This window comes from Streptomyces sp. BK208 (assembly GCF_004364245.1).
Classification (GTDB): domain Bacteria; phylum Actinomycetota; class Actinomycetes; order Streptomycetales; family Streptomycetaceae; genus Streptomyces.
Map to the genome: position 1 here is coordinate 57,021 of NZ_SOAV01000005.1, position 56,673 is coordinate 113,693.

At 70.1% G+C, this 56,673-nt stretch carries 56 protein-coding genes and 1 pseudogene (2 of these 57 running past the window's edge); 38 read left to right on the forward strand and 19 right to left on the reverse strand.

From position 1 onward, the window contains the following. The 3 genes in view from EV562_RS13815 to EV562_RS13825 are tightly spaced (at most 45 nt apart) and all read right to left on the reverse strand, a layout consistent with a single transcriptional unit that may run on beyond the window. Nucleotides 1-398, reverse strand: the 5' portion of a protein-coding gene (locus EV562_RS13815; RefSeq protein WP_133887103.1) for a Mut7-C RNAse domain-containing protein. Its footprint begins 334 nt before the window's first position; only the first 398 of its 732 coding nucleotides appear in the window; its start codon is at nt 396-398; the stop codon falls past the left edge of the window. A 4-nt stretch (nt 399-402) separates the two neighbouring features. Continuing rightward, the gene (locus tag EV562_RS13820) at nt 403-1,092 is read right to left on the reverse strand and encodes a TetR family transcriptional regulator (protein ID WP_133887104.1); all 690 of its coding nucleotides are present in this window, start codon (nt 1,090-1,092) and stop codon (nt 403-405) included. A gap of 45 nt (nt 1,093-1,137) precedes the next feature. Then, nucleotides 1,138-1,842, reverse strand: coding sequence for a hemolysin III family protein (locus tag EV562_RS13825; RefSeq protein ID WP_133887105.1), 705 nt, complete (start codon nt 1,840-1,842; stop codon nt 1,138-1,140). A 287-nt stretch (nt 1,843-2,129) separates the two neighbouring features. Here EV562_RS13825 and EV562_RS13830 point away from each other — a divergent pair, with 287 nt between their 5' ends. Continuing rightward, nucleotides 2,130-3,959: a phosphoenolpyruvate carboxykinase (GTP) gene (locus EV562_RS13830; protein ID WP_133887106.1), complete on the forward strand. Its 1,830-nt coding sequence runs from the start codon at nt 2,130-2,132 to the stop codon at nt 3,957-3,959. Nucleotides 3,960-4,549: 590 nt separating this feature from the next. Here the strand turns inward: EV562_RS13830 and EV562_RS13835 are convergent. Continuing rightward, nucleotides 4,550-4,972: a hypothetical protein gene (locus EV562_RS13835; RefSeq protein WP_133887107.1), complete on the reverse strand. Its 423-nt coding sequence runs from the start codon at nt 4,970-4,972 to the stop codon at nt 4,550-4,552. A gap of 102 nt (nt 4,973-5,074) precedes the next feature. Further along, entirely contained in the window at nt 5,075-6,286 is a 1,212-nt protein-coding gene (locus EV562_RS13840) for a pyridoxal phosphate-dependent aminotransferase (protein WP_133887108.1), read from the reverse strand. A gap of 235 nt (nt 6,287-6,521) precedes the next feature. Here EV562_RS13840 and EV562_RS13845 point away from each other — a divergent pair, with 235 nt between their 5' ends. After that, on the forward strand, nt 6,522-7,367 hold the full coding sequence (locus EV562_RS13845; RefSeq protein ID WP_133887109.1) for a serine protease: 846 nt from the start codon (nt 6,522-6,524) through the stop codon (nt 7,365-7,367). Between the two features lie 63 nt (nt 7,368-7,430). Here EV562_RS13845 and EV562_RS13850 read toward each other — a convergent pair whose 3' ends face one another. Next, nucleotides 7,431-9,041 carry a D-aminoacylase gene (locus EV562_RS13850; protein ID WP_133887110.1) on the reverse strand — a complete coding sequence of 537 codons (1,611 nt, stop codon included), beginning with the start codon at nt 9,039-9,041 and terminating at the stop codon, nt 7,431-7,433. Between the two features lie 24 nt (nt 9,042-9,065). Then, nucleotides 9,066-10,361 (reverse strand): amino acid deaminase, encoded by a 1,296-nt coding sequence (locus tag EV562_RS13855; protein WP_133887111.1) that lies wholly within the window; start codon nt 10,359-10,361, stop codon nt 9,066-9,068. A 138-nt stretch (nt 10,362-10,499) separates the two neighbouring features. On the opposite strand from EV562_RS13855, the gene EV562_RS13860 reads away from it, so the two are divergent. The 6 genes from EV562_RS13860 (at nt 10,500) to EV562_RS13885 (ending at nt 16,506) form a co-directional block, all read left to right on the forward strand. Continuing rightward, nucleotides 10,500-11,549, forward strand: a complete 1,050-nt coding sequence (locus EV562_RS13860) for a sugar kinase (protein ID WP_166661771.1) — start codon at nt 10,500-10,502, stop codon at nt 11,547-11,549. Further along, nucleotides 11,546-12,310 carry an IclR family transcriptional regulator gene (locus tag EV562_RS13865; RefSeq protein ID WP_133887112.1) on the forward strand — a complete coding sequence of 255 codons (765 nt, stop codon included), beginning with the start codon at nt 11,546-11,548 and terminating at the stop codon, nt 12,308-12,310. Before EV562_RS13860 ends, EV562_RS13865 begins: the two co-directional genes overlap by 4 nt. Next, on the forward strand, nt 12,307-12,717 hold the full coding sequence (locus tag EV562_RS13870) for a RidA family protein (RefSeq protein WP_133887113.1): 411 nt from the start codon (nt 12,307-12,309) through the stop codon (nt 12,715-12,717). Before EV562_RS13865 ends, EV562_RS13870 begins: the two co-directional genes overlap by 4 nt. A 127-nt stretch (nt 12,718-12,844) precedes the next feature. Further along, nucleotides 12,845-14,329, forward strand: a complete 1,485-nt coding sequence (locus tag EV562_RS13875; protein ID WP_133887114.1) for a gluconate:H+ symporter — start codon at nt 12,845-12,847, stop codon at nt 14,327-14,329. A 118-nt stretch (nt 14,330-14,447) separates the two neighbouring features. Then, complete coding sequence (locus EV562_RS13880) at nt 14,448-15,116, forward strand: hypothetical protein (RefSeq protein WP_133887115.1); 669 nt, start codon at nt 14,448-14,450, stop codon at nt 15,114-15,116. 67 nt (nt 15,117-15,183) lie between these two features. Beyond that, nucleotides 15,184-16,506: an Nramp family divalent metal transporter gene (locus EV562_RS13885; RefSeq protein WP_166661772.1), complete on the forward strand. Its 1,323-nt coding sequence runs from the start codon at nt 15,184-15,186 to the stop codon at nt 16,504-16,506. A gap of 12 nt (nt 16,507-16,518) precedes the next feature. On the opposite strand, the gene EV562_RS13890 is transcribed toward EV562_RS13885, so the two are convergent. Beyond that, nucleotides 16,519-18,525 carry a hypothetical protein gene (locus EV562_RS13890; RefSeq protein ID WP_133887117.1) on the reverse strand — a complete coding sequence of 669 codons (2,007 nt, stop codon included), beginning with the start codon at nt 18,523-18,525 and terminating at the stop codon, nt 16,519-16,521. A 442-nt stretch (nt 18,526-18,967) separates the two neighbouring features. Then, on the reverse strand, nt 18,968-19,594 hold the full coding sequence (locus EV562_RS13895) for a hypothetical protein (RefSeq protein WP_243860059.1): 627 nt from the start codon (nt 19,592-19,594) through the stop codon (nt 18,968-18,970). Between the two features lie 68 nt (nt 19,595-19,662). Here EV562_RS13895 and EV562_RS13900 point away from each other — a divergent pair, with 68 nt between their 5' ends. Further along, a complete protein-coding gene (locus tag EV562_RS13900; RefSeq protein ID WP_133887118.1) occupies nt 19,663-19,947 on the forward strand; it encodes a hypothetical protein in 285 nt (94 codons plus the stop codon). A 206-nt stretch (nt 19,948-20,153) separates the two neighbouring features. After that, entirely contained in the window at nt 20,154-20,564 is a 411-nt protein-coding gene (locus EV562_RS13905) for a hypothetical protein (RefSeq protein WP_133887119.1), read from the forward strand. A 74-nt stretch (nt 20,565-20,638) separates the two neighbouring features. On the opposite strand, the gene EV562_RS13910 is transcribed toward EV562_RS13905, so the two are convergent. After that, nucleotides 20,639-22,351 carry a glycosyl hydrolase family 18 protein gene (locus EV562_RS13910; RefSeq protein ID WP_133887120.1) on the reverse strand — a complete coding sequence of 571 codons (1,713 nt, stop codon included), beginning with the start codon at nt 22,349-22,351 and terminating at the stop codon, nt 20,639-20,641. A gap of 304 nt (nt 22,352-22,655) precedes the next feature. Between EV562_RS13910 and EV562_RS13920 the strand changes: the two genes are divergently transcribed. The 13 genes from EV562_RS13920 (at nt 22,656) to EV562_RS13980 (ending at nt 32,609) form a co-directional block, all read left to right on the forward strand. Then, entirely contained in the window at nt 22,656-23,591 is a 936-nt protein-coding gene (locus EV562_RS13920; RefSeq protein WP_133887121.1) for a hypothetical protein, read from the forward strand. Nucleotides 23,592-23,737: 146 nt separating this feature from the next. Continuing rightward, entirely contained in the window at nt 23,738-24,445 is a 708-nt protein-coding gene (gene cpaB / locus EV562_RS13925) for a Flp pilus assembly protein CpaB (protein ID WP_133887122.1), read from the forward strand. 7 nt (nt 24,446-24,452) lie between these two features. Continuing rightward, the gene (locus tag EV562_RS13930) at nt 24,453-25,709 is read left to right on the forward strand and encodes an AAA family ATPase (RefSeq protein ID WP_133887123.1); all 1,257 of its coding nucleotides are present in this window, start codon (nt 24,453-24,455) and stop codon (nt 25,707-25,709) included. After that, nucleotides 25,706-26,107: a TadE/TadG family type IV pilus assembly protein gene (locus tag EV562_RS13935; protein WP_133887124.1), complete on the forward strand. Its 402-nt coding sequence runs from the start codon at nt 25,706-25,708 to the stop codon at nt 26,105-26,107. Before EV562_RS13930 ends, EV562_RS13935 begins: the two co-directional genes overlap by 4 nt. A 1-nt stretch (nt 26,108) precedes the next feature. After that, the gene (locus EV562_RS13940; RefSeq protein WP_133887125.1) at nt 26,109-26,474 is read left to right on the forward strand and encodes a TadE/TadG family type IV pilus assembly protein; all 366 of its coding nucleotides are present in this window, start codon (nt 26,109-26,111) and stop codon (nt 26,472-26,474) included. A 19-nt stretch (nt 26,475-26,493) separates the two neighbouring features. Continuing rightward, on the forward strand, nt 26,494-27,831 hold the full coding sequence (locus tag EV562_RS13945) for a CpaF family protein (RefSeq protein ID WP_133887126.1): 1,338 nt from the start codon (nt 26,494-26,496) through the stop codon (nt 27,829-27,831). A 9-nt stretch (nt 27,832-27,840) separates the two neighbouring features. Beyond that, on the forward strand, nt 27,841-28,791 hold the full coding sequence (locus tag EV562_RS13950) for a type II secretion system F family protein (RefSeq protein ID WP_133887127.1): 951 nt from the start codon (nt 27,841-27,843) through the stop codon (nt 28,789-28,791). Between the two features lie 18 nt (nt 28,792-28,809). Next, nucleotides 28,810-29,712: a DUF5936 domain-containing protein gene (locus tag EV562_RS13955; RefSeq protein ID WP_133887128.1), complete on the forward strand. Its 903-nt coding sequence runs from the start codon at nt 28,810-28,812 to the stop codon at nt 29,710-29,712. Between the two features lie 331 nt (nt 29,713-30,043). After that, nucleotides 30,044-30,244 carry a Flp family type IVb pilin gene (locus EV562_RS13960; protein WP_133887129.1) on the forward strand — a complete coding sequence of 67 codons (201 nt, stop codon included), beginning with the start codon at nt 30,044-30,046 and terminating at the stop codon, nt 30,242-30,244. Further along, nucleotides 30,241-30,855 carry a pilus assembly protein TadG-related protein gene (locus EV562_RS13965; RefSeq protein WP_133887452.1) on the forward strand — a complete coding sequence of 205 codons (615 nt, stop codon included), beginning with the start codon at nt 30,241-30,243 and terminating at the stop codon, nt 30,853-30,855. The genes EV562_RS13960 and EV562_RS13965 overlap by 4 nt, the downstream gene beginning before the upstream one ends. Nucleotides 30,856-30,871: 16 nt before the next feature. After that, on the forward strand, nt 30,872-31,444 hold the full coding sequence (locus tag EV562_RS13970) for a hypothetical protein (protein ID WP_133887130.1): 573 nt from the start codon (nt 30,872-30,874) through the stop codon (nt 31,442-31,444). A 7-nt stretch (nt 31,445-31,451) separates the two neighbouring features. After that, nucleotides 31,452-32,072: an OmpA family protein gene (locus EV562_RS13975; protein ID WP_133887131.1), complete on the forward strand. Its 621-nt coding sequence runs from the start codon at nt 31,452-31,454 to the stop codon at nt 32,070-32,072. 6 nt (nt 32,073-32,078) lie between these two features. Then, nucleotides 32,079-32,609 carry a hypothetical protein gene (locus EV562_RS13980; RefSeq protein ID WP_133887132.1) on the forward strand — a complete coding sequence of 177 codons (531 nt, stop codon included), beginning with the start codon at nt 32,079-32,081 and terminating at the stop codon, nt 32,607-32,609. A 33-nt stretch (nt 32,610-32,642) separates the two neighbouring features. Here EV562_RS13980 and EV562_RS13985 read toward each other — a convergent pair whose 3' ends face one another. Next, the gene (locus EV562_RS13985) at nt 32,643-33,056 is read right to left on the reverse strand and encodes a DUF192 domain-containing protein (RefSeq protein WP_133887133.1); all 414 of its coding nucleotides are present in this window, start codon (nt 33,054-33,056) and stop codon (nt 32,643-32,645) included. A 221-nt stretch (nt 33,057-33,277) separates the two neighbouring features. On the opposite strand from EV562_RS13985, the gene EV562_RS13990 reads away from it, so the two are divergent. Next, a complete protein-coding gene (locus tag EV562_RS13990; RefSeq protein WP_133887134.1) occupies nt 33,278-33,937 on the forward strand; it encodes a hypothetical protein in 660 nt (219 codons plus the stop codon). Between the two features lie 98 nt (nt 33,938-34,035). Then, entirely contained in the window at nt 34,036-34,698 is a 663-nt protein-coding gene (locus EV562_RS14000; RefSeq protein ID WP_208298348.1) for a hypothetical protein, read from the forward strand. Nucleotides 34,699-34,828: 130 nt separating this feature from the next. Here the strand turns inward: EV562_RS14000 and EV562_RS35575 are convergent. Next, nucleotides 34,829-35,021: pseudogene (locus EV562_RS35575) on the reverse strand (DUF192 domain-containing protein); the annotation flags it as partial. Between the two features lie 100 nt (nt 35,022-35,121). Between EV562_RS35575 and EV562_RS14010 the strand changes: the two are divergent. The 11 genes from EV562_RS14010 (at nt 35,122) to EV562_RS14075 (ending at nt 47,996) form a co-directional block, all read left to right on the forward strand. Next, on the forward strand, nt 35,122-35,784 hold the full coding sequence (locus EV562_RS14010; protein WP_166661773.1) for a hypothetical protein: 663 nt from the start codon (nt 35,122-35,124) through the stop codon (nt 35,782-35,784). A 242-nt stretch (nt 35,785-36,026) separates the two neighbouring features. Then, on the forward strand, nt 36,027-36,686 hold the full coding sequence (locus EV562_RS14020; RefSeq protein WP_208298349.1) for a hypothetical protein: 660 nt from the start codon (nt 36,027-36,029) through the stop codon (nt 36,684-36,686). 32 nt (nt 36,687-36,718) lie between these two features. Then, nucleotides 36,719-37,717, forward strand: a complete 999-nt coding sequence (locus EV562_RS14025; protein WP_133887455.1) for a hypothetical protein — start codon at nt 36,719-36,721, stop codon at nt 37,715-37,717. 89 nt (nt 37,718-37,806) lie between these two features. Then, a complete protein-coding gene (locus tag EV562_RS14030; protein ID WP_243860061.1) occupies nt 37,807-38,139 on the forward strand; it encodes a hypothetical protein in 333 nt (110 codons plus the stop codon). Beyond that, on the forward strand, nt 38,136-39,488 hold the full coding sequence (locus EV562_RS14035; RefSeq protein ID WP_133887135.1) for a hypothetical protein: 1,353 nt from the start codon (nt 38,136-38,138) through the stop codon (nt 39,486-39,488). Before EV562_RS14030 ends, EV562_RS14035 begins: the two co-directional genes overlap by 4 nt. Nucleotides 39,489-40,278: 790 nt before the next feature. Continuing rightward, nucleotides 40,279-40,854 carry a hypothetical protein gene (locus EV562_RS14040; RefSeq protein WP_133887136.1) on the forward strand — a complete coding sequence of 192 codons (576 nt, stop codon included), beginning with the start codon at nt 40,279-40,281 and terminating at the stop codon, nt 40,852-40,854. 40 nt (nt 40,855-40,894) lie between these two features. Then, a complete protein-coding gene (locus EV562_RS14045; RefSeq protein WP_133887137.1) occupies nt 40,895-41,773 on the forward strand; it encodes an LLM class flavin-dependent oxidoreductase in 879 nt (292 codons plus the stop codon). A 122-nt stretch (nt 41,774-41,895) separates the two neighbouring features. Then, nucleotides 41,896-42,645: a class I SAM-dependent methyltransferase gene (locus tag EV562_RS14055; protein ID WP_133887138.1), complete on the forward strand. Its 750-nt coding sequence runs from the start codon at nt 41,896-41,898 to the stop codon at nt 42,643-42,645. A gap of 1,312 nt (nt 42,646-43,957) precedes the next feature. Beyond that, nucleotides 43,958-45,283, forward strand: a complete 1,326-nt coding sequence (locus EV562_RS14065) for a PhoH family protein (RefSeq protein ID WP_133887140.1) — start codon at nt 43,958-43,960, stop codon at nt 45,281-45,283. A 426-nt stretch (nt 45,284-45,709) separates the two neighbouring features. After that, entirely contained in the window at nt 45,710-46,408 is a 699-nt protein-coding gene (locus EV562_RS14070; protein ID WP_208298350.1) for a transglycosylase SLT domain-containing protein, read from the forward strand. Nucleotides 46,409-46,580: 172 nt separating this feature from the next. Then, complete coding sequence (locus EV562_RS14075) at nt 46,581-47,996, forward strand: AI-2E family transporter (protein WP_133887142.1); 1,416 nt, start codon at nt 46,581-46,583, stop codon at nt 47,994-47,996. 122 nt (nt 47,997-48,118) lie between these two features. Here EV562_RS14075 and EV562_RS14080 read toward each other — a convergent pair whose 3' ends face one another. After that, on the reverse strand, nt 48,119-48,655 hold the full coding sequence (locus EV562_RS14080) for an alkyl hydroperoxide reductase (protein WP_133887143.1): 537 nt from the start codon (nt 48,653-48,655) through the stop codon (nt 48,119-48,121). A 6-nt stretch (nt 48,656-48,661) separates the two neighbouring features. Beyond that, nucleotides 48,662-49,216 (reverse strand): peroxiredoxin, encoded by a 555-nt coding sequence (locus tag EV562_RS14085; protein ID WP_003973945.1) that lies wholly within the window; start codon nt 49,214-49,216, stop codon nt 48,662-48,664. Nucleotides 49,217-49,354: 138 nt separating this feature from the next. Between EV562_RS14085 and EV562_RS14090 the strand changes: the two genes are divergently transcribed. After that, the gene (locus EV562_RS14090) at nt 49,355-50,293 is read left to right on the forward strand and encodes a LysR substrate-binding domain-containing protein (protein ID WP_133887144.1); all 939 of its coding nucleotides are present in this window, start codon (nt 49,355-49,357) and stop codon (nt 50,291-50,293) included. A gap of 44 nt (nt 50,294-50,337) precedes the next feature. On the opposite strand, the gene EV562_RS14095 is transcribed toward EV562_RS14090, so the two are convergent. The 5 genes from EV562_RS14095 to EV562_RS14115 form a co-directional block, all read right to left on the reverse strand. Beyond that, the gene (locus tag EV562_RS14095) at nt 50,338-52,680 is read right to left on the reverse strand and encodes an FtsX-like permease family protein (RefSeq protein WP_166661774.1); all 2,343 of its coding nucleotides are present in this window, start codon (nt 52,678-52,680) and stop codon (nt 50,338-50,340) included. After that, nucleotides 52,677-53,366 (reverse strand): ABC transporter ATP-binding protein, encoded by a 690-nt coding sequence (locus EV562_RS14100; RefSeq protein ID WP_133887145.1) that lies wholly within the window; start codon nt 53,364-53,366, stop codon nt 52,677-52,679. The genes EV562_RS14095 and EV562_RS14100 overlap by 4 nt, the downstream gene beginning before the upstream one ends. After that, the gene (locus tag EV562_RS14105) at nt 53,363-53,887 is read right to left on the reverse strand and encodes a PadR family transcriptional regulator (protein WP_133887146.1); all 525 of its coding nucleotides are present in this window, start codon (nt 53,885-53,887) and stop codon (nt 53,363-53,365) included. Before EV562_RS14105 ends, EV562_RS14100 begins: the two co-directional genes overlap by 4 nt. A 159-nt stretch (nt 53,888-54,046) precedes the next feature. Continuing rightward, entirely contained in the window at nt 54,047-54,340 is a 294-nt protein-coding gene (locus EV562_RS14110; RefSeq protein WP_133887147.1) for a hypothetical protein, read from the reverse strand. After that, nucleotides 54,337-55,275, reverse strand: a complete 939-nt coding sequence (locus EV562_RS14115; RefSeq protein ID WP_133887148.1) for an SPFH domain-containing protein — start codon at nt 55,273-55,275, stop codon at nt 54,337-54,339. The genes EV562_RS14110 and EV562_RS14115 overlap by 4 nt, the downstream gene beginning before the upstream one ends. 291 nt (nt 55,276-55,566) lie before the next feature. Here EV562_RS14115 and EV562_RS14120 point away from each other — a divergent pair, with 291 nt between their 5' ends. Next, nucleotides 55,567-56,673: the 5' end (the start) of a transglycosylase domain-containing protein gene (locus EV562_RS14120; protein ID WP_166661775.1), read on the forward strand. It continues 1,221 nt past the right edge of the window; 1,107 of the gene's 2,328 nt are visible here — the first part of the coding sequence; it begins with the start codon at nt 55,567-55,569; its stop codon lies off the right edge, out of view.

Here is a 56,673-nt window from a genome sequence, read left to right on the forward strand (position 1 = left end):
ACCCGCTTCTCGGCCGCCGACAGCGCGGCGAGCGCCGGGTCGCCGAGGTCCGTCGACTCGTAGGCCGTGTCCACGCCGAGCAGCCGCAGCCGTCGGGCGAGGGTGCCGAGGTGCACGTCGAGGAGGAACCGCAGGGGAGCGCCGGGGACCCGCTGAGGGTGCTCGACGGGCCTCACGCGCACCGACTCGCCGCCCGACGGGACGTGTCCGGGCCCGGCCTCGCGGCCGTCGACGAGCAGGGCGCCGACCTCGGTCAGCGGGACGCCGAGGGACTCCACGAGGTGACCGAGGGTGGAGACGCCGTCGGTGGCCGTCAGGGCGGTGCCGGTGGAGCGGGCGCGGGGGACGAACAGACGCAGCTCGGGGGCGAACTCGACGCGGATCTCGGGACCGTTCACCCGGTCAGGATGCCACGGGGTCCGGGCCGGGACCCCGGGCTTCTCCGCGGCCCTCCCGGGGGCCTTGCCGGAGGGCGGGCAGCCCGTTCTCCAGGGCGTCCAGGGCGCGGTCGACCAGCTCGGCCAGGCTCTCCTCGTGGTCGTGTTCGGCCCAGTACCGCGAGACCTCCATCAGGCCGCCGACCAGGGACATCGACACGGTCCTGACCTCCAGCGAGTCCGGGGCGAGGCCGGTGCGGTCGGCGATGGCGCGGGCGAGCACCCGCCCGGTGGCCGACATGTTCTCCAGCATCCGGCAGCGCACCGCGGGCACCTCGGCCAGCAGCCGCGTCCGCAGCCGGGTCAGCTCGGCCTCCTCGCCGGCGCCGACGCCGAGCACCGCGCGCAGGACGTGCCGCAGGGACTCCGGCCACGGCTCTCCGGCGGGCCGGGCGGCGAGCCCCGCCGCCATGACCGGGTCGTACGCGTCCGTGAGGACGATGTCCTCCTTGGTCGGCAAGTAGCGCAGCACGGTCGACGGGGACACCTCGGCGCGCCCGGCGATCTGCTCGACCGTCGTCGCCTCGTACCCCTGCTGCCGGATCAGCCCGTAGGCCGCGGCGCGGATCGCCGCACGGGTCTTGGCCTTCTTCCGCTCCCGCAGACCCGGCCGCGCGCCGCCGGTGGGGGAGAGGGGGGAGCGTACGCCGGTCATACGGCCATTGTCGGCCATGCGCCGCCCCCTCGGAGCCCGTGCCGCCTAGTACGCGACCAGCGAGATCCCCACGTAGTGCGCGATGAAGGCGGCCAGCGTGAAGGAGTGGAAGACCTCGTGGAAGCCGAACCAGCGCGGGGACGGGTTGGGACGCTTCAGGCCGTAGATGACGCCGCCCGCGCTGTAGAGGAGCCCGCCCACGATGACCAGGACGAGGACGGCGATGCCGCCGGCCCGCATGAACTCGGGCAGGTAGAAGACGGCCGCCCAGCCCATCGCGAGGTAGCAGGGCGTGTAGAGCCAGCGCGGTGCGCCGACCCAGAAGACCCGGAAGACGATGCCTGCCGCAGCGGCCGCCCAGATGCCCCACAGCAGCCACTCGCCCTGGGCGCCGGGCAGCAGCAGCATCGTGAGCGGAGTGTAGGTGCCCGCGATGATCAGGAAGATGTTGGCGTGATCGAGGCGGCGCAGCACGCCGTCCATGCGCGGGCTCCAGTTGCCCCGGTGGTAGAGCGCGCTGACGCCGAACAGCAGGCAGGCCGTGAGGACGTAGATCCCGCAGGCGATGCGGGCCTCGGACGATTCGGCGAGCGCGGTGAGCACCAGACCGGCGACGAGGACGGCCGGGAACATACCGAGGTGGAGCCAGCCGCGCAGCTTCGGCTTGACCGGGTGCGGAAGGGAGAGCGCTACAGGGCCCTGGCCGGCGGCGGCCGAGTCCCTGGGCGCGTCGGGGACGGACGCAGTCATGGACGCATCGTACCTACGGTTCCGTAAGTTACGCATCAGTACGGCCAGGTGCCCCATGGCAAGTGGCCATCATCTCACGGGGGGTGAGGTGACGCATTCCCGGTTCCGGGACGTGGCGAGCCTCACGCCGCTCAAGTGTGACGCCCTCTGGACAGATGGGCGCTCGCGTCGGATGATCAAATGAGTGCGGTCGACACCGGATGAGCGCCCAAGAGGACGACGTCACGCATCCGGGTCGCAGCCCCCACGGGGCCTGTCAGCAAAAAACCCCTCACTTAGGAGCAATCGTGGCGCGCGACATCGCTGCTCCCCCCGTCCCCACCGACCACCAGGAACTGATCTCGTGGGTGAACGAGATCGCCGAACTGACCCAGCCGGACGCAGTGGTCTGGTGCGACGGATCCGAGGCCGAGTACGAGCGCCTGTGCGGGGAGCTCGTCGAGAAGGGCACCTTCCGCAAGCTCGACCCGATCAAGCGCCCCAACTCCTACTACGCGGCCTCCGACCCCTCCGACGTCGCGCGTGTCGAGGACCGGACCTTCATCTGCTCCGCCAAGGAGGAGGACGCGGGCCCCACCAACCACTGGAAGGACCCCGCCGAGATGCGGGAGATCTTCACCGGTGACCAGGGAGAGGGCGGCCTGTTCCGCGGTTCCATGCGCGGCCGGACCATGTACGTCGTGCCCTTCTGCATGGGCCCCCTCGGCTCCCCGCTGTCCGCGCTGGGCGTCGAGATCACCGACTCCGCCTACGTCGCGGTCTCCATGCGCACCATGACCCGCATGGGACAGCCCGTCCTGGACGAGCTGGGCGAGGACGGCTTCTTCGTCAAGGCCGTGCACACGCTCGGCGCGCCGCTCGCCGAGGGCGAGGCGGACGTCCCGTGGCCCTGCAACAGCACCAAGTACATCTCGCACTTCCCCGAGGACCGCGAGATCTGGTCCTACGGCTCCGGCTACGGCGGCAACGCCCTGCTCGGCAAGAAGTGCTACGCGCTGCGCATCGCCTCCGTCATGGCCCGCGACGAGGGCTGGCTCGCCGAGCACATGCTGGTGCTGAAGCTGACCCCGCCCACCGGCGCGCCCAAGTACGTCGCCGCCGCCTTCCCGTCGGCCTGCGGCAAGACCAACCTCGCCATGCTGGAGCCGACGATCTCCGGCTGGACCGTGGAGACCATCGGCGACGACATCGCCTGGATGCGCTTCGGCGAGGACGGCCGCCTGTACGCGATCAACCCCGAGGCCGGCTTCTTCGGTGTCGCGCCCGGCACCGGTGAGCACACCAACGCCAACGCGATGAAGACGCTGTGGGGCAACTCGGTCTTCACCAACGTCGCCCTCACCGACGACGGCGACGTGTGGTGGGAGGGCATGACGGAGGAGACCCCGGCCCACCTGACCGACTGGAAGGGCAACGACTGGACGCCCGAGTCGGGCACGCCGGCCGCGCACCCCAACGCGCGCTTCACCACGCCCGCCTCCCAGTGCCCGATCATCGCGCCGGAGTGGGAGGACCCGAAGGGCGTGCCGATCTCGGCGATCCTCTTCGGCGGGCGCCGCGCCACCGCCGTACCGCTGGTCACCGAGTCCTTCGACTGGAACCACGGTGTCTTCCTCGGTGCCAACGTGGCCTCCGAGAAGACCGCCGCCGCCGAGGGCAAGGTCGGCGAGCTGCGCCGCGACCCCTTCGCCATGCTGCCGTTCTGCGGCTACAACATGGGCGACTACATGGGGCACTGGGTCGACGTGGCCAAGGACAAGGACCAGTCCAAGCTGCCGAAGATCTACTACGTCAACTGGTTCCGCAAGGACGACGAGGGCCGGTTCGTCTGGCCCGGTTTCGGCGAGAACGGCCGCGTCCTGAAGTGGATCGTGGAGCGCCTGGAAGGCAAGGCGGACGGCGTCGAGACCCCGATCGGCGTGCTGCCGACCAAGGAGTCCCTCGACACCGACGGCCTCGACCTCGCCGACGCGGACCTGGAGTTCCTGCTCAGCGTCGACAAGGAGGTGTGGCGCGAGGAGGCGGCGCTCGTCCCCGAGCACCTGAACACCTTCGGCGACCACACGCCCACCGAGCTGTGGGACCAGTACCGGGCCCTGGTGCAGCGCCTGGGCTGAGCACCGTCCCCACCCCAGCTCCGTGGCCGGTCCGACTAGCCCTGACCCGCGAAGTCGTCACGAAGGCCGGTCACGAGGGGGCCCCGCCCCGCTCCAGTAGCTCGATGTCCCGGAGCGGGGGAGGTCCCGTACGGGCCGGGTCCCCGCACAAAGGCGTGCGCCGGACCCGGCCCTTCGACATCTCCACACCGACAGCGAGACGCGCCCCGAAGGGGCGCGGGGAACTGCGCGACCAGCCACACCGCACGGAAAGCCGCCGGCCGTCAGCGGCCCTACGGCGCCGTGGCGACCGACGCCGGCGGGGACGCGCCTCGAAGGGGCGCGGGGAACTGCGCGACCAGCCCCAACGGACGGAAAGCCGCCGACCGGCAGCAGCCCTACGGTGCCGTGGCGACGGACGCCGGCGGTGACGCGCCTCGAAGGGGCGCGGGGAACTGCGCGACCAGCCCCAACGGACGGAAAGCCGCCGACCGTCAGCAGCCCTACGGCGCCGTGGCGCCCCCGGCCAAGCCCCACGCAGTGAGTGGCACCCGGTCCGCGCGTCGCTGCGGGTGCGCGCGGACCGGGGCCGTCAGGGGGAGCCCGGAGGCTCAGCGGGACGCGAGTTCGCGCGGCTCCAGGGCCGCGGCGTGGGCGTCCATGCGCTCGGCGGTCAGGATCGCGGCCGCCGTGTCGGCGCGCGAGGCGGCGACCACCAGGGCGCGGGCCGCCAGGGTGTGCGCCCGCCGGTGCAGGGCCGCCGGTTGCGGCTCCGGGTGGCCGGCGGTCACGTGCAGCCGGACCGGCGCCTGACCTCCCCGCAGCCGGGTCACCTGCTCGCAGAGCCGGTCGGCGGCGGCGTCCAGGCCGGTGTCGGGCGCCAGTGCGCGCAGCTCGTCCGTGACGGCGAGCAGTGCGGCGAGATGGCCGGCGAGCTGGATGTCCAGTTCCTCGTCCCGGGACCGGTGGGGGAAGTCCGTGGTGCCGCCGGCCATCGTGCTGTGGACCGACTTGCTGCGGATCGGCTCGTACATGGGATGGCCTCCTGAGTGCTTCAGGAAACCATCCTACATTGGATTCAATCTAAAGTTGACGCCGTTCGTGGCAAAGTCCGGGAACAGGGTCCGGACGGCGGCTCAGTGCTGGCCGTACCCGTCCAGGAAGGTGCCGATCCGGCCCACCGCCTCGCGCAGGTCCGCGGCCGTCGGCAGGGTCACCACCCGGAAGTGGTCGGGCTCGGGCCAGTTGAAGCCGGTGCCCTGGACGACCATGATCTTCTCCTGGCGCAGCAGGTCCAGGACCATCCGGCGGTCGTCCTTGATCTTGAAGACCTTGGGGTCCAGCCGCGGGAACAGGTACAGCGCCCCCTTCGGCTTCACGCAGGTCACGCCCGGGATGCTGGTCAGCGCCTCGTGTGCGGCGTCCCGCTGCTCGCGCAGCCGCCCGCCGGGCAGCACCAGCTCGTTGATGGTCTGCCGCCCGCTGAGCGCCGCGACCACGCCGTGCTGGCCCGGCATGTTGGCGCACAGGCGCATGTTCGCCAGGACCGTCAGGCCCTCGATGTAGGACTCGGCGTGCGCGCGCGGCCCGGAGATCGACATCCAGCCGACCCGGTAACCGGCCACCCGGTACGCCTTCGACATGCCGTTGAAGGTGAGCGTGAGCAGGTCGGGGGCGATCGCGGCGGTCGGGGTGTGCGTGGCGTCGTCGTACAGGATCTTGTCGTAGATCTCGTCGGAGCAGACCAGCAGGTTGTGCCGGCGCGCGATGTCCGTCAGCCCGCGCAGCATCGCGTCGTCGTAGACCGCGCCCGTCGGGTTGTTCGGATTGATGATCACCAGCGCCTTGGTGCGGTCGGTGATCTTCCGCTCCACGTCCGCCAGGTCCGGCATCCAGTCGGACTGCTCGTCGCAGCGGTAGTGCACCGCGGTGCCGCCGGAGAGCGAGACGGCGGCCGTCCACAGCGGGTAGTCGGGCGCCGGGACGAGGACCTCGTCGCCGTCGTCCAGCAGGCCCTGCATCGCCATCACGATCAGCTCGGAGACGCCGTTGCCGATGAAGACGTGCTCGACGTCCGTCTCGATGCCGAGGGTCTGGTTGTGCATGACCACGGCCCGGCGCGCCGCCAGCAGACCCTTCGCGTCGCCGTAGCCGTGGGCCGTGGAGACGTTGCGGAGGATGTCCTCCAGGATCTCCGGCGGGCACTCGAAGCCGAAGGCGGCCGGGTTGCCGGTGTTCAGCTTCAGGATGCGGTGGCCGGCCGCTTCCAGCCGCATCGCCTCCTCGAGCACCGGGCCCCGGATCTCGTAACAGACGTTGGCGAGCTTGGTCGACTGGATCACCTGCATGCCCGCGAGCTTACGACCCGGTTACGGCCCATGGGCCGTGTTTCCCGCCACGTGAGACGTGCGCGCCGGGGTGGCCGCCCACGTCCTCCGCCGTGTCCGGCGGGCCGGATCGCGCCAACGGGCGGCCGGATAGCGCCCCTTGTTCACGCCCCTCGCTGTCATGAGAATGCCCATGACAATCCGGGTGCCGTCCGGAAGACCTCCGGCCGGTGCCCTCCATAGAGGGGACCCCCACATGAAGAAGCCTCTCCTTGCCGCGCTCGCGACCCTGGCCCTCACCGGCGTGGGCACGGCACCGGCGGTCGCGTCATCCGCGGCTCCCGCGCCGGCCGCGGCTCCGACCGCCCGAGCCGTGTCCTTCGCCGGCACCGTCTCGCTCAGCAACTGCTCCGGATCCGTCGTCCGCCTGCCCGCGTCCGAGGACGACGACCCGGCGCTGGTCATGTCCAACGGCCACTGTCTGGAGACCGGCTTCCCGGCGGCCGGCGAGGTCGTCGTGGACCAGCCCTCCAGCCGCTCCTTCGGGCTGCTCAACGCCTCCGGCAGCCGCGTCGGCACCCTGCGCGCCGGCAAGATCGCCTACGCGACGATGACCGACACGGACGTCTCGCTCTACCAGCTCACCAGCACGTACGCCCAGATCCGCAGCTCCTACGGGATCAGCCCGCTCACGCTCTCCGACACCCGTCCCACGGCCGGCACCGCGATCACCGTCGTCTCCGGCTACTGGAAGCGGACCTACGCCTGCAACGTCGACGGTTTCGCCTACCGGCTCAAGGAAGGGGAGTGGACCTGGAAGGACTCGGTCCGCTACACCTCCGCCTGCCAGACCATCGGGGGAACCTCGGGATCGCCCGTCGTCGACAACGCCACCGGCAAGGTCGTCGCCGTCAACAACACGGGCAACGAGGACGGTGGGCGCTGCACCGACAACAACCCCTGCGAGGTCGCCGAGAACGGCACGGTCACGGTCCGCAAGGGCATCAACTACGCCCAGCAGACCTACCGCATCCCCGCCTGCTTCGGCCTCGACAACAAGCTCGACCTCTCCCGCAGCGGCTGCGTCCTGCCCAAGCCGTAGGGAGCGCCGTCCGGATCCCGCCGCGGTCGCGGAGCCGGCCCGATCCGGACGGCACCCCGTGGTTCAGCGCGGCGTCCGCCGTACCGAGCGGCCCGCCAGGACGTCCGTGCGGCGCCCGTCCTCCATCACGAACCGCCCGTCCACCAGCACGTACGGGATGCCCGTCGGCAGCACGCGCGGGTTGTCGTAAGTGCTGCCCGCCGCGACCGTCGCCGGGTCGAAGAGGACCAGGTCGGCCCGGTGACCCTCGCGGACCAGCCCCCGGTCCGGCAGCCGCAGCCGGGCCGCCGGGCGGGAGGTGAGGTGCGCGACGCACTCCTCCAGCGAGAGCACGCCCAGCTCGCGCACGTAGTGCCCGAGGTAGTGCGGGAAGGTGCCGTAGGCGCGCGGGTGCGGCTTGGCGCCCTGGAGGATGCCGTCCGAGCCGCCGGTGTGGACCCGGTGCCGCATGATCGCGCGGACGTTCTCCTCGTGCCCGACGTGCTGGAGGATGGTCGGCGCCAGCCGGTCCGCCAGCAGCAGGTTGCGGGCCACCGTCCAGGGCGTCTCGCCGCGCAGGGCGGCCGACTCCATGACGGTGCGGCCGACGTACTCCCCGAGTGCCGGGTCGCCGGTGCCGGAGATCTCGATCGTGTCCCACTCCATGGGCACGCCGTGGCAGCCGTCGGAGCCGATCTCCTCGACGTGGTGCCGGATGCGCTCGGCGGTGTCGTCGTCCGCCAGCCGCCTCATGATCTGCTCCGGCCCGCCCTCGCTCGCCCAGCTCGGCAGCATCGCCACGAGGGTGGTGCAGCCCGGGGTGTACGGGTAGGTGTCGAGCGTGATGTCGGCGCCGGCGGCCAGCGCCTTGTCGAGCAGCGTCAGCAGTTCGGGGGCCCTGCCCTTGTTGACGCCGAAGTTCATGGTGGCGTGCGCGAGGTGGAGCGGGCAGCCCGCCTCCCGGGTCAGCTCCACCATCTCCTCGTACGCCTGGAGCGCCCCGGCCCCGTACGAGCGGTGGTGCGGGCAGTAGTAGCCGCCGTACTCGGCCACCACCCGGCACAGCTCGGTCAGCTCGGCGTCCTTGGCGTACATGCCCGGCGTGTACGTCAGCCCCGACGACATGCCGACCGCGCCCTGCTCCAGGCCCTCGGCGACCAGGCGCCGCATGTGCGCCAGCTCCGCCCCGGTCGCCTCCCGGTCCTCCCAGCCGACCGCGAGGGCGCGCACCGTGCCCTGCGGTATCAGGTAGGCGGCGTTGATCGCGATGCCCTCGTCGAGCCGGTCCAGGTACTCGCCGACCGACCGCCAGTCGAAGTCGACGTCGTCACCGGGGCCGTTCCACCCGGCGATCGCGCGGCGCACCTCGCCGAGGGTGCGGTCGTCGACCGGCGCGTACGACAGCCCGTCCTGGCCGATGACCTCCAGGGTGACGCCCTGCGCGGCCTTGGCGCTGTGGTCGGGGTCCCGCAGCAGCGCCAGGTCGCTGTGGGCGTGCATGTCGATGAAGCCGGGGGCCAGGACCAGGCCCTCGGCGTCCAGCCCCCGGCGCGCCGCGGGGCGCTGGCAGCCGGCGCCCGCCGCCTCCTTCACGATCGACACGATCCGGCCGCCGTCGACCACGACGTCCGCGCGGTACGAGTCGGCGCCGGAGCCGTCGACGACGTCCGCGTCCCTGATGACCAGCTCTTCCATGCCCGGCTCCCTTTCTCAGACGTCTCAGAAGAACGTGCGGATGTAGTCGACGACCGTCCCGTCCGCCTCGGCGACCGGGATGAGCTGCCACTTGTCGAAGGACGTGCAGGGGTGTGACAGGCCGGTCCCGAGCCAGTCGCCCACCTCCAGGTCCGCCTGTGCCGTCGTGCGCAGCCAGGCGTGCTGGTCGGACAGGCCGGTCACCTCGATGCCGGTGGCCGGGCGCTCGACCCCGTCGCGGCGCACGACCTGGGCGAAGGGCAAGTGGAGGTCGTAGGCCGCGTCCCGCTTGCCCGCGTTGGTGAACGCCTGCGCGGGGGAGGGGCGGGAGACGACCTGGCTCCACAGGCGGAAGGCGGGCTCCAGCGCGCCCTCCTCGGGCACCCGGTTGAAGGGGGTCAGCTCGCGGTAGTGGCCGTCGTCGTGGGAGACGTAGGCGCCGGAGCGCAGCAGCTTGAGCACGGGCACGGAGAGGTCGGGGACCTCGGCGAACACGTCGGCGACCGCGTCGAACCAGGCGCTGCCGCCCGCGCTCACCACGATCTCCTCCAGCCCCTCGAACCGCCCGGCCTTGTCGAAGTCGACGGCGAGCGCCACCAGCCGCCGCAGCCAGGCGTGCACCTTCTCCGGATCGGCGTCCGGCACCTCGCCCTCGTACCCGGCGACACCGGCCAGCCGCAGCGTCCGCGCCCCCGCCACCGCGTCGGCGACCGCCGCGCACTCCGCCTCGGTGCGCACCCCGGTCCGGGCGCCCTCGCCCGCGGCCAGCTCCACCACGACGTCCACCGGGCGGGAGGCGCCCGCCTCCGTCAGCGCCGCGTCCATCAGGGCCACCCCGCGCACGGAGTCGGCGTAGCAGACGAAGCGGAAGTCCGGGTCGGCGTCCAGCTCCGAGGAGACCCAGCGCAGGGCGGCGGCGTCGACCAGCTCGTTGGCCAGGAAGATCCGCTGGACGCCGAAGGCCCGCGCCACCCGCACCTGGTGCGGCACGGCCAGGGTGATGCCCCAGGCGCCGTGCTCGATCTGGCGCTGGAAGAGCTGCGGGGCCATGGAGGTCTTGCCGTGCGGCGCGAAGGTGAGGCCGTGCCGCGCGGAGTACGTCTCCATGAGCTTCAGGTTGTGCTCCAGGCGCTCCGCGGACAGGGCCAGCACGGGCGTGGTGAAGCCGTCGGTGAAGAGGTTGCGGCGCTGTCCGGCCAGCTCGGCGACGGTCAGCCCGTACGCGTCCGGCGGGAGGCCCTTGAAGCGGTGGTCGACGTGCTCCTCGGCCAGGCGGGCGAGTGCCTCGGTGCCGTGGGCGGGGCCGGTGTCGAGGGCCATGGAGCCTCCCTGCTCTGCTGCGTTGCGGTTGCGTTGCAACACTTGCAACGACCGTTGCGTATATCGCTTACTGCTGTCTAACATCTCGACGAACGCGGGGTCAACGGAGCCGCCGCCCGCGAGAAGCGACCAGGAGCCATGACCATCGTGACCCTCGACGGACCCCGCAGCACCACTCCCGACGTCGTGGACGTCGTCACGCTCGGCGAGTCCATGGTCACCTTCCTCCCCTCCGTGCCCGGCCGCCTCGCCGACGTCCCCTCCTTCGACCGTGCCATCGGCGGCGCCGAGTCCAACGTGGCCTGCGTGCTCGCCGCCGCCGGACACACCGCCCGCTGGATCAGCCGGGTCGGCGCGGACGGCTTCGGCGACCACCTCGTCGAGGCCATCGGCGCCTACGGCGTCGACGTGTCCGCCGTGCGCCGCGACCCCGACCGCCCCACCGGCGTCTACTTCCGCACCGCCGGGGACCGCGCCACCGACGCCCACGAGGTCGCCTACTACCGCGCGGGCTCCGCCGCCTCCGCGATGTCCGTGCGCACCATGGACCTCGACGCGATCCGCTCCGGCCGCGTGCTCCACCTCTCCGGCATCACGCCCGCGCTCTCCGCCGACTGCCTGAACCTCATGCGCGAGCTGACCGCCCGCCGCCCCGGCCGCCCCCTCGTCTCCTTCGACGTCAACCACCGGCCCGGCCTGTGGCGCGGCGACGCGGACGGCGCGCGGGTGCTGCTGGAGCTGGCCCGGGGCGCCGACATCGTCTTCGTCGGCGAGGACGAGGCCTGGGGGCTCGGCGGACCCGAGGCCGTGCGCGCCGCGCTGCCCGAGCCCGACCTGCTCGTCGTCAAGCAGGGCGCCACCGGCGCCACCGCCTTCCACGGCCCCCACGTCACCTCGGTCCCCGCCCTCACCGTCGACGTCGTCGCCGCCGTCGGCGCGGGCGACGCCTTCGCCGCCGGGTTCCTCTCCGCCACCCTGCGCGGACTGCCCGTACGCGAACGCCTGCGCCACGGCCACCTGATGGCCGCCGCCGCCCTCACCGTCCCCGGCGACCTCGCCACGCCCCCGGCACGCGAACGCGCCGACCGCCTGGCCGCCCTCGACGACGACGCGTGGGGGACACTGCGACTCGGCCCCGGCTGGACACAGGCCGCAGAAGGGGCCGAGGAGGAGGTACGCACCCCATGAGCCAGACCGTCGACCGCGCGCTGAGCATCCTGCCGCTGCTCGCCGAAGGCCCCGCCGACCTGGGCCGGGTCGCCGACCGCCTCGGCGTCCACAAGTCCACCGCCCTGCGCCTGCTGCGCACCCTCCACGAACACGGCTTCGTCTACCGCCAGCAGGACCAGCGCTACCGCCTCGGCGCCCGCCTCATAGCCCTCGCCCAGGAGGCGATGGAGAACCTGGACGTCCGCGAGATCGCCCACCCCCACCTCGTCCGCCTCAACGAGCAGTGCGGGCACACCGTCCACCTCGCCGTCCACGAGGACAACGAGGTCCTCTACATCGACAAGGTGGAGAGCCGCTACCCGGTCCGCATGTACTCCCGGATCGGCAAGCCCGTCGCCATCACGGTGGCGGCCGTGGCGAAACTCCTGCTCGCCGACCTCCCCGAGAACGACCGTCGAGCCGCCGTCGAGAAGCTCGACTACCCCATGTACACGGCCCGTTCCACACCCCACGCCGACGGCTTCCTCAAGGAGCTGGCCAAGGTGCGCGAACAGGGCTGGGCCACCGACCTCGGTGGCCACGAGGAGTCCATCAACTGCGTCGCCGCGCCCATCCGGGGCGCCGACGGCCGGGTGGTCGCCGCGATGTCGGTCTCCGCGCCGAACGTCGTGGTCACCGCCGACGAACTCCTCACCCTGCTCCCGCTGGTGCGCCGTACGGCGGACGCGATCAGCGGCGAGTACTCCGGCAGGACCCCAGTCAAGGAAGTCACCGCATGACCGAGAAGACCGCTCTCACCCCCGCGACCCACACCGTCCCCCCGGCGAAGTTCAGCCACGGCGTCAGGAAGGGCAACATCCTCCAGGTCGCCGGCCAGGTCGGCTTCCTCCCCCACGAGGAGGGCAAGGCCCCCACCCCGGCCGGCCCCACCCTGCGCGAGCAGACCCTCCAGACCCTCGCCAACGTCAAGGCGATCCTGGAGGAGGGCGGCGCCTCCTGGGACGACGTGATGATGCTCCGCGTCTACCTCACCGACGTGGACCACTTCGCCGAGATGAACGAGATCTACAACGCGTATTTCGAGGAGCAGGGCCTCACCCAGCCGCCCGCCGCCCGCACGACCGTCTACGTCGGTCTGCCCGCCGGCCTCCTCATCGAGATCGACGCGCTGGCCGTCCTGGGCTGACCCACCCGGGACCCCTCCTCCGTTCCGCCTGTCTGTCGCAGGGCACGGCGCCCCTCACCCCCCGGGGGCGCCGTGCCGCGCCCCGCCCTGCCCGAAAGCAGTATGTGTTTACGCAGAGGACCCCCGTATGTCCCTCACGTCCCTCCAGCTCGCCGCCTCCGCTCCGCAGACCCCACCGCACACCGGCGGCCTGCTCACCCTGATCGACGGCACCACCGGCCTGCTGATCGTCGCCGCGATCGGCATCGCGCTCCTGCTCTTCCTCATCATCAAGGTCCGGCTGCAGCCCTTCGTCGCGCTGCTCGCCGTCTCCATAGCCGTCGGCCTGCTCGCCGGTCTCTCGGTCACCGAACTCTTCGGCACCGTCCAGAAGTCCGACGCCGTCTCCACCATCGAGTCCGGCATGGGCGGCATCCTCGGACACGTCGCCATCATCATCGGCCTGGGCACCATGCTCGGCGCGATCCTCGAGGTCAGCGGCGGCGCACAGGTGCTCGCCTCACGCCTGCTCGGCCTCTTCGGGGAGAAGCGCGCCCCGCTCGCCATGGGCCTCACCGGCCTGATCTTCGGCATCCCGGTCTTCTTCGACGTGGGCATCTTCGTCCTCGCGCCCATCGTCTACGCCGCCGCCAAGCGCTCCGGCAAGTCGATCCTGCTCTACTGCCTGCCGCTGCTGGCCGGCCTCTCCATGACCCACGCCTTCCTGCCGCCGCACCCCGGCCCGGTGGCCGCCGCCGGACTGCTGCACGTGAAGCTCGGCTGGATCATCCTCATGGGCATCGTCTGCGGCGTCCCCGCGGTCCTCGCCGCGTGGGTGTTCTCCGCCTGGATCGGCCGCCGCATCTTCGTGCCCGTGCCGCAGGACATGGTCGAGGCCGCCGACGAGGCCAAGCAGGCCGTCATCGAGGAGCAGCGCAAGGCCGGCGTCGCGCCGACCGAGAGCCCCGTCGCGCTCGGCACGGTCCTCGGCATCATCGGCACCCCGCTGGTCCTGATCCTCGCCGCGACGTTCTCCTCCATCGCCCTTGACCCGTCCACCCTGCGCTCGGTCATCGAGTTCTTCGGCAACCCGTTCGTCGCCCTGACCATCGCCCTGCTCCTCGCCTACTACCTGCTCGGCATCCGGCGCGGCTGGTCCCGCAAGTCCCTGGAGACCGTCTCGACGGCCTCGCTGAAGCCGGTCGGCAACATCCTGCTCGTGGTCGGCGCCGGTGGTGTCTTCGGCGCCGTGCTCAAGGCCAGCGGCGTCGCCCAGGCCCTCTCCGACACCTTCAACGACGTCGGCCTGCCGGTGATCGTCCTGGCCTACCTGATCTCCCTGGTGCTGCGGGTCGCGCAGGGCTCGGCGACGGTGGCCATCGTGACGACGGCGGGCATCGTGGCGCCGCTGCTGGCCGAGGGCGACCACTCGCAGGCGTTCGTCGCGCTGGTCATCATGGCCATCTCGGCGGGCTCCATCTTCGCCTCGCACGTCAACGACGGCGGTTTCTGGATGGTCTCCAAGTACTTCGGCATCAGCGAGCGGGACACGCTCAAGACGTGGACGGTCCTGGAGAGCGTCCTGTCGGTCGCCGGGTTCGTGGTGGCCGCGGTGGTGAGCCTGTTCGTGTAGGCGGACCGCCCGGGCGGCGGCTCCTGCGGGTGCTCGCCCGGGCGGCTCGTGTAGGCGTCTGATAACGAAGTTGGGGCTGGCTGTGCCCGGCACAGGATCGTCGACCATACTGCCCGCTGTGGAGCAGCGCAGAGGATCGACGAGCCAGCCCCTGGAAGGCGCCGGATTCGACCCGGCATTCATCCCCGGGCTCACCGCACCCGTGTCCGGTGGGCCGGAGGACGTGAGACGCGCCGAGGCGGACGAGGACGCCGACGCGGAGACCGAGGAGGCCGCGAAGGCCACGGTCGCGGGCGAACCGCCCGCCGTGGACGCGGTGGACGCCGTGGACGCCGTGGACGCCGAGGGTGCCGAAGAGGCGGAGGACGAGGCCCCCGTGGACGGCCCGGTCTTCGAGGCCGCCGACCGCCGCGCCCGCATCGTCGCCGACCACAAGGGCGTACGTCTCTCCCTCGACGACCAGAGCTGCGAGTTCCGCTGGGACGAGGTCGGGGCCGTCGAGACGGAGACGGGCCGCTTCGGCAAGCGGTTCACGGTGACGGTGCACACGCCGGACAGCCGCTGGTACCCGATCGAGATCGAGGCCGCGTCCCGGAGCCGTTTCGCGGAGTGGGAGTCGGCGCTGGACGAGGTCCTGGACGCGTACTTCGACGACGGCGAGGCGGAGGCCGGCACCGAAGCGGAGGCCGCCGGCACCGAAGCGGAAGCCGGCACCGAAGCGGAGGCCGAAGAGACGGCGGACACGGCGGTAAAGGAAGCCGAGGAGACCAAGCCCCGCGCCGAGTAAGCGCATCGGGTGAAGATCCGTGCACGCCCTCTTGCCCCACCGGCGGCCATGGGTTTTCTTGACCCCCATGGCGGACACCACGGGCAACACCCAAGACGCAGGCGTATCGGGCGGTGCCGACCCGGCTCCCCGTAAGTCCAGTTGGCGCTACATCGGCCCCGGCATCGTCGTGGCGGCGACCGGTGTGGGCGCCGGCGACCTCGTGGCCACCCTCATCGCGGGCAGCAACTTCGGCTACACCCTGCTGTGGGCGGCGGTCATCGGCTGCCTGGTGAAGATCTCCCTCGCCGAGGCGTGCGGCCGCTGGCACCTGGCCACCGGCCGCACACTCTTCGACGGCTGGGCCAGCATCGGCCCCTGGACCACCTGGTTCTTCGCGGTCTACGCCGTGATCTGGGGCTTCGTCTACGGGGCCGCGGCGATGTCGTCCAGCGCCCTGCCGCTGCAGGCCCTCTTCCCGGACGTGATGGGCCTCGAATGGTGGGGCATCGCCTGCGGCCTGGTGGGCCTGGTCTTCGTCTGGTTCAACAAGTACGACGTCTTCGAGAAGGTCATGACCGTCCTGGTGGGCGTCATGTTCGTGGTGACGGTGTACCTGGCGATCCGCGTCACGCCCCACCTGGGCGACGCCTTCGCCGGACTCCTCCCGGTCCTCCCGGACGAGAAGGACTCGGTCCTCAACACCCTGGGCCTGATCGGCGGCGTGGGCGGCACCATCACGCTGGCCGCGTACGGCTACTGGGTCAACGCCAAGGGCTGGACCGACACCGGCTGGATGAAGGTCATGCGCCTGGACAACCGGGTCGCCTACGCCACGACCGGCATCTTCGTCGTCGCGATGCTCTTCGTCGGTGCCGAGCTGCTGCACTCCGCGAACGTCGCGATCGCGAGCGGCGACAAGGGCCTGATCCAGCTGGGCGACATCCTGGAGCAGGAGTACGGCACGGCCACCGGAAAGCTCTTCCTGATCGGCTTCTTCGCCACCTCGTTCACCTCGCTGATCGGCGTCTGGCACGGCGTGAGCCTGATGTTCGCCGACTTCCTCGCCCGCCGGCGCGGTGAACGGGAGGCGCGGGGCGACGAGTTGGCCTCGGGCCGCCGCGAACGCTCCTGGGCCTTCCGCGCCTACCTGCTCTGGCTCACCTTCCCGCCCATCGTCCTGCTCTTCCAGGACGAGCCCTTCCGCCTGATCATCATCTACGGCGTCCTGGGCGCCGCCTTCATGCCTTTCCTCGCCCTCACCCTGATCTGGCTCCTCAACTCCTCCCGCACCCCGCGGGAGTGGCGCAACGGCGGCCTCAGCAACGGCATGCTCACCGTCGCCGGACTGCTGTTCCTGGTCCTGTGCGTGAAGCAGATCTGGGACCAGCCGTGGTCGGAGTTCTTCTAGGTCTGCGACCGATCAGGAAGCTCCCTGGGCCGACGTGGTCGCCAACGGCTTGGCCGGCCCGTAGTTCTTGACCAGGTTGGTACGAGTCGTCTTCTCCTGCATGTGCAGCAGGCCGGCCATGGAGGAGACGGTGTAGGTGCTGCGCTGGTCGGCGACGTACCGGGCGAGTTCCGGGGACATCTTCGAGAACGGGATGACGCCGAGGTCGGGGTCGCTCTCCCGGCGCTGCCACTCGCCGTAGAAGACGTCGTCGGCCTGCACTTTGGCCAGCAGGCGCTTCCAGTCGTCCGAGTCCCTGGTCATCTTCTGCCACCCCGTGCCCGTGGAGTCCGACTCCTTCTTGCCGGTGTTGACGCCCGTCTTCCGGCGCTTGATGTCCTCGCGTCCGGATGCGGTGTTGTCGCGCTTCTCGTGCCCGGTCTTGCCCGTCACGTACCTGGTGACGTGGCTGTAGACGGCGGCCTCGGACCTGTCGGACACGTCGACCTCCATGACGATGTCCCGCAGCTCTGCCTGGCTCGCCCCCTTCTCGTGCCACTTCTTGTAGGCGTTCGTCTCTGCCTCGGTGTCGTTGTTGAGGTAGGCGATCTGGATCTCTTCCCTGCCCTCGGGAGAGACGATGCGGGTGGCGCGGGCGCGGGACCGGGAGTTCTGCGCTTTCGAGCCTTTGCCGAGCTTCCCGGCGGAGTCTTCCGTGTAGGTGAGGTCGTACGCCCGGGGCTTGGGCTCGTACTCGCCGTCCGTGTCCATGCGGTCGGAGTCCGTGTCCATACGGTCGGAGTCCGTCTCCGTCTCACCCTCGGTGTCGGAGGAGGTCCGGTATCCCCGACGCGCCGCCGACGAGGCGGGTTCGGTGATCTGGGGGCCGTGGCGGTCCTCGGCGTTCGCCGGAGGCTTCACCCGCGACAGCGCGGAGGAACTCGGCAGCCCCTGGGCAAGCTCCATCATGTTCTCGTGGAACTTCGGGTCGTTCACCACATGGTCTTGGTGCTTGTACAGGTTCGCCAGGGACGTCCAGTAGTAGAAGCCGGGGTTCGGGTCGAATTGCAGGCCGGTGAATCTGCTCTGGTAGTACTTCAACGCGGCGGTGCAGCAGAGGCAGCCGCGGTACCGGCCCATGATGGCGTGGGGGCCTCTGACTTCCTCGGGAGTGACGCCGGACCGATGCAGGGCCAGCATCAGCTTCTGCTCCGCGTGGACCAGTTTCTTCTCCTCCCCGAAAGTGATGAGGAAGATCGCACCGATGTAGTCCTCGTGGGTCAGCAAATGCTTCAGCGGCTTCGGCGGGTCGCTGATGTCCACGATCATCACCGGTTTGCCGTGGCGCTTGCGCAGCGCGTCGGCCGTGGCGTCTCCGGTGGGGTTGCGGGGCTTCGACTTCGAGAAGAGCGATTTCGTCTTGAGTTCGGCGCGCTTCACGCGGTCGACGTACTCGCGGGCGTCCGCATTCGGTAGGTTCGCCTCACGGCCCTGGTCGCTCTGATGTGTCCCGATGATCTCGGAATAGGCGTCGCGGCCGTCCTTGCCGTCGGTCTGGTAATCCTCGAACAACTCCATCGACTCGTTGAAGTTCGAGGCGAAGAGGAGCCTGTTGTTGATGAGCATGCCCTGGACCTCACGCTCGTTCACGCTCTCTTCTTCGCTCTCCTCCTGTTCCCGGAGGCCCGCCTGGGCGTCGTAGACGAGGAACGCTTGGTGCGACAGGGTCTGGGCCGCCTCGTCGCCGCCCCGGTAGGAGCGGGAGAAGCGCTTGTGGGCCTCTTCGGGGCCGTTGCCCTGATTTCCGCCGCCGTACGAATGATCCCAGTGTTCCTTGACGGCCTTGTGGGTGCTCAGCGCCTGCTGCCGGGCCGACTTCGGCTTCGGATCGTTGTCCGGCGAGCGCTGAACGGGGACCGGGGCGAACGGGGACCGCTGGACCGGCAGGCCGGTGTCCCTGGCCGAGGTGGCGGCATGGAGGCGGGCGACGGCCTGGTTGCCGATGGAACGCTGAAGGGTCAAGGCCCCCGAAGCGGTCATCGGACCGGGCCCCATGACCGTGGGCCCAGCCGTCGCCTTGGGAGGGGCCTGTGTCCCGCGCGCGGGGTTCTTGCCGGCGTGCTCTTCCTGTGCGTGCACCGAGGTCACTCCCTAGGACGAGAGGTGTGGACCGCTGCGGCGAGGGCGAGGACCAGGCTCTGCCCGTCCCGGCGCGGCGTGGGCACGACCGCCCGGGCACCCGGCCGCACCAAGACAGGGCACGGCGCCCGACCGCTCGGAGGACCCTTGACGGTGGTCGAACACGGGCACGGGACGTCCTTATCGCGGGAGGTAACGACAAACTCCGCCCCTGTCTACCGGGAGCCCGCACCGTGCGCCAGGCCCGGAGAGGCAGCGGCAACTGCCTCATGGGGCACCGTCTTGCACTGCCGACCGGCGCCGCCTGCGGTGGCCTCGTCGACGGCTTGGTCGCGCAGCGGAGTCACCTCATTCTTGGCTGTGCGGTGGTGTCCAGGTGAGAACTTTCCTGGATACCTGCCGGCCCGTGGGCGCAGCCAGGCGCGTGAGGGCAGAGCCGGGGGTCGATCGTGCAGACTTCGCCCGCACCGCTCACCGCAACGCCGTCCCACTCCTCGCTGAGCGCGATCTTCCGCAACTGCTCCATGGCCGGCGCGGGCGCGTCGCGGGTGGCGTCCGCGTTCTGGTCCCCGGTGTCGAAGGCGCTGACGACCACGCGAAAGCCCTCGGCGCCGGGACGCAGCGTGTCCACGGTCCACATGACCACACCGGAACCGGCCTTCTCGCCGGGCCCCTGCCGGGTCGCGACGCGCGTGCCGTCGGGGAGCGTCTCGCCGTCGGCGTACAACTTCCCGGCGGCGTCCACCATGACGTACTGCACGTTGATCCGGACCGGACTGCGGCCCCGCCCGTCGTCCACGACGACGTACGCGTACTCCGACTCCTGCCCGCCGCGCGCGACGACGTCCAGCTTCTCGGGGAGCAGCGCGGCGAGCGTGTCGCCGACCGACTTCCCGGAGACCTCGGGCCGCTCCGTGCGGGGCGCGGCCGACCGCGACCGCTTCGGGCTCTTCGGAACGGCGTCGACCACCTCGCGCCACACCCCGGCGGTGACGAACTGTCGCAGCCGCTCCGTGGAGTCGCTCTACGTCAACCTGAGTGGAGACGTCGGGCATACAGTCCGGTTCCGAGGCGAAGGCGGGCCAGATCGTCGAGTTCCAGGTATCGGCGGAGTTCCGGGAAAAGATCAGGCGAACCGCTGTGCCTCAGGAGGAGCCCGGCCTGGGGTTCAGCAAGGCCGAGTGGAAACAGATGAAGAGGATTTGTCCGGAAATTTCGGACCCGACTATGGGAGACGACTTGTACGGCATTCCCAGTGGAATGCTCAATGAGTTCAGGGAAGAAGTGGCGAAGTCCCCGGGCAGAATTATGCAGGAAGGTTAGGAGACGTTCTGCATGATGCACGAGATCGAGGACATCAACCAGGAACGGATGCGATTGTCGCGGCGTCCTTCCGTGCAGGAGACGCCTCCCGTCGTCGGTGTATTCGACGTACGCACCAGTCGCCCGGTCGCGGAATTCGGCGCCAGGGTGCGGTCCGTGCTTGATCCCGCACTCCTGTCGCGGAATTCGGCGCCAGGGTGCGGTCCGTGCTTGATCCCGCACTCCGACTGGCAGTCTCACACCCTTTCGAAGGTGAAGATCTGCCGGTCGACGCGATCCCCGATTGGTTCGTTGCCGTTGCCCGTGGAAGTGCCGACCCGGCCCCCGATTTCGCGGTCCACGGTGCTGTGCGCTACACGGCCGCTGTCGGACGCGGTGCGTGGGATCTTCAAGAGTGGCTGTACCAGTTCGATCCCGAATCCGAGTTTCGTGGTTGGGCGTGGTGGGGTCTTACGCAATCGGGTGATCGTGAAGTGCGGCTGTGGGTGGACACGTGGGGCGAGTCCTTCTTCGCCTGCGATGAGCTGCGATGGCTCGCGTACGTCGCCGGTGCCGTCGAGGTCAACGGGCCGAGTGTGGAAAGGTCCGAAGCCTGGGTTGCCGCAGCGCAGATCTGACGCCAGTGAGAGGCCCCCGCCCGCCGGTCGGCGGGCAGGGGCCGGGTGGTCAGAACCGTTCGGACGGGCCGGAGTTACGGCAGCGCGTGCACGTGCGCGCCCACCGCGCTCGACCAGCCGTTGCCCGCCGTCGCGTCCCAGTTGGTGGACCAGGTCATCGCGCCGCGCAGGGCGGGGTACGTCTTCGACGGCTTGAAGGAGCCGCAGTTGGTCGCCTTGGTGAGGCAGTCCAGGGCGGCGTTGACCACCGACGGGGAGACGTAGCCGCCGCCCGCCGCGCGGGTGGAGGCCGGGAGGCCCAGGCCGACCTGGGACGGGGCGAGGCCGCCCTCCAGCTGGATGCAGGCCAGGGCGGTGAGGAAGTCGACCGTGCCCTGCGAGTAGACCTTTCCGTCGCAGCCCAGCATCGAGCCGCTGTTGTAGTACTGCATGTTGACGACCGTGAGGATGTCCTTCACGTTCAGCGCGGTCTGGAAGTAGCCGCCCTGCGTCGACTGCATGTCGATGGTCTGCGGGGCCATCGTGAGGATCATGCCCGGGCCGGCCTTCGCCGACAGGGCGCGCAGGGCCTGGGTCATGTAGGTCGGGTTGAGACCGTTCTCCAGGTCGATGTCGACGCCGTCGAAGCCGTACTGCTGCATGAGGGAGTACACGGAGTTCGCGAAGTTCGTCGCGGAGGCGGAGCTGTTCACCGAGACGGTGCCCTTCTCGCCGCCCACCGAGACGATGACCTTCTTGCCCGCGGCCTGCTTGGCCCGTACGTCGGCCTTGAACTGGTCGACCGTGTAGCCGCCGAGCCCGGCCGAGTCCAGGTTGAAGGTGACGGCGCCCGGTGTGGTGGTCGCGTCGGCGAAGGCCACCGCGATGATGTCGTACGCGGACGGCACGTCGGAGATCTTCTGGACCGTCGCCCCGTTGTTGAAGTTCTGCCAGTAGCCGGTCACCGCGTGCTTGGGCAGGTCGCCGCCGTTGCCGCCGTCGTCCGGCGCCGTGGTGCGGGCCGTGACCGCCGCCGACTTCGCCGACTCGCCGGCCGCGTTCACCGCCGTGACCTGGAAGGAGTACGACGTCGACGCCGCGAGGCCGGTCACCGTCGCCGACGTGCCGGTCACCGCGGTCACCTTCGTGCCGTCGCGGTAGACGTTGTAGCCGGTGGCGCCCGACACGGTGTTCCAGGTGAGCGAGGCCGAGCTCGGCGTGGTGCCGGAGACGCTCAGGCCGGCCGGGGCCGACGGGGCCGTCGGGTCGGGGTTCCCGCCGTCGCCGCCGCCCCCGTCCGGGCCGAAGACGGAGAGGTCGTCGACGTAGTACGCCGACTGCCCGTACCAGCCGTGCGTGTACACCGTCACGGAGGTCGTCGAGGAGCCGGTGCTGAAGGTGGTTCTGAGCTGCTTCCAGGAGGCGGAGTCCGGCGTCCAGGTCGACACGTCGGTGGTACCGGTGCCCGTCGCGCCCAGGTACGAGTAGCCGCCCTGCACCCACGCGCTCAGTGTGTACGTCGAGTTGGGCTTCACCGCGACGCTCTGCGAACAGCGCGCGTTGTCCTGCCCCGCCGGGGTGGCCTTCAGCGCGGCCGAGCCCGCGTGCGCCGGGGAGGCGACGGTGGTGCCGCTGTTCGCCGAACAGGTCCAGTTGCTCAGACCGGACTCGAAGCCGGCGTTCTTGGCGTTGTTGACGTCGGCGGCCGCCGCCGGGCCGACCGCCGTCACGGCGAGCGCCAGGGCGGCGGTGACGGCGCCCGTCAAGGAGCCGAGACGTCTTCCGCGCCGTCTGCGTACGGGGTCCACTGCTGCCTCCGGGGGGAGTGGGGCGGGGATGGGGACGGTGGCCACCGCTGACGTACAAGGTGGTCCAGACCAATTGAGAGTGTCAAGAGGTAGGTACGGACCAAGTGTGCGGACGGTTCACGACGGGCGGCTCGGCCTCGAAAATGCACAACCTGCCCTGTTTTGGCGCGCCTTGTGCATCACGAGTTGTTCCACAGCTGCCGAAACGCTGTTCTCCGGTCACAGACGCGTGGATACAGTGCTCAGGTAGTCACGCAGTGAAGTCATCCGGGTGTGCCGGAGTAACTCCGGCGGACCGGCGGGCATGGGAGACGGGGAGCCGCGCGTGCCAACTGCCATTGCCGTGACCAGTGCCGACATGGCACTGCCGCCGCAGGACGAACGGACGCTGCCCGCAGCCGTGCTCCAGGACGTCGACCGGCGCCCGCTGGAGCAGGTGCTGGCCGAGCTGCAGACGCTGGTCGACCAGCACGGTCACCTGATCGTGGTGTGCTCCAGGGCGGTCCCGGCGAGCGTGGAACGGCGCCTGCACACCGTCCGCGCCCTCCTGGAGACCGACCGCATCGCCCTGTTCCGCCCGCCCCTGCCGCCGCTCGGCATCGCGGTACTGGCCCGTCAGTTGCGCCAGCTCGCCTCCTGCGACCTCAGCCCCGGCGTCCTCGCCTCCGCGGGCCGTCTGCTGACCCACTACCTCCACGCCGGCGCGCTGCTCGGCTCCGTCGCCCGCCTCGACCACGTTCCCGTGACCCTGAAGGCGCACGCCAGGTCCTGGGTGCCCGGAAGCCAGTTCGGCGTCGTGGCCCACCCCGCGCCGCAGCTGGTGAAGGTCGGCTCCGAAGGCGCGCTGCGCGGGCCCGAGTTCGGCACCTGGCTGCTGGTCGCCAAGGGGCCACTCCCGTCCGACTGGGTCACCGGCACCCTCGCCCCGTCCTGGCGGGTGCAGGGGCTGCGCGAGGCGGCGCTGCCCGCGGAGTCCGCGCACTGGTGGGGGACGGGCCGGCTGACCGAGTTCTGCGCGTACCTCCCCGACCTCTCGGTCCTCTACCAACTGGTCACGTCCGTGCGGCAGAGCGCCTGCCACTGGTGCGGCATCGACGTCATCGGCGACCGGTGCGTGTTCTGCTCCGCGACTCCGCCGGCGTACGACGACGGCAGCGGCGGCGGCCGCGACCGTGCCCTGGGGCACCGCCGCGACCCCGCTCTCGGCCACCGCCGTGAGAGACGGGCCCTGACTGGGTAGGTCGGTACCGCCCCCGTCCGCCGCCCCCGTCCGCCGCCCCCGTCCGCCGCCCCCGTCCGCCGCTCCCGTCCGCCGGCCCCAGCCGTCGGTCCCGCTCCACGCCCCCCGCCCGGACTCCCGCCACCCCCAATGAGGTTGCACGGCCCATGAACTCCCGTCAGCGCCGCGGCATCATCCTGCTGATCCTGTCGGTCCTCTGCGCCCTCGGCGCGTTCGCCGGTGTGCTGTCCGTCATCGACGACGTGAAGTCCAAGGTCGGCCCCGAGGTCACCGCGTACCGGCTCAAGGCCGACATCGAGCCGTACACGGAGCTCGGCGCGACGCAGTTCGAGAAGATCGAGATGCCCGAGCGCTGGCTGTCCGGGAACGCCGTCACCGACCTGTCCCAGGTCCGCGGCAAGATAGCCGTGACCCGGCTGAAGGCGGGATCGCTGCTCCAGACCGACATGATCGTCGACACCCCCGCCCTGCGGCCCGGCCAGCAGGAGGTCGCCATCATGATCGACGCGGCGACCGGTGTCGCGGGCAAGATCACCCCGGGCGCCACCGTCAACGTGTACGCCACCTTCGAGGGGCCGCGCGAGGGCGACCCCGACCAGTCCAAGATCATCGTGACCGACGCCAGGGTCATCGACGTCGGCGAACTCACCTCGCTGGAGCCCGACGAGGACAGCCGCGACCGCGAACCCACCGACGCCGTCCCCATCACCTTCGCCCTGTCCACCATCGACGCCCAGCGCATCACCTACGCCGAGTCGTTCGCCCGGCGCGTCCGGCTCGCACTCGTGGCCCCCGGCGGCGACACCACGGTCCCCGACAAGGACCGGACGTACGAACTCGCGAAGGACAAGTGAGAGCCGCATGGCCACGAGGATCCTCCCGGCAGTCGGCGACCCGGACGCCGTACGGTCCCTCACGACCCTGCTCAGCCAGCTCCCGGACGCCGAACCGGTCGCCCCGGTCGCCGACTCCACCCAGCTCGTCGACACCCTCGCCCGCCTCGCGGCGGAGTCGGTGGACGAGCTGCCCGAGGTCGTGATCGTCCACGAGCGCATCGGCCCGGTCCCGGCCCTGGAACTGATCCGCGACGTCGCCCTGCGCTTCCCGGCCGCCGGCGTCATCCTCGTCACCTCCGACCCCGGCCCGGGCCTCTTCCAGGCCGCCATGGACCACGGCGCCCGCGGCCTGGTCGCCCTCCCGCTCGGCTACGAGGAACTCGCCAGCCGCGTCCAGGCGGTGGCCCAGTGGTCGGTGGGCGTGCGCCGGCACCTCGGCAGCGCCGTCGACGTGTTCACCGGGACCGGCGGCACCGTCGTCACCGTCAGCGGCGCCAAGGGCGGCGTGGGCACCACCCTCACCGCCATCCAACTGGCCCTGGCCGCCCAGGCGTCCGGCCGCTCCACCGCCCTGCTCGACATGGACCTCCAGACCGGCGACGTCGCCTCCTACCTGGATGTCCAGTTCCGCCGCTCCGTGGCCGACCTGGCCGCCATCACCGATCTGTCCCCGCGCGTCCTGGCCGACGCCGTCTTCCGCCACGACAGCGGCCTCGCCCTGCTGCTCGCCCCCGGCGAGGGCGAACGCGGCGAGGAGGTCACCGACCGTGCCGCCCGCCAGATCGTCGGTGCCCTGCGTTCCCGCTACGAGGTCGTCGTCGTCGACTGCGGCGCCCAGCTCGGCGGGGCCGGCGCGGCCGCCGTGGAGACGGCCGACACGGCGCTGCTGGTCACCACGCCGGACGTGGTCGCCGTACGGGGCGCCAAGCGGGCGGTGCGGATGTGGGACCGGCTGCAGATCCGCAAGGCGGAGGAGACGACCGTCGTCGTCAACCGGCACACGCGGGGGACCGAGATCCAGCCCCCGCTGATCCAGAAGATCACCGGCACGGCGCTCGCCGCGACGACCGTCCCCGCGAACTTCAAGGAACTCCAGGGCGCGGTGGACGCCGGCCGCGTGCACGAACTGGACGGCAGGAGCACCGTGAAGCAGGCCCTGTGGGCCCTCGCGGGCGAACTGGGCCTGGCCGGCGCGCCGGAGGGGGGCCGCAAGAGCCACGGGCGCCTGCGGCCGGACCGGGGCGCGGCCGGCTTCCGGCGCCGGAAGGAGAGCGCGGGGTGAGCGTGTCACGCGCCCGGCGACAGGCCCGGGACGGGGAGAGCGGCCAGGTCACCATCGAGTTCCTCGGCATGACCCCGGTGATCGTCGCGACGCTGGTGGTGCTGTGGCAGCTCGTGCTCGTGGGATACACGTACACGCTCGCGGGGAATGCTGCCGACGAGGCGGTACGGGCGGCGACGGCGGCCGAGCGCGGGGCGCGGGACGCCGCGTGCCGTCAGGCGGGCCTGGACAAGCTGCCGGGCTCCTGGGAGGGAGGCGCCGAGGTGCAATGCGGCGGCGCGGGCGGCTACGTCACCGCCGACGTGCGCATCGAGGTCCCGGTCCTCTTCCCGGGCACCCTCAGCGTCCCCTTCACCGTGCACGGACACGCCGGGGCCGTGGAAGAGGAGGACGACTGAGATGCCGTACGCGCGCACGGGCGGCCGCGCCAGGGACCGAGGCCAGGTGGCCATCGAGTACCTCGGCTTCCTCCCCATCCTGGTCCTGGTCGGCATGGCCGTCGTACAACTCGGCCTGATCGCCTACACCGCCCAGCAGGCCGGCACCGCGGCCCGTGCGGGCGCGCGCAGCGCCTCGCTGGGGGAGAGCGCGGCGGGAGCCTGCGCGGCGGCCGTCAGCAGCTGGCTGGCGGACGGCACCGACTGCCCGCCGTCGGAAGGCGCCGACGAGGTGACGGTCACCGCCACCGTCCACATCCCCACCATCGTCCCCGGCTGGGACTTCGGGGACGCCACCCGGACGGCCACCATGCCGCTGGACCACTGACCGAGGAGCCCGAGGACGCATGAGCCTGCGCGCACGCATCCACTCCCCCGAGGAGCACGGCAGCCGGGGCGAGGACGGCCACCTGGTCGCCTCCTACCGGGCCAAGCTCCTGGAGGAGATCGACCTCGCCGAGATGAGCTCCCTGGCGGCGGCCGAGCGCCGGGCCCGCCTGGAGCGGGTCCTCGGGCACATCATCAGCCGCGAGGGACCCGTCCTGTCGACGGTCGAACGCGCCCAGCTGATCCGCCGGGTCGTCGACGAGGCCCTGGGCCTCGGCATCCTGGAGCCGCTCCTCGAAGACGCCTCGATCACGGAGATCATGGTCAACGGCCCCGAAGCGATCTTCGTGGAGCGGGCCGGCCGCGTCGAGCAACTGCCCCTCCGCTTCGCCTCCCACGACCAGCTGATGCAGACCATCGAGCGCATCGTCTCGACGGTCAACCGCCGCGTGGACGAGTCGAACCCGATGGTCGACGCCCGCCTCCCCTCCGGCGAGCGCGTCAACGTCATCATCCCGCCGCTCTCCCTCACCGGAGCGACGCTCACCATCCGCCGCTTCCCGCGCTCCTTCACCCTCCAGGAGCTGATCGGCCTCGGCTCGCTCGACGAGAACATGCTCTACCTGCTGGCCGGCCTGGTGCAGGCCCGCTTCAACATCATCGTCTCGGGTGCGACCGGCACCGGGAAGACGACCCTCCTCAACGCCCTCTCCGGTCTCATCCCGGAGTCCGACCGCATCATCACCATCGAGGACTCGGCCGAACTCCAGCTCCAGCAGGCGCACGTCATCCGCCTGGAGTCCCGCCCGCCGAACGTCGAGGGCCAGGGCCGCGTCACCATCCGCGACCTGGTCCGCAACTCGCTGCGCATGCGCCCCGACCGCATCGTCGTCGGCGAGGTGCGCGGCGGCGAGTCCCTGGACATGCTCCAGGCCATGTCCACGGGCCACGACGGCTCGTTGGCCACCGTGCACGCCAACAGCGCCGAGGACGCCCTGATGCGCCTGCAGACCCTGGCCTCGATGTCGGACGTGGAGATCCCCTTCGTCGCCCTGCACGACCAGATCAACAGCTCCGTCGACGTCATCATCCAGCTCACCCGCTTCGCCGACGGCGCCCGCCGCATCACCGAGATCGCCATGCTCGCCAGCCACGGCGGCGAGCCGTACCGGCTCGCCACGGTCGCCCGTTTCAACGCCCGCCCGATGACCGCCGACGGCCGCGTCGCCGGCGCGTACGAGTACCACGCCCTCCCGCGACGCACCGCCGAGCGCCTCTACCTGGCGGGCCAGCCCGTCCCGCAGGCCTTCGGCGTGGCCCACACCCCGGACCAGCTCACCACCCGAGAAGCCAGGTAGGACCGCCCGATGGAACCGGAACTCGACACGCTCGTCACGCTCACCACCGGCGTCACGCTGCTGACCTGCGTCCTGGCGGTCGCCGGCCTGCACTCGTACGCCGCCGGCAAGGCGCAGCGGGCGGCCCTGGTCGACCGCCTCACCGCGTCCGGGCAGAGCCGGACGAGCGGACGCCGGCGCCGTTTCCCGGCCCTGGACCGCCGGCTGCGCCGCACCGGGCTCGGCAGGAACCTGGAACGGCGCCTGTCGGCGACCGGTCTGGACGTGACCCCCGGCGAGTTCTTCGCGTACATGGTGGCGACGGTCGCCGGCCTGTGGCTGATCGGCCAGGCCGCCCTGGCCCCCTTCTTCGGCCCGCTGGCCGGCCTGCTGGGCATCGGCGTCGCTCTCCAGTTCCTCAACTGGCAACGCCAGAAACGCATCGAGAAGTTCATCAACCAGCTCCCCGAACTCGCCCGCATCCTCGCCAACGCCACCCAGGCGGGCCTCGCCCTGCGCACCGCCATCGGCATGGCGGCGGAGGAGCTGGAGGCCCCGGCCGGCGAGGAACTGGCCAAGGTGGCCGACCAACTCGCCATCGGCGCCACCATGGACGACGCCCTCGGCGAACTCGCCGGCCGCCTCCCCTCCCGCGAGCTGGTGGTCCTGGTCACCACCCTCGTCCTGTCCAACCGCGCGGGCGGCCAGGTGGTCAGCGCGCTGCGCAACCTGACGGAGACCCTGGAGGAACGCAAGGAGACCCGGCGCGAGGTCCGCACCCAGCTCTCCCAGGTCACGATGACCTCGTACGCCGTCCCCGTCCTGGGCATCGGCTCGTTGCTCCTGATGAACGGCGTCAAGGACGGCGCCCTGGAGCGCATGACGGGCTCCTCGGCCGGCCAGGCAGCGGTGATCACCGCCTTCGCGCTGTACGCCGTCGGCTTCGTCCTCATCCGCCGCCTGTCCCGCATCGACGTCTGAGAGGAGGTGAGCGACGACATGGGACTCCCGCTCCCCGGCATCCTCCTGGCCCTCCTCATGGGCCTGGGCGTCTGGGGCGTCTTCGCCGGCATCCGCATGTACCGGGCGGACGCCAAGCTCCCCGACGACCTCGCCCTCGCCCTGGAGGTCGGCGCCACCCGCACCGGCGCGGCGCACTCCCTCATCGACCGCATGGGCATGCGCTACGCCCCCGCCGTGCAGCGCCTCATGGGCCCGGCCCTGGTCGCCCGCTACCGCCGCCGGATCGACCTGGCCGGCAACCCCGGCGGCCTCACCATCGACCGCTACGCCGCCCGCCGCGCGGTCTACGGCTTCCTGGGCGCCCTCGGCTTCCTGGTCTTCGTCCTCCGGGGCCAGTACCTGGTGGCCCTCCTGCTCCTGGCCTTCGGCGCGTTCTGGACGGAGGTGGGCATCTGGTCGGCGATCCGCATCCGCAGGGACGTCATCGAGCGCACGCTCCCCGACTTCCTGGACGTCCTGGCGGTGGTGGTCAGCGCGGGCCTGGGTTTCCGCCAGGCCCTGGACCGGGTGTCGACGCGCTACGAGGGCCCCTGGGCCGACGAACTGCGCATCACACTGCGCCAGATGGACCTCGGCATGAGCCGCCGCGAAGCCTTCACGGAGCTGCGCCGGCGCAACGACTCCGAGCAGGTGGCGATGTTCGTGACGGCACTCCAGCAGGGCGAGGAACTGGGCGCCCCGATCGTCGACACCCTGGTCTCCCTCGCCAAGGACATGCGCCGCACCGACGCCCAGAACGCCCGCCGCAAGGCCGCGCGCGCCGTCCCCAAGGCCACGCTGATGATCACGACCTTCATGGTCCCGGCCACGATGATCCTCCTCGGCGCGGGCCTGATCCTGGGCTCGGGGACGGACTTCGGCACCATCACGGGCGAGTAGGGGAGGAGGAGCGGCGCCATGACGGTCCAGCGTCCAGGAGAGGAGGAGCACGTACGCCACCAAAGTGCGAATGCACACGCATCGTCCACGTCAACTGGCGCGGGAGTAACGCCCAGTAGGGCTACTTTCGCGCAAGTCCTTTCGCACTTGCAATCAACTGTGGGACAGTCGATGCCTGGTATTCCCGCCGGGCCGAGGTCCCGACCGAGCGCAAGGGAGGTGGAGATCACGAACGCCGCGACATCCGGCACGACCAGCCGCCCGATCCCCACCGCCCACCCGCACGTTCCGCACGAGGAACGCGGCTTCGCCCACCCTGGAGGGGAACACCATGACCAACTGGCTTCACACCGCCGCCGCCCACCTGCACACCCACACCGCCCACCGCGACGACAAGGGCCAGACGGCCGTGGAGTACCTGGGCATCATCGCGGTGGTGGTGGCGATCGTGCTGGCGATCACGGGGACGGATATCGGGCAGACGATTTTCGACGCGATCACGTCGAAGATCGCCGAAGTCACCGGTGGCTGAGTCGACGAGGACAGTGCCGCGATGCAGGGCAGGCTTTCCCCATCTACATCACGGTGGTGGGAGGCCTGCTTCTGCTGGCCCTCGCGTACTTCGCTGTCGGCCAAGCCGGCGCTACTCGCAGCGACGCTCAAACGGCAGCAGATGCTGCGGCGCTCGCTGCGGCTCTGGAAACGCGGGATCAACTTGTCGATCAGTGGGTCGCGAACATCCTCGAACCGAGTTCATGGCAGGCCATATTCGACGGCAAAGCGTCTGTATCCGATTCCTGTTGGCGTGCTCAACAGCTCGCGGAGCGCAATGACGCACAGGCGACGTGCCGTCCGGACGGCCTGTTGGGCTACACCGTCGTCGCGAGGACCCATGGTTCCGTAGGCGACAGCATCGTCCCGGGCACGGAGAACCAGAAGGCCACGGAGTCCGCAACCGCGGTCATCGAGAGTCGATGCTCGTTCGAACTGCCCTCTGAGGAACAACCTGGCGAGGCGGAGTTGCCGAGTCTGTCGTGCGAGGGCCAACGATGGGACTTGACGCCGGACGATCTTACGGACCTGCCCCAGCCGGAGGATTTGTTCGACGTACACCTGGCCGATTCACCAGTGAGTGACGAGTGACGAAGGAAACGAAGACATGAGCATTCGGGTCTCACCGGGCAGGGCGGCACTCTCACTGGCCGCACTCGTCAGCCTGACCTTCGGTGTTGTCGGCTGCAGCAGCGGTGGCGACGACGACAAGCCCAAGGCCCCGACGTCGGCGTCCACTGCGGAGGAAGCCGGGCCGAGCGCTCAAGAGGGCAGCAAGGAAGAGCCGCTGGCTGAGCTGAAGGGCAGCGCCGGGTTGCTTCTACGGATTACCTCCGCCGAGCGCGACACCGGCGGATTCGTGACGGTGAACGGCGAGCTGAAGAACGACGGCGACAAGAGCGTGGCTATCCCGTCGGGCCTGAGCGGCAACGAGACCGAGATCATCAAGAACGGCCGGTCCCTCGGCGGGGCCACATTGGTCGACTCCAAGAGCAAGAAGCGGTATTACGTACTGCGTGACACAGAAGGTCGTCCGCTGACGACGACGGGTCTCTCGACGATCAAATCCGGGGACCGGCTATCCGTGTTCATGCAGTTCCCATCCCCACCAGCGGCCACGACCGAGGTCACTTTCCAGCTTCCGACTTTCACCAGCGCGACCATCTCGATCTCCGGGTGAGGGCAACATGGCCCCGACACCCCGCCTGCTGGCCGCCGTCACCCTCGTGCTCGCCACGACCCTCTACGGCACCACCACGGCCCACGCCGAAGACGACCCCAACGACCCCCCGGGCACGGATCCCTCCGCCTCCGCCTCCGTGGAGGTCGACCCCAACGACCCCGACCTCAAGCTCCCGGACGGCGCCACGCTCGCCCAGGCCAAGGTCCTGGACATCAAGTCGGTCGTGGAAGAGCAGAGCGGCGACGAACGCCGCGAGGACACCAACACCAGCGTGACGCTCGCGCTCCAGGCCGAGGTGCTGTTCGGCAAGGACAGCGCGAAACTCGGCGCCGAGGCGAAGTCCCGCATCAGGGGCATCGCCGACGAGATCAGGACCCAGAACGCCACCCGCGTCCGCGTCTTCGGCTTCACCGACGACCTCGGCTCCTCCGCCCACGGCGACGTACTTTCCAAGCGACGCGCCAACGCCGTGCACGACGTGCTGTCCCAGTCCCTCAACGACGCCGGCATCACCTACGAGGTCCGCGGCTACGGCGAGCAGTACCCCATCGCGGACAACGCCACGGAGTCCGGCCGCAAGAAGAACCGCAGGGTCGAGGTCTCCTTCCCCCGCACGGAGCCCTGACGCACCATGAGCAGACGAACGCGCCCAGGCCCGAGCCCCGCCCGCACGGCGCTGACAGCCCTGGCGGTGCTGACGGCCGTCGCGACGGCGGCGTGCAGCAACGCGCCGGAGTCCGACGAGGAGCCCGCTCCCCGGAACAGCCCCACGACCTCCCGCCCCGCCCCCGAGCCCACCACCCCGTCGGCGGCGGACGGCACAGACATCAGCGCATGCGCCGACGGCGACTGCGAGATCACGGTGACCGAGCCCGTGACCATCCCCTTCCAGGGACCGGCCGACGGCAGCCGGGCAACGCTGTCGGTGACGGCGGTCGGCCCGGACGAGATCGAGTACGAGGTGAAGTCGGGCCACAACCGGTCCAAGGGCAGCGCGAGCGGCCCGGGCCAGGGCTGCCTCACCTACCTGCGCGAGAACGGCAGCGGCAACTCCTGCGGCCCCCTCGACGCCACCCGCCCGAGCCCGCAGCCCGGCGCGGTGGTGATCCAGGCGACGACGGGCACGAACGGCACGGCCGTCCTGCACATCGTCTCGCCCTGAGGCACCCGCCCGCTCGCAGCGCCGCGGCGGACGTCACCGGCGACCGGCCCCACGGTCCGGCGTCGCCGGGCCCTCCTCGATCTCGACCCGCGCCCCCACCCGCACCCCCCACTGACCCATCGCCCCCGCCTCGGCCTCCAGCACGTGCCGCGCCCGCAGCCGGGGCAGCCCCAGCCGGCCCGGCCGCATGGTGCGCACGGCGACGACCGTGAGTCTCCGGTCCAGGTAGGCCACGTCGATGGCCATCCGCATCCGAAAGGTGTGCACGCTGTTGGCAGGGGTCAGCAGCATCGCCCCCTCGACGGAGTCCCGCCCCAACAGCCCCCTGGAACGCGCACGGTACGAGGCCGCGATCTCCAACGGGACGCGAAGGCCCGCCGCCCCGCCCCGCCCCTCCACGACCAGCACACCCTCCCCGTCCCGCCGCCGCCTCCGCCCCCACCCCATACCTGTTCCCCTCACCCTCACCCCGACCCGCCGCTCCGACCTTCCTGCCGAACGTATCCGCCGGGAACGGAACCGACACCGGCTTCGGGAACACGCGTCGCACGGTTGCTCGTGCCGCAGCTACGGCGCCCGCGTGCCGACCGGCCTCGCCCTGGTGCCGCTCGGCCCCACTGGATAGCGTCAGTTGGCCGAAGTGAAACCTCGCCCCTCAGGAGCTGACCGTGAACCGCCACTTCACCCGCATCACAGCGCTCACACTGACCGCCGCCGCGGCCTTGACGCTGTCCGCGTGCGGAGGCGACGACGACTCCGGCAAGAGGGAGGACAAGACCGCGGCGGCGGACACCGGCAGCTCCAGCTCATCGGCGTCATCGACTGCGTCGGCGTCGGCGGATCCCGGCCGGCCGCAGATCGAACTGCCCCCCGACCTCTCGTACACCTTCGACTGGCCCAGAACCCGGGACAAGGACAAGAACGCCGTGCTCGCCGACGGAGAGCAGTCCATCAAGGCCGTGGACCTGGCCATCGTCAATCAGGACCCGCTCGACAAGGCGTACCTCTTCTACTACGAGGGTGAAGCCGCGGCCGGCACGGAGGAGTTCATCAAGGCGTATGTCAATGAGAACGCACGAGTGACGGGCGCGTACCGGTTCTACGACGCGGTGGTCAACATTCGCAGCAAGAGCGCTGCCTCACTTGTCTATTGCGAGGACCAGGGCAAAGCCTACGACATGTACCTGAAGCCGAGGAAAGTCAACAAGACGCCCGTGACCAGGAACAGCTACGTGCTGTACAACACTCAGTTGCGCAAAAACGACAAGGGTGTGTGGGTTGTGCAGGAGATTCACTCCCAGAGGGGCAGTGACAGCTGCCAGCCCTGACCGTGCGCGGGTCCGGAATCTCTCCTCTGGTGTACGTCGGTCCCGGTGGATAGCGTTGCTTCGCTGAAGAGAAGACTCGTCCCCCCCAGGAGCTGACCGTGAATCGCCGCCGACCCACCCTCATCACAGCGCTCACGCTGACCGCCGTCGCGGCCCTGACGCTGTCCGCGTGCGGAGGCGACGACAGCCCCGACAAGGGGGAGGGCAAGATCGCGGGGGCGGACGCCGCGAATGCAACGCCGTCCGAGTCGCTGAGCGATACGGCTTCGGCGTCGCCTGACAGGCCGAAGATCGCCCTGCCGGACGACGTGACGTACAAATTCGAGTGGGCCAAAACCGGTGATCCGGGAAAGAATGCAGTACTGCGTGATGCCGAACAGCGCATCAAGGCTGTGGACATGGCCATCGCGGAGCAGGATCCGCTTCACGCGGCCTATCGGTACTACTCTGAGGGCGAAGCGGCCGCCGACAGCGAGAAGTACATTCAGGAATTCGTGGATCACAAGGCTCGTACGACGGGCCTGACTCGCTACTACGGTGAAAGTGTCGCTCTCAACGATGACGGTACCGCGGCACTTGTGTACTGTGAGGATCAGAGCAAGTCGTTCAACAAGTTCCTCAAAACAGGGAAAGCCGACGTCACGCAGGTGACGGACGACAGCTACGTTGTTTACGCCGGTACGCTTCGGAAGAACGGCAAGGGCGTCTGGGTGACGGAGCGGCTGTCTTCGGAGCGGGGGAGTGCGAAGTGCCGTCCATGAGTCGCCGAACGAGTTGCCTCCTGCCGGTCGGAGTTGCCGTTCTTCTCCTGTCCTCCGTGGGCCCCGCGCATGCCGGGAGCCCGCAGCACGGCGCGGTGGTGAACCAGGCGACGATGGGCACGAACGGCACCAGGTAGGCCACGTCGATGGCCATCCGCATCCGGAAGGTGTGCACGCTGTTGGCGGGCGTCAACAGCATCGCTGCCCTCGACGGAGTCCCGCCCCAACAGTCCTCTGGAACACGCACGGTACGAAGCCGCGATCTCCAACGGGACGCGAAGGCCCGTGGCGCCGCCCCGCCCCTCCACGACCAGCACACCCACCCCCTCCCGCCGACGCCTCCGCCGCCCCCACCGATCCCCTCATCCCTTCTGGATAGCGTCAGCGTTGCCGAAGAGAAGCCTCGCCCCTCAGGAGCTGATCGTGAACCGCCACTTCACCCGCATCGCAGCGCTCACGCTCACCGCCGCCGCGGCCCTGACGCTGTCCGCGTGCGGAAGCGACGACAGCTCCGGCAAGGCCGGGACCGAAAGCCCAGGAGCGGACGCGGGTGACGAGGCGGCGAAGGCGCCGAGTCCGTCCGCTTCCTCCACTGCGGCGGCAGGCCGGCCTCACATTGAGCTTCCGGCGGACCTGAAGCTGACCTTCGAGGGTGTTGCTACCGGAGACCCCGTGAAGGATGCCGTACTCGTCGACAACGCGGAGCGGATGCGTGCCGTCGATGCCGCGATCGCCGGAACGGACCCTGAGGGTAAGGCGATCCGCTTCTACAACACGGGTAGGGCCTTGGAAGCAGCCGTATCGTGGATCGGTCAGTTCGAGAAGGCCGACGCCACTGTGACCGGTCGGGTTCGCTACTTCGAGCGGAAGGTGACGCTCAAGAGTCCGACCTCAGCTGTCCTGACGTTCTGCGCGGACGAGAGCAAGGGCTTCAGCAAGGACAAGAAGACCGGCAAGGTCGCCAAGACGCCCGTCACCGAGAACAGCTTCGTCCACTACGACACCAGGCTCGACAAGAACGCCGACGGTGTCTGGCAGACATCACAGATCGTCTCTACGAGAGGGCTGGCTCAATGCCAGCCGTAGCCGGGGCGCAGGGCGCCCGGGCGTTGGATGGCGGGTTCGTGTCCGCCGGGAGTCTCACGGTCGGCTACTCCTCCGGGTCCCAACGTGCAATCCCGCTCTGAGCCTTCGGCCGACGGATCCCGGTGAGTGTCCGGGGCGTCTCGTAGACACAGCGTGATCACGAGGTTGGCTCTGGTGTCCCTCCATCCCGATGGATAGCGTGGCTTCGCTCAAGAGAAGTCTCGTCCCCCCAGGAGCTGACCGTGAATCGCCGCCGACCCACCCTCATCACAGCGCTCACGCTGACCGCCGTCGCGGCCCTGACGCTGTCCGCGTGCGGAAGCGACGACAGTTCCGGGGACAACGACAAGATCGCGGGGGCGGACACGAGCAGTGCCTCACCGTCGGTCTCGCCGACCGCCTCCGAGTCACCGGAGGCGGCCAGGCCGAAGATCGAGGTGCCCGCCGACCTCTCCTACAAGTTCGAGTGGCCCAAGACGGGGGACAAGGACAAAGACGCGATCCTTGCGGACGGCGAGCAGTCCATCAAAGCGGTGGACCTGGCGATCGTCAACCAGAATGCCCTCGACAAGGCCTACCTCTACTACTACGAGGGAGAGGCAGCCGCCGGCACCCAGAAGTTCATTCAGAACTACGTGGACCAAAAGGCAGGGCTCACGGGAAGTTACCGCTTCTACGCCCCCGAAGTGACGGTCGACGAGGACGGCACCGCATCGTTCACTTACTGCGAAGACCAGGGCAAGGCGTACGTGAAGTACCTCGAGACCGGCAAGGTAAGGAAAACCGAGGTCTCTGCAAAGAGCTACGTCATCTATCACACGTCACTGAAGAAGAACGGTGAGGGCGTGTGGGAGATCCAGAAGATCGCCTCGCAGAGTGGGAGTGACCAGTGCCAGCCCTGACCCGTGCGAAGAAGGCGGTACCGGTCACGCTCATGGTGAGCGGATGTCTGTCGCTTCTCGTCCTGCCCGGAACGGCACACGCCGACGACATTCTGGACGGCAACACGGAGAACTCGGGCACGGAGCAGCACGCCGACGCCGGCGGCGACGGCACCGTTTCGGTCACCGTGGGTGGTGTCGTCTTCGACCGTTCCAAGAACGGGAGTGGCGCTTCGGTCGGCCCTGTGACGTCGTCCACCTCGTGGTCGCCGCCGGCGTGTTGGTACGCCCCGAAGTTCACACCCAAGGAGCTGCAGGATTACCTGGAGCCGATCTGGGAGGCCGAGTCCACGGGATACCAGTGGGATGCCGAGCAGCGGGAGAAGTACAACGCGAAGGATGAGAAGAAGGGCTTCCACAAGGACAAGACCGGCGAGGGGTACTGGTGGGGCTCGTACGTGAACAAGAGCTATCCGCCGGGCTGGAACAAGTGTGACACGGACTATTTCTGGGTGGATCTGGGCGACCCGCCGCCGGCGGACAAGGAGAACGCCGTCACCCCGGAGGTCCTCGCCGAACTCGCCTACGCGGAGATCCGCGTCCCGGGTACGAAGGTGACGCTGGCGCCCGCCGGGGCGACCAAGGTGAACCTGCCGACGTGGGCGTGGCTGGACGGCGCCGAGTTCAAGCCGGTCTCGGTCACCGCGTCTGTGAAAGAGATCGGCATCAACGCGACGGCCACGGCGGAACCGGTCTCGTTGCAGATCGAGCCGGGCACTCCCGATGCCGAGACGTACCCGGCGTCAGGGGTGTGCGAGATCAATGACGGCCGTATCGGTGTGCCGTACGAGAAGGGCAAGGCGGACGACACACCTGCGTGTGGGGTGAAGTACCTGCGTTCCTCGGGTGACGGATCGTTTCCGCTCCGGGCGACGGTCTCCTGGGAAATCCACTGGACCGGCAGCGGCGGCGCGGGCGGAGACCTGCCCGACGGTACGTTCGGCGCCACCCAGGACGTCGTCGTCCAGGAGATCCAGGCCGTCAACCGCTGAGCGGAACCGCCAGTCTCCGGAGCGGTGGCGGGCACCGGGGCGCCACGAAAAGTGGACCTCGTCGTTCCTCTCATCGGTGCAGTGGACCGGTGAGAGGGGACGGGCAGGTGGCGGAGCGGCTCGCCGTTGACGGAGACGAACTCGGGCGGTTCATGAAGTCGCTGAAGGCGTCGTCCAGTTCGCTCAAGGGCGTGCGGAAGGCGCTGTCGGACGCGACGATCGTCGGTCTTGGCACGGACGAACTCGACTCGGCGTGCGAGGCCTTCCAGGAGGACTGGAAGTACGGCTCCGAGGAGATCGGCAAGCAGACGGAGGACCTCGCCGACATCATCGGCAAGAGCAAGGACGGCTACCTCGAGGTCGACAAGGCGCTCGAGGCGGCGCTGCGGCAGTCCCTCGAGGTCAAGGGCGGCGGACAGTGACCGTCACGACCGGCCACGACCCGTACGGCGCCGCCCTCGACCCGCGGTCGCGGGCGGACCTGGGCAAGCCGCAGGGACTCAAGTCCGCGCCGCCCATTCCCAACCCGTCGTATCCGCACCTCGGCTTCAACCCGGTGCCGGGGGACACGGAGACCGTGCGCGGGCTGGAGAAGAAGCTCAGCGGGTGCGCGAAGGTGCTCCAGGAGGCGTACGACCTCGTCACCGAGCTGCTCGACGGCAGTTACTGGAAGGGGGACGCCGCGGTCGCCTTCCGTGAGCAGCTGGACGGCGGGCCGTTGCCGCTTAACCTGAAGAACGCGGCGCACTCGGTCCGCAAGGCGGCCAGGCAGCTGGACCGCTGGGAGGGCGAACTCGACGACTTCCAGCGGCGGGCCAGGAAGCTGGAGGACGACGCGAAGGACGCGCAGGCCGCGGTGGGCCGCGCGCAGGGGCGTGCGGACACGGCGGGCCGTGCTCCCGGCCTGAAGCAGGAAGGGGCCGAGGGGGACGCCGCGCAGAAGGCGCTCACGCGCGCGAACGGTGACCTCGACGACGCGCAGGCCGAGCTGAAGAAGATCATCGGCAAGGCGAAGCGGCTGGCCGAGGAGCATGAGGAGAAGGCCGGCTACCGGGCGCGGAAGATCCGCGACGCCACGAGGAAGCTGGTGCCGCATGAGCCCGGGTGGTTCGACGAGGTTCTCGACTGGCTGGGCGACAACCTGCCGGACATCCTCAGCTTCGTGGCGGGGCTGGTCGGCGTGGTGGCGCTTCTCTTCGCGGGGCCCCTGGGGCTGGCGACCGTGGCGGCTTTGATGCTGGTGGCTTCCGGGCTGAGTGCCACGGCCCTGGGGCTGCGCCTCAACGACCCAGAGGTGCGAGCGTCCCTCGTGGACGGCATCACCAAGGGCGAACTCGACGCGGATTTCTGGAGCAACGCCGTCTCAGTGGGCGCGGACTTCATGGGGGTGCTGCCTGGGCTGGGCGCTGTGGCGAAGGGTGGAATCGAAGCTACAGATGCCATTCAAACGGGCGCAAGATCGCTGGGTGTCTGGCAGAAACTAGGAACCTACGGTTCGAAAGCCCTCGATGAGGCTGGGCACATCGCTAGTCTGGACAACCAGCTCATTGCGCGAGCCGTGCGCGGTTTCAGTAATCCGGACAAGGCTGTGAAGACTGTCTCTGCGGCATCAGGTCTCACTGGGATTGCCACCGGAGGTTTCGGCCTCTACAACAAGGCTGTGGACGCCGATGACGACGGCATCAAGGACGGTGCAGTAGCCGGAATCGACGGCTCTCGTCTCATCATTGACAATGGTGGATTGATCGCTCTCGTTCGCTACGTATTCTGATGCCGTTCGGAGGGAGTATCGAGTTGCATCCTTTGAATAATGCGGTGGCCTGGGAACACCGCTCGACGCGATGGGCTTGGGCGGCGCATGTGGCCTTGATCGTCACCGGGCTGGTCGGATGGATCGCAGCGTGGGTTGTGTTGTTGCAGGTATCGCTCTGGACACCCAACTGGGTCGTGTGGGTGTTCATGCCGTACTTCATCTACGGTCCGTACCGAGCGGTGGTCCAGCTTAAATACTTTCCGGCTGCCTTTTTGATGTTGCGGATTCTGCGTGCATACCCGTGGAGGATTGTGCGAGATGCGCCGCGGGGGTTGACCAGACGCCCAGAAGTCGTGAGCAAGCAGTATGGCTGGTTCGAATTTCCCAACCCGTCCTGCCCCGAACAGCGGCTAGCGCTTGTCTTCCCCAGTCACCTGCGCAGACGATGGTGGTCCCGTCGCATGTCTCCCCTTGCCAAAAGAAGTCTGAAGGCAGAGATCGAAACCATTTGGTTCGCAGGTGACCCCCGGTTCATCGGGATCATTTCCGCGCCACCTCGGTGGGGAGCAGTTCCCCGTCGGTTGCGCGTCGTTGAGCAGCGAACCGACGCGCGTAGCGGTACACGTTTCGCCGACTGGGGAGCCACGCCGGACGACATTGAGCGTGGGCAGCGCGCTGGCGTCTACCCAGCCAATCCGTGAATGCTGAGAAGAGATATACCTTGAGACCTGCTGTGTTTACCGCACACGACTCTCTCCAGGACCCTCACGCAGAATTATGGTTTGTTGAACCGGCAGGCTTCACTGCCTTGCCCCTGGAGGTCCTGCTCGCGAAACCCGAGACGCCAGAGGCCGATCGATTGCGCGCGGCTGCTGCGCCCCTGCTCACGGCGGCCCCGACCGAGCTGGTCCGGCAGGAGTGCATGGCGCTCCTGACATCCGGTCAGCGCATGTTGGGAACGTTGCGTGAATTCGGCACAGTCCACTGCGCGGTCGGTTTGCACCGTGATGACGTCGGAAGCAGCGTCCGGCCTTTGCTCTCCCTCTTCACCATCTCCTGGCAGGACACGAACCTCGCTCCACGCGGTGTGACGGCGGCACGGGCTGTCACCGCGGCCAAGGGGCACACGCGCATCGCCTTCGAGGAGGTGCCCTGCGGCCCGGCCGTCTTCAGTGAGACGACGGTGCGCTGCGCCGCGGAAAGCGGGCTCCCTCGGCACCCCCTCCTCCAGATCCACGCCCACCTCCCTCACCCCGACTGCAAGCGGCTGGCCGTGCTCACCATCAGCGCCGTCTCGGGCGCCCGGCGGGAGGAGTACCGGGCGGTGTTGAGGGGGATCGTCGGGACCGTTCGTTTCGAGGACCCGCTGGGGGTGGCGTCGTAATGGTGTTGAACGAGGGCTCGGCCGACGATAGGAAGGCACCATGACAGGACTCGGCGCCGTATTCCGCCCCCAGCTCGCCCCCGAGCGGCTCCGTGCCGTGGCTCGGGCCGCCGAAGAGGCGGGGCTCGAGGAGCTGTGGCTGTGGGAGGACTGCTTCCGCGAGGGCGGGATCTCCACGGCCGCCGCCGCCCTCGCGTGGACCGAGCGGGTGCGGGTCGGGGTCGGGCTGTTGCCCGTGCCGTTGCGGAACGTGGCCGTCACCGCGATGGAGGCCGCCACGCTGCACCGGATGTTCCCCGGCCGGGCGATCCTCGGTGTGGGGCACGGGGTGCAGGACTGGATGGGGCAGGTCGGGGCGCGGGTCGAGTCGCCCGTCACGCTGCTGCGGGAGCATCTCCTCGCGCTGCGGTCGCTGTTGAAGGGGGAGCGGGTGACCGTGGAGGGGCGCTACGTGCGGCTCGACGACGTCGCGCTGGACTGGCCCCCGGAGCAGGCCGCCGAGGTGTTCGCCGGCGCCACCGGGCCCCGTTCGCTGCGGCTGGCCGGTGAGGCCGCCGACGGGACCGTCCTCACCGCGAACACGCCGCCCGACGGGGTACGCCGGGCCCGGCGGCTGATCGACGAGGGGCGCGCGGCGGCCGGTCGGACGGGCGACCCGCACCGGGTCGTCGTGTACCTCCTCACCGCCACCGGTCCCGGCGCCCACGAGCGGCTGCGGGCCGAACTGGTCACCGAGGGCGTCGCGGACGTGCCGGAGCTCGGGGTCGCCGGTGACGCGGAGGCCGTTGCCGACGCCGTGCGGCGGCTGGCCGGGGCCGGGGCCGACACCGTGATCCTCCAGCCGACCGGCGACGAGCCCGACCCGGAGGGGTTCGTGCGGTTCGCCGCCGAGCAGGTCCGGCCCCTGGTGGTGGCCTAGCCGTGTCCGACTCCCCTTCTTCCGACTCCTGTGCGTCCGACTCCGGTTCTCCCGGCTCCCGTTCGTCCGACTCTCGTTCGTCCGGCTCCCGTTCCCCCGGCTGCCGTTCTTTCGACGATCTCGTGGCCGAAGGCGCCTCCGTACCCACCGAGGGCTGGGACTTCTCCTGGTTCGAGGGGCGGGCCACCGAGGCGCGGCCGTCCTGGGGATACGCGCGGTCCATGGCGGGGCGGCTGGCCGCGGCCACCGCGGTACTGGACGTGCAGACCGGGGGCGGTGAGGTGCTGGACTTCGCCCTCGACGCCGCCGGGCCCGACCGGGCCCCGCTCGTCGTCGCCACCGAGGGCTGGGCGCCCAACGTCGTGGAGGCCACCCGGCTGCTGCGCCCGCGCGGTGTCGCGGTGGTCGCCTCGGCCGACGACGCGCGCCTTCCCTTCGCGGACGGCGCCTTCGATCTGGTGGTGAGCCGGCATCCCGTCGAGCCGCACTGGGAGGACGTCGCCAGGGTGCTCGCGCCCGGCGGTACCTACTTCGCCCAGCACGTCGGGCCCGCCAGTGTCTTCGCTCTCATCGAGTACTTCCTCGGGCCGCTGCCCGAGACCACTCGTCGGCGACGTGATCCCGAGCAGGAGCGCGCCGACGCCGAGGCGGCGGGACTGGAGGTCGTGGAGCTGCGGGCGGAGCGGCTGCGGATGGAGTTCCTCGACGTCGGTGCCGTCGTCCACTTCCTGCGCAAGGTCGTGTGGATGGTCCCCGGGTTCACCGTCGAGGCGTACCGCGACCGGTTGCGCGACCTGCACGAGCGCATCCGGACCGACGGGCCCTTCGTCGCCCACAGCTCCCGTCATCTGTTCGACGCGCGCAAACCGTAGAGCGCACACCGTAGAGCGCAAACCGTAGAGCGCACGCCGTAGGGCGCGAGCCGCATAACGCACGCCGTAGGACGCATGCGGTGGCCGCGACCGCGGCCGCGACCGGCCTGCCCGAACGGGCGCGTTTTGGTCAGGAACCGTCGCCGTCCGCGTCCGTGGAAGGCGGGGGTGCCCGTTCCCGCCCAAGGGACCCCGGTCGCCCTCGGCGTGAGCCGACGTCAAGGGAGGGCGAGGCGAGGACCGGTCGCCCCGGGGCGGCGTGCCTTCCGGAGGGTGGATCTTCCGGGCGTAAAGGGCGCACCTTCGCACACCTTCGCAAATATCCGCGCGGTCGGAGCAGGGGTCTCGCGGGGATGCGGAATCACCCCCCGATCCTCACAGGGTGCCCACATCGTTATCCAGCGGTGTCCTTCCAGGGTCGAATCCGGGCCGCCGGGTGACGTAAGTTCAGATCCATGTGATTCGCGTGAGCAAAGCTACGCGCGTGGCACCGCGCAGTGGAGGGGGCTGCGCGGTGCCGGGTCAAGCCGGAGTGCGCCGTCGGCGTCACCCGGACGGGGGAGGCGTCACCCCGCTTCTGTGCGTGCCCGACACCGAACCGGCCGGCGGTCGGACCGCACCGTCCGCCACTCCGTCCACCCGCGAATCGGGCGCTCACCCGGGGTGCACCGCGTTCCGGCCACGATCAAGGGCGGAACGGGGGCGTCCGTGCCATCCGGGTGTCGCCGAACGACTCCGGAGAGTAGTTGTGGCACGCCGATGCACGCAGCATCACTTACGAAGGGTTATGGTGGAAACCCCCCCTCGGGCCGGTCCGTCTCCCCCCCACGGACCGGCCCGTTTTTCTGTCCCGTCTCCGGGACACTCCTCTGCACCCCCTGGCCCTGGTGCGCCCGTAACGAGGAGTTCACCGGTGTGCCGCCCCGGGGCGTGGCATGGCGGCGCTCGTTCCAGGGCATAAGGCAAGCAGGTCGACGCCCGAACCACGGGTGTCGGATCTCAGCGGACGGCACGGAGCCGTCCGCCCGGGAGGCCCTTTGCACCAGCCCCACCGTGCGGTCACGGCACGGAAGACGCGGCGGAGGGCCGGTCCACGGCCCGCGCCAGTGCAGGGCGGCCTGGAGGACCTGCCTGACGACTTCCGTCCGGCAGGCCCTGGACCGGTCGGCTCGTTCCCGCCCTCCGAGCGCGGCTCGTTCCCGCTCTCCCGGCGCGGCTCGTTCCCGCTCTCCCGGCGCGGCTCGTTCCCGCCCTCCCGGCCCAGCGTCCACTCCGTCGCTCCCCGACCTCTTCCGAGGGGGTACGTCCTTCCGTGGTGACCAGCACAAAGCGCCACAAGCCCGATAGGCGCACCTACGTTCTCGACACCAGCGTCCTGCTGGCCGACCCGAACGCCCTGAGCCGCTTCGACGAGCACGAGGTCGTGCTCCCCATCGTCGTGGTGACGGAGTTGGAGGCCAAACGGCACCATCCCGAACTGGGCTACTTCGCCCGGCAGGCCCTGCGCCTGCTCGACGAGTTCCGGGTACGGCACGGTCGCCTCGACGCCCCCATCCCGATCGGGGACCTCGGCGGCACCGTCCGCGTCGAGCTCAACCACTCGGACCCCAGCGTGCTGCCCACCGGCTACCGCCTGGGGGACAACGACTCCCGCATCCTCGCGGTCGCCCGCAACCTGCAGGCGGAGGGCTTCGACGTCACCGTCGTCTCGAAGGACCTCCCGCTCAGGATCAAGGCGTCCTCCGTCGGACTCCTCGCCGAGGAGTACCGCGCCGAGCTGGCCATCACGGACGCGTCGGGCTGGACCGGGATGTCCGAACTCACCCTGTCGGGCGAGCAGGTGGATGTGCTCTTCGAGGAAGGGCACATCCACGTCCCCGAGGCCGCCGCGCTGCCCGTGCACACCGGACTGACCGTCCAGTCCGAGCGCGGCAAGGCCCTCGGCCGGGTCACGCCCGACGGCGACGTCCGGCTGGTGCGCGGCGACCGGGAGGCGTTCGGCATCAAGGGCCGCAGCGCGGAGCAGCGGATCGCACTCGACCTGCTGCTCGACCCGGACGTCGGCATCGTGTCGATGGGCGGCCGGGCCGGCACGGGCAAGTCGGCGCTCGCGCTCTGCGCCGGCCTGGAGGCGGTCCTGGAGCGCCGTCAGCACCAGAAGGTGATGGTCTTCCGTCCCCTGTACGCGGTGGGCGGGCAGGAGCTCGGCTATCTGCCCGGCTCCGAGGCCGAGAAGATGAGCCCCTGGGCGCAGGCGGTCTTCGACACGCTGTCGGCCGTCACCAGCCGGGAGGTCATCGAGGAGGTGACCGCGCGCGGGATGCTGGAGGTCCTGCCGCTCACCCACATCAGGGGACGCTCGCTGCACGACGCCTTCGTGATCGTCGACGAGGCGCAGTCGCTCGAACGCAACGTCCTGCTGACCGTGCTGTCCCGGATCGGGGCCAACTCGCGGGTGGTCCTCACCCATGACGTGGCGCAGCGGGACAACCTGCGGGTGGGCCGGTACGACGGAGTGGTCGCCGTCGTCGAGAAGCTGAAGGGGCATCCGCTCTTCGCGCACGTCACCCTGACGCGCTCCGAGAGGTCCCAGATCGCGGCACTTGTCACCGAAATGCTGGAGGACGGTCACATCTGACCCGTCCGCGAGCTTCGACCCGACCGGGGTCGGTCACCCACCAGTCGGCGCCGTCCGAAAGGCCGAGAGCCTAGCCGGGCGGCGCCTCGCTGTGTGCGACTTTCCAGGAATCCCTTGGGCCAAACGGGATGTGAGCTTTCACACGCAACACAGAATTGCCTCACCCCGTCGGGTTACGGCAGAGTCTCATTCCTGTCAGGCCCCGCATACGACACAGCCGTACCCCCAGCGGTACAGCACCACAGAAGCACCACAGCCAACTCCATAGCAGAGTCGTATGCCGCCCGAGCATCACACGGCGCTTCCCGCAGGGGAGTTGTCCACCGGGCCCGTGCCTCCCGTGACCCGTAGTTGGGGAGGTCAGTGCCAGGGGCACGATTGCGTCCGCGAGGGTCACCGAAGCGGGCGATGCTGGAAGGAAACCGTGTGAGCCGGATCTCGGTCCGGGGATTCGCAGTGGCCTCGGCCACGGCGGTCACCGCCGTCGGAAGCGTCGTCGGCGTTGCCTCGGGCAGCGTCGCGCAGAGCAACGACGACGCGGAGGCGACGGCAGCAGGCACGACGCTGCTCGCCGACATCCCCATGGGTGAGCAGGCGCAGGTGCAGACCGCGTCCCTGACGCAGCAGGCCGACGTGCAGGCCATCGCCGCGGACGCGAGCGCCAAGAAGGACGCCGAGGAGGCGGCCCGCAAGGCAGCCGCCGAGACCGCCGTGGCCAAGCAGGAGAAGGCCAAGAAGGCGGCCGCGGACGCCAAGAAGCGCGAGGCGGCGAAGGAAGCGGCCAGCCGCGACGCCGAGCGCGACGCCACCAGCTTCGCCGTCCAGAGCTCCTACAGCACCGGCCAGATCCAGGCGATGGCCCGTCAGATGGTGCCGAGCGGCCAGTTCCAGTGCTTCAGCAACATCGTGAACCACGAGTCGAGTTGGAACTACCAGGCCGTCAACGCATCCTCCGGCGCCTACGGTCTCTTCCAGGCCCTCCCGGCCGGCAAGTACGCCTCCGCGGGGGCCGACTGGCGGACCAACCCGGCCACCCAGATCAAGTGGGGCCTCGGCTACATGAACAACCGCTACGGCAGCCCGTGCGAAGCATGGGGCTTCTGGCAGGCCAACCACTGGTACTGAGCCCGGTACCCGGCCCCTGAGCCGACCGCCGTACCCCGTCGGGATCCACGCTCAACCTCGCGCAGCCCCTCGCCGTCTCACGGTGAGGGGCTTTCGCGCTCCCGCCCTGTACGGTCGGACCGGAAAGACTCCGGGGGGAGTGGTGGGGAAAGACGGGGGAAGAGGACGGATCATGTCACGAGTGCCAGGGTGGCTCGGCCGGCTCGGTGCCGGACTGACGCAGGTGAGCGAGCGGTTGGAGCAGCGTCGCGAAGAGGCGCGCCGGCGCGACGCCGACGACGGGCCGGGGCCGGTCTCCGGTCATGGGCGGCGCCACCCGCACGACACGCCTGACGACACGGCCGCGGGCGCGGCCGACGAGCACCTCGACGTACACGGCCCGGTCGCCGTCACCGACCGCCCCGACCCGGCCCTGGCCGTGCCCTGGGGAGTGCGGGTGGCCGCGGAGGCCGGATGGCGGCTGCTGGTCCTCGCGGGCACCGTGTGGGTGCTGATGCGGATCATCAGCGCCGTACAGCTGGTGGTGCTGGCGTTCGTGGCCGCGCTGCTGATCACCGCGCTGCTTCAGCCGACCGTGGCCTGGCTGCGCCGGCACGGGGTGCCCCGGGGCCCGGCCACCGCCCTGACCGCGATCCTCGGGTTCGTGGTGATGGGGCTGATCGGCTGGTTCGTCACCTGGCAGGTCATGGAGAACATCGACAACCTCTCCGACCAGGTCCAGGACGGCATCGACGAGCTGCGCAACTGGCTGCTGAACAGCCCCTTCCACGTCACCGACAAGCAGATCAACGAGATCGCCAAGAACCTGCGCGAAGCGGTCGGCGCCAACACCGACCAGATAACGTCGGCCGGACTGGAGGGCGTGACGGTCGTCGTCGAGGCGCTCACCGGCATCCTGCTGGCCGCCTTCTCGACGCTCTTCCTGCTCTACGACGGCAAGCGCATCTGGCAGTGGTCGCTGAAGCTGGTGCCCGCGGCCGCCCGGCCGGGAGTGGCCGGCGCCGGACCCCGCGCCTGGCGGACGCTGACCGCTTACGTGCGCGGCACGGTGATCGTGGCGCTGATCGACGCCATCTTCATCGGACTCGGCATCTACTTCCTGGACGTGCCGATGGCCGTCCCGCTGGCCGTGTTCATCTTCCTGTTCGCCTTCGTCCCGCTGGTCGGCGCCGTCGTCTCGGGTGCCCTCGCGGTCGTCGTGGCGCTGGTGACGCAGGGCATGTTCGCGGCGGTCATGACGCTCGTCGTGGTGCTGGTGGTGCAGCAGATCGAGGGCCACATCCTGCAGCCGTTCATCCTGGGGCGCGCGGTACGGGTCCATCCGCTGGCGGTGGTGCTGTCCGTGGCCGCGGGCGGCATGGTGGCCGGCATCGGCGGCGCCGTGGTCGCCGTACCGCTGGTCGCGGTGACCAACACCGTCGTCGGCTACCTGCGGGCGTACTCCCGCGAGGCCGCCCTGCGGCAGAAGCCGAGGCCGCACGGTGCCACGTCGACCGACGCCGCCCCGGCACTCGACCGGGGCCCGGACGCCCCCGAGTCCCAGGAGTCACCGGAGGCCGGTCCGCCGTCGGACGCCTCCCCGGCGTAGCGGAAGGCGGTGCGAGGCGCCCGTCCCCGGCGCCTGCCCCGGACCCTCCGGCCTCGCCCCGGCAACGCGAACGGGCCCCGCCCACCTTCCGGTGAGCGGGGCCCGTGCCGTGCGGCGCGCGACTACTGGTCGGCCAGGACGGCCTCGGCGTCCAGCGTGACGCCGACCGCCTCGACCACGGCGGCGATCTTGAACGCCTCCTGGATCGTCTCGCGGTCGACACCGGCCTTGCGGAGCACCTGCTCGTGCGAGTCCAGGCACATGCCGCAGCCGTTGATGGCGGACACCGCGAAGGACCACAGCTCGAAGTCGACCTTGTCGATGCCCGGGTTGCCGATGACGTTCATCCGCAGACCGGCGCGCAGGGTGCCGTACTCGTGGTCCGACAGCAGGTGCCGGGTGCGGTAGAAGACGTTGTTCATCGCCATGACGGCGGCGGCCGACTTGGCGGCCGAGTACGCCTCGGGAGACAGGTTCGCCTTCGCCTCCGGCTCCAGCTCGCGCAGCACGATGGGGGAGCGCGAGGCGATGGCGGTCGCCAGCACGGTGCCCCACAGCTGCTGCGCCGGGAGGTCGGAGTTGCCGATGACCGAGCCCAGGTTGAGCTTCAGGTCCTTGGCGTAGTCCGGTACGGCGGACTTCAGGGAATCGAGCGACATGTCAGATCACTCCCCCGACAGCAGCGCGACCGGGTCGAGGGTCTCGTCGCCCTTGCTCCAGTTGCACGGGCAGAGCTCGTCGGTCTGCAGGGCGTCGAGGACCCGCAGGACCTCCTTGGGGTTACGGCCGACGGAGCCGGCGGTGACCATCGTGAACTGGATCTCGTTGTTCTGGTCCACGATGAAGACCGCGCGCTGCGCGAAGCCGTCCTCGCCCTCGATGCCGAGGTCACGCATGAGCTCGTGCTTCGAGTCGGCCAGCATCGGGAAGGGCAGGTCGGTCAGGTCCGGGTGGTCCTTGCGCCAGGCGTGGTGCACGAACTCGGAGTCGCCGGAGAAGCCGAGGATCTGGGCGTCACGGTCGGCGAACTCGTCGTTCAGCTTGCCGAAGGCGGCGATCTCGGTCGGGCACACGAAGGTGAAGTCCTTGGGCCACGCGAAGACGACCTTCCACTGACCCTCGTAGGTCTTGTGGTTGATCTGCTGGAACTCCTTGCCCTTCTCCAGCGAGACGCAGGCGGTCAGATCGAACTCGGGGAACTTGTCACCGACAGTGAGCACGCGCTCTCCAATAAGTGCAGCGAAGAAACACCCGCTTTGCGAGCGTTTCCCATGGGTTGGACGCTGTTGATGTTGGCACAGGGTGCATTGATTAGTGAAATAGCTACACTCGGTCGAGTTGATCGGAGGTGGCTATTAGTGTCCAACAAGAAGAGGCAGCCCAGCCTCGCTCAGCTGCGGGCTTTCGACGCGGTCGCCGAGCACCTGCATTTCCGCGATGCCGCAGCGGCGATCGGCATGAGCCAGCCGGCGCTCTCGGGCGCCGTGTCCGCCCTGGAGGAGGCACTGGGTGTCACGCTCCTGGAGCGTACGACGCGCAAGGTGCTGCTCTCGCCGGCCGGTGAACGGCTCGCGGTGCGGACCAAGGCGGTCCTGGCGGAGGTCGGCGCGCTGCTGGAGGAGGCCGAGGCGGTACGGGCGCCCTTCACCGGCGCGCTGCGGCTCGGCGTCATCCCGACCGTCGCGCCGTACCTGCTGCCGGCGGTGCTGCGGCTGGTCCACGACCGCTACCCCGACCTCGACCTCCAGGTCCACGAGGAGCAGACCGCGAGCCTGCTGGAGGGCCTGACGTCCGGCCGCCTCGACCTGCTCCTGCTCGCGGTCCCGCTCGGTGTCCCGGGCGTCAGCGAACTGCCGCTCTTCGACGAGGACTTCGTCCTGGTCACGCCGCTCGACCACCGGCTCGGCGGCCGGGAGGGCCTCGCGCGCTCGGTGCTGCGCGAGCTGAAGCTGCTGCTGCTCGACGAGGGGCACTGCCTGCGCGACCAGGCGCTCGACATCTGCCGCGAGGCCGGCCGCGCGGACGTCCCGGCGACCACGACGGCCGCCGGACTGTCCACCCTGGTGCAGCTGGTGGCGGGCGGCCTCGGGGTGACGCTGCTGCCCCGCACCGCCGTCCGCGTGGAGACCTCCCGCTCCAGCCAGCTCCTCACCGCGTCCTTCGCCGACCCGGCCCCCACCCGCCGTGTCGCCCTGGCCATGCGTACCGGGGCGGCCCGCGCGGCGGAGTACGAGGAGCTGGCGGTGGCCCTGCGCGAGGCGATGGCGGACCTGCCGGTGCGGACGGTGCACGACTGAGCGACCGCCCCTCGGAGCGGTCGCCCGGTCGCGTACGGTTGCGGCTATTCGGTCCGCAGTCCCTCCGGCCGCATCAGCCGCAGCAGCGGCGGCAGGCTGCACAGCGTGACGACCAGGACGACCGCCGCGCCGATGCCGGTCATGGACAGCACGCCGGTCCAGTCGACGTGGACCGGGGTGTTCGTCATCTTCAGCAGCACCGTGCCCAGGGTCAGGCCCACCGCGGAGGCGAGCAGCAGGCCGAGCACGATGGGGATCGCCGTCTGCCACAGCACCGACAGGCTGAGCGTGCGACGGCGGGTGCCGAAGGCGACCAGGGCCGACAGCAGCTTCTTCCGCTCGCGCAGCTGCTCCAGCTGCGAGACCAGCAGACTCGCGCCGATCAGCGCCAGCACACAGGCGGCCCCCACGAACAGGCCGGTGCGGACGGCGTCGAACCGGTCGGTGCGTTCGGTCTCCGACCAGGTCACGGTGTCCGCCAGCGGGTCGATGGACACCGTGGTGTTCCGTACCAGGTCGTGCACGTCCGGCACCGACTCGTCCAGCCGGAGGTAGGCGTGCCCGTCCAGTGCCGGCACGAGCGCCTCCGGCATCGCCTCCCGCGTCATCAGGAAGCCGCCCCGGTCGGTCCCGGCGAGCAGACCGGTACGCGGCTTCGCGGCCTTGACGCCCTCCGGCATCGTCCAGGGGACCGCGGGACGCTTCGGGCCGCCCTCGTAGGACGGGTCCGCGTAGAGCTTCCGGCCCGGCACGGCCAGCTTCGTCACGTCCTCGTCGCCGTCCCACTCGGCGCCGTGGACGACGAACACGTCCCCCTCGGCGCACGAGGGCAGACGGGCGATCTCCCGCAGCGCGGCGCAGTCGCCCACGGTCAGCGTCGTGCCGTTGTCCGGGTCCTGGGGGCGGTCGCCCAGCCAGCCCTCGGAGTAGCCGAAGACCTCCTTCACGCCCTTCGTGTCGCGGAACTTCCCGGCCGCCCGGTCCGTCGGGGTCCCGCTCGGGAAGGTCGCCTCCATCTGCGCCCACGACACGTCCTGCCCGGTGGACTTGGTGTAGTCGTCGTCCACGCCGGCGAACAGCATCTGCAGCGCGATCGCCCCGGCGACCGCCACCGCGATGCCGTTGACCATCCTGGCCGCCGTACCGCTGCTCAGCTGCAGCCTGCGCACGGCCAGCTGCCAGGCCACGCCGCCGGAACCGAGCCGCGCGACGACGCTCTCCACGATCCACGGCAGCAGCGCGGTCACGCCCACCAGGAGCAGGATCACACCGCCGGTCACCAGGTACTGGTTGAAGTCGCCGTTCTCGCGCCCGTTGCCGATCATCGGGTAGAGCATCGCCAGTCCGGCCAGCGGCAGAACCAGCCGCCACCACAGCCGGCGCCGGGCGGGCCGGCCCGCGCGCACCACGCCGAGCGGCTCGATGACGACCCCGCGCAGCGCGAACAGCGTCACCAGTACCGCGGCCGCCGGCACCGCCACGGCGACCAGCAGGGCCAGCACCGGGGAGGGATTGAGGTAGCTGGGGAACACGCTGATGCGGAACACCTCGGCGTTGCCCGCCAGTTGCCGCCCGACCATGAAGAACCCGGCGCCGAAGACCAGTCCGAGGACCGCGCCGGCCAGGGCCTCACCGGCGGCGATGCGCCGGGTCATGCGGCTGTCGGAGCCCACCAGGCGCAGCGCCGCGAGCCGTCGGTCCCGTCGCTCGCCGCCGAAGCGCACGGCCGCGGCGATGAACACCGCGACCGGCATCAGCAGCACCACGAAGACGACGAGGATCAGCAGGAGCAGCACCGGATCGGACTGCTCCTCACCGGGTTTCGGGTCGCCGAAGCGGTCGATGCGCTCGATCCGGCCCGCGGTGATGTGCTCGGCGAGCCCTTCCGCGCCCTGGTAGTAGGCGAGTTCGGCCGAGCCGATCAGCCCTTCCTCCGCGATGGTGCCGACGATCCGGTCCGGCAGCCGCTCGCGCAGCAGTGCCCCGGAGTCCGAGTCCAGCAGCTCCTTCAGCGCGGGGGACACCACCATCTCGCCCACCGCGGGGAACTTCTCCACCCCGGGCGGCAGCGGTGCCCGCGGCCCCTCGGGCTCCAGGGCCCGGCCGCGGACGTCGTCGTCGCGGAAGTCCTCGTCGACGTGGGCGACCACGAGCGTGTCGTCCGCCTTCGGCATCGGATCGATGGTGAAGGAGATGTCGGAGCGCGCCGCCTCCCGGTCGTGCCGGACGGTGAGCGCGTTCGGCAGGGCCGTCGTCAGCAGCAGCAGGGCCACGCCGAGCCCGACGCCGACGGCCGTCAGTACGGCCCGGGTCCAGCCCTCCCGGCCCCCGGTGAAGGCGAAGCGGACGCCCAGCATCAGGTCCGCGGCCCACTGGCGCACGCTCATACGACGCGCTCCATGTCCCGGGACTTGCCGTCGCGCACGACGATCTCGCGGTCGGAGTAGGCGGCCACCCGTGCCTCGTGCGTGACCAGCACGACGGCGGCGTTGGTGGAACGGGCCGCGTCGGTGAGCAGCTCCATCACGCGCTCCCCGTTGAGGGAGTCCAGCGCGCCGGTCGGCTCGTCGGCGAAGAGCACCCGGGGGCTCGTGACCAGCGAGCGCGCCACCGCGACCCGCTGCCCCTGGCCGCCGGAGACCTCGCCGGGCCGCTTCTTCTTGAGGTCGTCGACCTCCAGCCGCTCCATCCAGGTCAGCGCGGTCCGCTCGGCCTCCTTGCGGGAGGTGCCGTTCAGACGCAGCGGAAGGGCGACGTTCTCGACGCAGGTCAGCTCCGGCACCAGCTGGCCGAACTGGAACACGAAGCCGAAGTCCGAGCGGCGCAGGGCACTGCGCCGGGCGTCGGACATCGCGGACAGCTCACTCCCGTTGTACGTGATCGTCCCCGAGTCGGGCGTCACGATGCCGGCGAGGCAGTGCAGCAGCGTCGACTTGCCGGACCCGGAGGGGCCCATGACGGCGACGACCTCGCCGGGGTGGATGGAGAACGCGGCGTCGTCGAGGGCGAGGGTCGGGCCGTAGGCCTTGCGGAGCGACTCGGCCGAGAGCAGGGAACCTGCGGGAGGAGTCATCGGGTTACCGCCTCACGGAGCTTGTCGAGGCGCGCGGCGGTCAGTTCCAGCCAGCGCAGGTCGGCCTCGAGGTGGAAGAGGGCGTGGTCGCAGATGAGCTGGTCCGCGAGGTCGCCCTTGCGCTTGCGGTCGGTGAGGATGCGCATGCTGCGCAGGTGCTCCGAACGCTGGGTGTCGAGGATGTCGGCGGCGTCGCGGTGGGTGAGCAGCGCGAGGACGACCTTGGTGTACAGCGTCGACTGGAGGTACGGCTCGGGCTTCTCCGGCGTGGCGAGCCACTGCTGTACGTCGGTGATCCCCTCGTCGGTGATCGCGTACCGCTTGCGCTCGGGACCGCCGCCCGTCTCGATGCCGTCGACCACCACGAGGCCGTTCTTCAGCAGGCGGGACATCGTCGAGTAGACCTGGCCGTAGTGCAGCGGCCGGTCGTGACCGAACTTCTCGTCGAAGGCGCGCTTGAGGTCGTAACCGTGGCGCGGACCGGACTCCAGGAGCCCCAGGAGGGTGTGACCGATGGACATGACGAGCACTCTACACACGGTGTATACGCGCTATGTATACGCACCGTGCAGAGGTCGTGGCGGCCGGTGCAAGAAGGGGGCGGCGCCGCAGGTCGGGGCCGATTGTCACGGTTCCGCTACGGCGGGGGCGGCGCCTCACGGACCGCCCCCGCCCCGCCGTCAGGACGGTGGCGCGGCCCCCGGTCCGCCGCTCCTCGGCGGGCGGCCCCGGCGCGGCAGCGGCCCGGTGTCGCCGGGCAGCCGGCCCGCCTCGGCCAGGGCCCGGCGGAGCAGGAACTCGATCTGGGCGTTGGCCGAGCGCAGCTCGTCGCCCGCCCAGCGGGCCAGCGCCTCGTACACGTGCGGGTCCAGCCGCAGCAGCACCTGCTTGCGCTGCTGCGGCCGGCGCTTGGGGGCCGGGCCCTCGGGCGCGGAGTCCCCGGACGGCGCGGAACCCTCGGACGGGGGTGTCACTGGTAGAGCGTCCCCGTGTTCAGGACCGGCTGGGCGGCGCGGTCCCCGCAGAGCACGACCATCAGGTTGGACACCATGGCCGCCTTGCGTTCGTCGTCCATCTCCACGATGCCCTGCTCGCTGATCCGGGCGAGCGCCGCCTCGACCATGCCGACCGCGCCGTCCACGATCTGCCGCCGCGCCGCGACCACCGCGCCGGCCTGCTGCCGCTGGAGCATCGCCGAGGCGATCTCCGGCGCGTAGGCGAGGTGGGTGAAGCGGGACTCGATGATCTGCACGCCGGCCGCCTCCACGCGCGCGTGCAGCTCGACGGCGAGCTTCTCGGTGATCTCCTCGGCGTTGCCGCGCAGCGAGAGGCCGTCCTCGTCGTGGGCGTCGTAGGGGTACTCGATGGCGATGTGCCGCACGGCGGCCTCGGTCTGGGTGGAGACGAACTCGATGTAGTCGTCCACCTCGAAGGTGGCCTGCGCGGTGTCCTCCACCCGCCACACCACGACCGCCGCCAGCTCGATCGGGTTGCCGTAGGCGTCGTTGACCTTCAGGACGGCCGTCTCGTGGTTGCGCACCCGCGTCGAGATCTTGGTGCGGGAGGTGAAGGGGTTGACCCAGCGCAGGCCGTCCTGGCGGATCGTCCCCCGGTACCGCCCGAAGAGCTGCACCACGCGGGCCTCGCCCGGCGCGACCATGTTCAGCCCGCACATCGCGAGGAAGGCGGCCAGGGCGATCAGGATGCCTCCGATGATCAGCCCGGCCTTGCCGCCGGCCGAGTCGACCGCCGTGGCGGTGACGACCAGGCCCGCGCCGACGAGCAGTCCGACCAGACCGAGCAGCAGCGCGAAACCGCCGCCGATGCTGTGCGCCTGCTGCTCCCTTACCCGGGGCGCCGGCATCTCGGGCACATCCGCGGTGACCTGCGGGGCATCGTGTGTGGACATGGGTGTCCCCCGTTCTCGCCGGGCGGGCCGGGGCGCGCCGCGGCATCCGTCTTCGTCTATCGCTTGTCTAGCTAAGTGATATCACTTTACCGCCGAATCACAACCCTGAACCCCTCTCGTACGTCGGTTCCTGTGGAGCGGGTGCTGATTCTCACGTCCGTACAAGGCCGGATCAGTTGCCGTTTGTCATATCTCCCGGTGTTAGCTTTCTGAGCTGACCTGAGCGACGAACCTGTGTGACGCGTGAGCGAGACGTGCCCACAGATGACCGAAGCGGAGCGGATCGGACCCATGGGACGAGCGGAAGAGAGAAGAGCGCGACAGCGCGGTGGACGCCGCGCGGCGCCGAAACGCCGCCGTTCGTCGACCGCGGGCGGTGCCGCGGGCGGCAAGAGCCGCATACGCCGGCTGTTCACTTGGAAGAAGATCCTCGGCACCTTCTTCGGCCTCTGCCTGCTCGGCATGGGCGCCTTCATCGTGCTGTACATGATGATCGACATCCCCGAGGGCAACCCCGAGGCGGAGCTGCAGAGCAACGTCTACAAGTACAGCGACGGCAGCGTCATGGCCCGCACCGGCGACCGCAACCGCGAGATCGTCGACCTCGCCAAGATCCCCAAGGACGTCCAGCGCACCTTCGTCGCCGCCGAGAACAAGACGTTCTACAACGACGCCGGCGTCGACCTGAAGGGCACCGCGCGCGGTGTGCTCAACACCCTCTCCGGCAAGGGCGCCCAGGGCGGTTCGACGATCACCCAGCAGTACGTCAAGAACTACTACCTGACCCAGGAACAGACGGTCTCGCGCAAGCTGAAGGAACTGGTCATCTCCCTGAAGCTGGACCGGGAGAAGTCCAAGGACTACATCCTGGCCGGCTACATCAACACCAGCTACTACGGTCGCGGCGCCTACGGCATCCAGGCCGCCGCCCAGGCCTACTACCGCGTCGACGCCGAGGACCTCACCGTCGAACAGGGCGCCTACCTCGCGGCCCTGCTCCAGGCGCCGAACCAGTACGACTGGGCGATCGCCAGCGAGACCGGCAAGAAGCTCGTCCAGCAGCGCTGGAACTACGTCCTGGACAACATGGTCGAGCAGAAGTGGCTGGGCGCGGGCGACCGGCAGGGCATGAAGTTCCCCGAGCCCAAGGAGCCCAAGGCCGCCGCCGGCAAGGAGGGCCAGGTCGGCTACCTGGTCGACGCGGCCGACCACGCGCTCAAGAAGCAGCTCGTCGCCCAGGGCGCCGCCGAGGACATGGAGCAGGCCAAGGCCCTGGTGGACCTCGGCGGCTACACCGTCACCCTCAACATCGACAAGAAGAAGCAGGCCGCGCTGGAGAAGGCCGTCAAGGAGAAGCTCACCGACAAGCTGGACCCAGGCAAGCGGAAGGTCGACGCG

Bases quoted from the DNA above. Each gene is read 5' to 3' on its own strand.
- EV562_RS13820 (WP_133887104.1), bottom strand. From the start codon at position 1,092: ATGACCGGCGTACGCTCCCCCCTCTCCCCCACCGGCGGCGCGCGGCCG.
- EV562_RS13825 (WP_133887105.1), bottom strand. From the start codon at position 1,842: ATGACTGCGTCCGTCCCCGACGCGCCCAGGGACTCGGCCGCCGCCGGC.
- EV562_RS13835 (WP_133887107.1), bottom strand. From the start codon at position 4,972: ATGTACGAGCCGATCCGCAGCAAGTCGGTCCACAGCACGATGGCCGGC.
- EV562_RS13840 (WP_133887108.1), bottom strand. From the start codon at position 6,286: ATGCAGGTGATCCAGTCGACCAAGCTCGCCAACGTCTGTTACGAGATC.
- EV562_RS13845 (WP_133887109.1), top strand. From the start codon at position 6,522: ATGAAGAAGCCTCTCCTTGCCGCGCTCGCGACCCTGGCCCTCACCGGC.
- EV562_RS13850 (WP_133887110.1), bottom strand. From the start codon at position 9,041: ATGGAAGAGCTGGTCATCAGGGACGCGGACGTCGTCGACGGCTCCGGC.
- EV562_RS13855 (WP_133887111.1), bottom strand. From the start codon at position 10,361: ATGGCCCTCGACACCGGCCCCGCCCACGGCACCGAGGCACTCGCCCGC.
- EV562_RS13860 (WP_166661771.1), top strand. From the start codon at position 10,500: ATGACCATCGTGACCCTCGACGGACCCCGCAGCACCACTCCCGACGTC.
- EV562_RS13865 (WP_133887112.1), top strand. From the start codon at position 11,546: ATGAGCCAGACCGTCGACCGCGCGCTGAGCATCCTGCCGCTGCTCGCC.
- EV562_RS13870 (WP_133887113.1), top strand. From the start codon at position 12,307: ATGACCGAGAAGACCGCTCTCACCCCCGCGACCCACACCGTCCCCCCG.
- EV562_RS13875 (WP_133887114.1), top strand. From the start codon at position 12,845: ATGTCCCTCACGTCCCTCCAGCTCGCCGCCTCCGCTCCGCAGACCCCA.
- EV562_RS13885 (WP_166661772.1), top strand. From the start codon at position 15,184: ATGGCGGACACCACGGGCAACACCCAAGACGCAGGCGTATCGGGCGGT.
- EV562_RS13890 (WP_133887117.1), bottom strand. From the start codon at position 18,525: ATGACCGCTTCGGGGGCCTTGACCCTTCAGCGTTCCATCGGCAACCAG.
- EV562_RS13920 (WP_133887121.1), top strand. From the start codon at position 22,656: ATGGGAGACGGGGAGCCGCGCGTGCCAACTGCCATTGCCGTGACCAGT.
- cpaB (WP_133887122.1), top strand. From the start codon at position 23,738: ATGAACTCCCGTCAGCGCCGCGGCATCATCCTGCTGATCCTGTCGGTC.
- EV562_RS13930 (WP_133887123.1), top strand. From the start codon at position 24,453: ATGGCCACGAGGATCCTCCCGGCAGTCGGCGACCCGGACGCCGTACGG.
- EV562_RS13940 (WP_133887125.1), top strand. From the start codon at position 26,109: ATGCCGTACGCGCGCACGGGCGGCCGCGCCAGGGACCGAGGCCAGGTG.
- EV562_RS13945 (WP_133887126.1), top strand. From the start codon at position 26,494: ATGAGCCTGCGCGCACGCATCCACTCCCCCGAGGAGCACGGCAGCCGG.
- EV562_RS13950 (WP_133887127.1), top strand. From the start codon at position 27,841: ATGGAACCGGAACTCGACACGCTCGTCACGCTCACCACCGGCGTCACG.
- EV562_RS13955 (WP_133887128.1), top strand. From the start codon at position 28,810: ATGGGACTCCCGCTCCCCGGCATCCTCCTGGCCCTCCTCATGGGCCTG.
- EV562_RS13960 (WP_133887129.1), top strand. From the start codon at position 30,044: ATGACCAACTGGCTTCACACCGCCGCCGCCCACCTGCACACCCACACC.
- EV562_RS13970 (WP_133887130.1), top strand. From the start codon at position 30,872: ATGAGCATTCGGGTCTCACCGGGCAGGGCGGCACTCTCACTGGCCGCA.
- EV562_RS13975 (WP_133887131.1), top strand. From the start codon at position 31,452: ATGGCCCCGACACCCCGCCTGCTGGCCGCCGTCACCCTCGTGCTCGCC.
- EV562_RS13980 (WP_133887132.1), top strand. From the start codon at position 32,079: ATGAGCAGACGAACGCGCCCAGGCCCGAGCCCCGCCCGCACGGCGCTG.
- EV562_RS13985 (WP_133887133.1), bottom strand. From the start codon at position 33,056: ATGGGGTGGGGGCGGAGGCGGCGGCGGGACGGGGAGGGTGTGCTGGTC.
- EV562_RS14025 (WP_133887455.1), top strand. From the start codon at position 36,719: ATGGTGAGCGGATGTCTGTCGCTTCTCGTCCTGCCCGGAACGGCACAC.
- EV562_RS14045 (WP_133887137.1), top strand. From the start codon at position 40,895: ATGACAGGACTCGGCGCCGTATTCCGCCCCCAGCTCGCCCCCGAGCGG.
- EV562_RS14075 (WP_133887142.1), top strand. From the start codon at position 46,581: ATGTCACGAGTGCCAGGGTGGCTCGGCCGGCTCGGTGCCGGACTGACG.
- EV562_RS14080 (WP_133887143.1), bottom strand. From the start codon at position 48,655: ATGTCGCTCGATTCCCTGAAGTCCGCCGTACCGGACTACGCCAAGGAC.
- EV562_RS14095 (WP_166661774.1), bottom strand. From the start codon at position 52,680: ATGAGCGTGCGCCAGTGGGCCGCGGACCTGATGCTGGGCGTCCGCTTC.
- EV562_RS14100 (WP_133887145.1), bottom strand. From the start codon at position 53,366: ATGACTCCTCCCGCAGGTTCCCTGCTCTCGGCCGAGTCGCTCCGCAAG.
- EV562_RS14105 (WP_133887146.1), bottom strand. From the start codon at position 53,887: ATGTCCATCGGTCACACCCTCCTGGGGCTCCTGGAGTCCGGTCCGCGC.
- EV562_RS14115 (WP_133887148.1), bottom strand. From the start codon at position 55,275: ATGTCCACACACGATGCCCCGCAGGTCACCGCGGATGTGCCCGAGATG.